This window comes from Clostridium sp. D43t1_170807_H7 (genome assembly GCF_015555905.1).
Taxonomy (GTDB): Bacteria; Bacillota; Clostridia; order Clostridiales; family Clostridiaceae; genus Clostridium.
On sequence record NZ_JADNLK010000019.1, the window covers coordinates 1 to 50,236 of the forward strand.

The following is a 50,236-nucleotide window of genomic DNA, read 5'->3' on the forward strand; positions in this document are numbered from 1 at the left end:
AACTTCACTTCTTATTTTTTCCATATAAACTTTTAATAATCACTTAATCCAGCCGTCGCTTTTAGCGATTTAGTTCTATTATACAATTGTTCATTAATCATTATATTTATTGTACACTAAAAACAGTAAAATCAAAGCAAATTTTACTTTTTATTCATATATTAGTCTTTTAATCTTAAATCCTTTATTAAAGATATAGAATGTGTTGAATTAGCATGAATAAAGAATTTCTTAGGATTATTTTTTTCCATACTTAGATATTTTGTCATGATTACAAAAAGGTAACACTTGCTCTTATTAAACCTACTTTCAGCGATTTCTTCATTTATAGAGTTAACAATCCCATTTGACATCAATACATTCTTTAAAAATTCAAATACCTTGCCTTGCTCATATGTATTTAATTGTGAAACTTGTTGGTAAATAAGACCAAAGTTTTTTTCTGTTTCAAAGCTTTGGTCTTATATTTGCGACATATTTACCTTTTATATTTAATATTTCAAGTTGCTCTTTACAAATTAAGCAATAATTATTCAATTTGCAATACTTGTCAATACATTCACTATAATCAAACTTAAAGGTATGTTTTTTACTTTCTAGCTTTTCATATAAAAATCCTAAAACTTCTTCTGCGTAAGTAAGATTATATATTTTCGCACTTTTTTCTAATCTTTTTAGTTCATTAATAGTAAATTCATGAGCTGCAAAAAAACCACTACTTAATAATTGTGCTAATGTATCTTGGACTTCAGAAATAAACTCTAAAATAACATCATAATCATTCATCAATTTTATTACTCCCATTTTATTAAGTTAAGCTTTCAATCTCATTGTCTCTAAAATATGATATAGGATAAAACTTAATCTTACCTTCATCAATATAAACTCTTCCAAAAAACATTGGAACCTTTCCCCTTTTATATAATCTCTCTAAAGTTTTTATAAGATGCTTTTTTTCAAGTGAAAACTTAATATTTATTTCCATAACATTTTCATCTTTATCTTTTATTTCCAAAGTAAAAGTTTGAGTTATATTATCAAATTTACTTTCTCCAAACTTATTACCTTCTAAGAAAACTAAATTATAATTTTCATTATTTTTCTTTTTATTCAAAAAAACACTATCTATAACCTTTTCCCAATTATCAAACTTATATCTTTCTAAGTTTAAACTAGCTATATCTGACAATCCAATTAAATCTCCTCTTGATTCATTACTAGATGATATTCTATTTTGTAAATTAACTTTTCCACCTTTCAATTTAAAATGAATTTTATCTAATTCTTCTAATTTACATTTTAAACCCCAAGGTGCCACATTATTGTCTATAATATAATTTCTTCTTGGCATATTATCATAGTAGGTTGCTATTGCTTTTGTAAAAGTAAATATTTCTCCTCTTTTATTTTCAAAAAAATAATAAGTCGTTCCCTTATATCCTGAGTTACTTGTCCAATTTTCTTCACCTATACCATTTAACTCTATTACAGGAATGCTATAATATGAACTTTTAAACTCTCCAATTATTTCTGATATAATATTAAAATTATTAGAATTTTCAAGAGTTAATGTTTTTATATAAAGTGTAGTAAGTATGTTTAATAATTTTTCATTTTTAAAGGCTGCATTTTTATTAAAATATAATATAATTTCTTCTCTTATTCCTCTTAAAGTTTTTTCAAAGTTTGGCAAATCACAATTATGGCATTTTATAGCCATATTATTAATTGAATCTAGTATAGTTTCTGGCACTCTTGATATTCCACTTATTAATATTTCTTCAATTAAGTTTCGTATCTCCACAGTTGCTTTTTTTATATTTTCATAATCTAAAACTTCTTTGCTAATCAAATAATTATTTAATTCTTCTAAAGATATATAATTTTTATAAAGCTTATACAATATTAATGCTTCTGCTTTATGAATGCATAATTCCTTGCTTTTACAACTACATAAACTATTTTCAATATCATCTAACAATCGTACCTTTATTAACTCTTCACCAAAATCAACTGTTACCATGGCTGTCTCTGTAATTGTATAATTAATTCCAAAATTTATTTTTCTTATTATATCAACTAATGCTTTCTCTCCAATATTTTTTTTAATATTTTCAATATTATATTCTTTAAGTCTTATAAACTCCTTTGTTTCAATTTTATCTTCTTCAAGTTGTTCTTCGTTACACTCTTCCTTAATCTCTCCAAATATCTTTTCTTTATTGTTCATGATATATAAATAGCACATGATTATATGCTTACAAATAGTTCTTGATGGACAACTACACTTATATTTTTGTACTTCCTCATTAACAGAACATGTAATATCATCAATTTTAAATTCTATATAATCATCTTTAATGTCATATTCAATAGACTCTAATTTTTCAAGATCTTTATTGGCTCTTTTAACAATTCCTTTATTACTTATTCCAATAAGATAATCTTCATCTAAACTATTTATATAACTATTTAACCTTTCTAAGAAAGTATTTTCCCTATCCATTCTGCTAACCCTCCTGGCGTCATTGAAGCTACTTCTGCTCCTAAAGCTGCCATATTTTTAGCTGCATTTTTATCATATACAGCTTCTGCTTCCATATTTAAAGCAGTAAGAACTATTAACTTTGCACCACTTTCAATAATAGATTTTACTCTTCCATACATTCTTTTATAATCATATCCTTCATATAAATCGCTAACTAAAATAACAATTGTTCTATGTGGATTCTCTATTAAACCTTCACAATAAGTAAGTGCCTTAGTTATATTAGTGCCACCACCAAGTTGAATACTCATTAACGTTTCTACTGGTTCATCAATATATCCACTTAAATCAACTACTTCAGTATCAAATATAACTAAATTAGTTTTTAACATTGGAAGCTTTGAAAATATACCTGCCATAATTGCACTATGAATAACAGAATCAAGCATAGATCCACTTTCATCAACAGCAATTATTACATTCCAAGGGTTATACCTTTTTACCCTATCATTAAAATATATTTTATCTATAACAAGACTTTTTTCATTAACATCATAATTCTTCAAGTTAGCTTTTATAGTTTTCTTAAAATCTATATTTCTTGAATTCTTAACTAAACTAGATTTATTTCTATCTATTTGTCCAACAATAGCCTTTTTCACATCATTTTCAAGTTTTTTAGTAATATCTTCTGCAACTTTTTTTACTATTATCTTAGCTGTTTCTAAAACTTCACCCTTTAGTAAGTGTTTCATTTGAAGAATATTTTTTAACAGCTCTTCATTAGGTTCTAATTTTTCTAAAACCTCTTTATCAGTAAGAAGCTCTGTAAGCTCATATTTATCCAATGCATGCTTTTCTAATATTTCTACTGTTTCTTTTGGAAATAACTTTCTTATCTCTATTATCCAAGATGGTACTGTTAAATTTGATGGCCCTAAAGATCCCATTTTTCTCTTTTCTTTTCTTACTCCATCTTCTTCCCCATATTCCCTTCCATATAAAAAATCTAAGGCATTATCCATATTCATATACTTTATGCCACTTTCTTCATCAGAAAATTCTATTTGATTATTTGCATATTTCCCTAATATAAGTCTCCATTTATTTAAGTTTGAAGCAGTATTTTTATCATAATTATTATTTATTTTATTCATTATAATAAATTCCCCTCCTTCATAACTTTTATAGCATATCTATCTAGCTCTGTAGCAATACTTAATATCTTAGGATTTATAGCATGTACTTCATTAAACTCTTTTTTAGACTTACCATATATACTAGCTACCTTTTCCCCTATTTCATCTATTTCTCTTGGTGTAAAATAACTAAATGCTAATCTTAAATTTGGAATAACCTTAATAAATTCATCATCTGAAACTTCATTTACAAGCTTATCTATAGACTTTAAAATTGTAAAATCTATAAATACTAAATCCTTTGCTGTTGCAAATAACCCTATTAAGAATGTAGGAACTTTTAGTACCATATCTTTTGTTCCTAAAATATATCCTTCAATAGCATCACATATTCTTTTTTCATTTATATCATTTAATCCAAATAAAATACCTAATGCAGCTCCTTCAATACCTTCATTACATTCTTTATAATTTAAAAGTGAGTAAATTGCTTCTTTAAATAAGTTATCATCTAATTTAAATTGTCTACTTAAAACTATATTAAAAATATTCTTTAAAGCCTCAATGGTTTTCTGACTATTATCTTCACTTTCATGATGTAAATCTGGTATTAATATTGATATTTTACTATAACATGAAAAAATAATATTTTTTACTTCATCCATAGAAGGTATATTATATAATTCCTTCATGCTATAAATACAATTTAAATTTCTTAAACATTCAACTAAAGAATAAAAACTTCCATCATTTGATATCGCTTCTTTAAGTGCTGAAAAGCTATATTCAAATATTTTACTTACTCCCATTTCAAAAGCTTCAACTAAAATTCTAGATATATCTTGTGAGTTTTTAGCATTTTCTTTTATATCCTTTTTTATTAAAGTAATTACTGCTTCTTTAATAGTTCCTCCATAAACTGATTTATCAATTAAAGTTGAATCTACGCTAACACTCCACTTATATTTCCAACTTTCTCTTACAAGGTTTAAATTCTTCTTTAACAACAAATTAGGTCCTTTCACAACCTTTGAAAATCCCGTTTCTAAATAATTCATTCTATGAAAAAAACAACTTATTTCTCTATGTCTTTGTGAAGAAAAAATTTGAAGTACTAATTCCTGTTCCGCTGTATACCCAATTTTTAATTTATATTTTTCACTTAAATTTCTAAAATCAGTTACAATAGGCGGTACCTCTGTATCTTTACAAAGTACCCCTATTTCCTTTCCTGTTATCTCTTTAGTTAAAATCTTAAGTGGACTTTCTGTAGAAATATTTAATTCACCCTTTATAAAGGAAGATATTATACTATCAACTAATTCATATACTCCACATTGATTTTTTCCTCTTAATTGTGCTAGCCCTTTACACATATTAAATGCACATATTTCATCAAAGGTAGAAATTCCTATATCTGCTTTTCTAGCTGCCTTACCAGTTTTAACTATGCTATTAATGACAGCTTTCTCATAATAATTTGTTTCTTTATCTTCAATACCTTTCCATACAGTTTCATAAAAGCATGGGTACGGCATTCCACTAGCATATCCATTAAGCATACTACATGCTTCCATAGAATATGGCATAACATAAACATTACTATCCCCTTTATTAAATTTATGAATCTTAGGCTTAAGCTTTTGATCTAATAAGCTTATTATTCCATAAGTATGAAAACCACCTGTTACAACTAAGATCCTCTTCTTCTTTTCACTATGCTCTTGAATTTTAGAAGCCATAAATATTTCTCTTTCTATACATCCATCTTCAATTAAAGCTTCCCTTGTTGTATTTATTCTTGAAAGATAACAATATGAAAGCATATTCATAACAAACTTTTCTGTAGAAATATTAATACCCTCAATTTCAAATAACTTTTCCCAAAGTTCATTAAAACTCCTACAGCCTTGCTTTTCACATAATCTTTCTATATATTTATTTTCTTCTAATAAATAATCATCATTATAATTATTTTTATCTTGTTCTTTTAAAAGACCTTTCCCCTCTTCACATTTAATAAGAATTTCACTATAGGGTAAATCAATAAATTCTGTTTCTATATTTCTCTTTTTCCCTTCTCTTAAAGCTACAAGCTCTGGTGAATAATTTAAAAATGGATAATAACACTTATATCTTTTTTTCTCATCACTTATATACCCCTTAGAATCATAATAAGAATAATAAATTGCAAAAGGAGCTTTACTTTCTTCATCACATAAAAACTCCTTTATTTTATTTCCATCAATTATTCCTTCTATTAATATTATCTCAGGATTATACTTATTAATTACATTTTTTAAATGATATGAGCAAGCTGGACTATGATGTCTTACTGGGAAAAATACGATATTAGAATTAAAATTAAATGACTTTTTAAATAGGTACTCTATTTCTTCACTTTCATTTATTTTATCCATTTCCTTGCTTCGTAGTATTTCTTCCATAACTCTCCACCCTCTATAGCCTTTGACTTAACTATAACATTAAAATAATTTTTTAACTTTTCCAAATCATCCCTAGTTTCCTTTGCTACTGCGCCTATAATATTTTGTACTAGTCCATCAACATTAATTTGTGATTCTCCATAATAATATGAATTCATCATACTTTGATAATATACTGAAACTGCTTCTGCTGTACTCATAACTGCAGATGGCTTATCAATTCTTGTACCTTGCGAAGATACACCTTCTCTAAGTTCATGAAATGTTGTTGCAAGTAATTTTGCAACATCCTCATCAACCTTCATATCTATATTATTTTCTTTTCTTAGCTTTTCAACTTCATTAATAATTATTTGTGATTCTAATGCAACTTCTTTAATAGGAAAAATAGTTTCAAAATTAAACCTTCTTTTTAAAGCACTACTCATCTCATTAACACCTTTATCTCTTGTATTTGCAGTACCAATTACATTAAAACCATGTTTTGCAAAAAGAATTCCATCATCACCATTAAGCTCTGGAATATTTAAAACTTTATCACTTAATACACTTATTAAGCTATCTTGTATTTCTGCTGGACATCTTGTTATTTCTTCAAACCTTGTAATTATCCCATTTTTCATTCCAACAAAAAGAGGGGCTTCAACTAAAGCTTCTCTACTTGGTCCCTTAGCCAATAACATTGCATAATTCCAAGAATACTTAATCATATCTTCTGTAGTCCCTGCTGTTCCTTGAATTGTATTAGTTGAACTTCCACAAATACTTGCAGATAGTAACTCTGAAAGCATAGTCTTTGCAGTTCCAGGCTCTCCAACTAACATAAGTCCTCTATTTCCAGCTAGTGTAATAATACATCTTTCAACTAAAGTATCGTTTCCAAAAAACTTTTTTGTTATTTTTACTTCCTTATTTCTATATACTAAAGGCTTATTGCTTCCTAAAATAAAAGTCCTTACTGCCTTTGGCGAAAGCAACCAACTTTCTGGCTTTATTCCATCATCATATTTTTTTAATGCAGCTAGCTCTTCTTTATAAAGAACCTCCACTGGTGGTTTTAACATTTTAGAATCCATATATATCCCCTTTTTCACTATCTAAGTTTTCTCCAACCCTCATTAGTCCTAGTACTTGAAGATAATGCATTATCAACGTTATACATTATTTCACTATATAATTTTTCTGGAACATCCTTTAACTTCATTAAATACTTATCTGTCTTATTACTATAGTAATTTAATATCTTATCTTCACTATCTACATTGTAAAATTTAACAGTAAACATTGTAGTATCATCATACTCATAGCCAACTGATGATCCTTCAAAATTTATTTCAGCATATATATTTAATTCTTTATTAAACTTATAAAACTCTGAATAACCTCCAGCATCATAAATATTTCCTCTATACCATCCTAATTTAAGAAGTTTACTACTTAAAGATAATCCACTTATAATTTTCCCTGCATAAGTCTCATCTTCTGTCATTTCTTTCTGTTCTTCAGAAACTAAAAATACTCTTCTATTTAACTGTTCAATTGGCTGTATAATTTCATAGTCCTCAAGCTGATTCTTCCACTCTTCTATGTCTTCACTGCTACATTCTAATGGATGTACTAATCCAATTTTAATTTTCTTCTTTGATTCTTCATCTTCTAAAAGAGTAAATTCATCTTCATCTTTAGTATTAAATGTTCCATCTTCCATATATCTAAAGGTTTCCTTTAATATTCCCTTCTCATAAGCTCCCCATATTAACCCTATAGCAAACTGATGCATAATAGGATTATTTACAAATAAATTAATCCATGAATCTACAGTCCATCTTCTATTATTTGATAATGCTAAATCTAATCTTGAGCTTTGAATACTAACTGTATTTTTAAGTTGTTTCTTAAATACTTTAAATTCATCATAAGATTTCTTTGCCATATCCTCATTATCTTTCTTAGCTGGCTTAGGCAAGTTCTTTAATTTCTTATTATTTTCATCAAAAACTTCTATTTCAAGGCTAGGTGTCAAATTAACAATAAACTTCCTAGTTCCATAATCAAATATTCTTTGTCCATTTTTATCAAAATCTAATGTTGAAACTATTTTATCTGAAAGTTCTTCTCTATCAACTCCCAACTCCTTTGCCGCAAAATCTAATGCTTGTCCTGCTGCTGTCTTAACTGAATTATATTTAAATTTTCTTGAAATACCATCAGCAATTAATAATGCACTATTACTTCCATTTAAAGCTAATGCATATACTGCCTCGCAAGCTAAAGCCCCTCTTGAATTTTTAGCCCAATCATTAATTTTACTATTAAGCTTTACAATTGCCTTTTCTCCACCAAATCTTGAAACTAAACTTAAAATATATTTTTTCTTTACTTCTGCATTATTAGAAATCCATATATCAAAAATATTATTAACTAAATTTTCAAAATCAAATTTTTCTAATTTTTCAGCCAATCTTTCACCATCACTGCTTCTTCCTATCTTTGTTAATGATGAATAACATATCAAAATAGCTTGCAAATATTCTACACTACATATCTCATTGCTATCTTTAAATCTCACTTTTGGCAATGTTTCAAAGTCTAACCACTTTAAACTACTTTTTTTATTTCCTTTTAATATTTTTTTTATAAAATCTTCATTACTTAACTCTTCTACTTCTTCAGTAGCTTTCTTAATACCTAATATTTTTATTATTAATTCCTTATTATTTTGAGATTTTTCTATTTGTAATAAAGCATTTAGATTTTCTATAATTATATTTTTTTCCTCTTCATTAACTTTGTTATTATCGATGAACTTATCCAAAACTCTAATTGCAACTTCTCTTTCACTTTGCTTTTTAGCATTAAGCTTTAGTATAACCTTATCTAAATATTTTACTGAGTCCTTAAAAATATCTATAATCTGTTCTTTAACTACTTTGGACGTATCAGAAAAATTATCTAAAATTATTTGTGCATTTTCTTCATTTTGTTTCATATAAATTTTGCTTAAATATAATCCTCTTCCTTTTGGACACATTTTTTTAATATTACTAATTACCTCAGTTCTATGATTTTTAATCAAATCTTTTATTACTACATCAATCATATTTTTGTAAGTACTTGTATAACTATAACTATCAACTAATAAATCAATACACTTCATTCTATCAATTATTGCTATATTATACTTTTCTGCTATATTGTAATTTTTAACTATACATTCTAAATTTGTTTTATTATCTTTTACATTAGAAATACTACCTATCACTTCTCCAAAATTAAGTGTAAATAGTATTGCTATTATTTTTTCATAAACTTTGTTACACTCTAATTCAGCTAAAAATTTCATTGAATTAATAAAATTATAATTCGCATACGCTCTTATTGGGTAATCTTTTAACTTATCTAAATCATTTCTTATACTTTCAAAGCTTATTTCATCATTTAAAAACGAAACTATTTGTGATATTAAATTAATATCTGTATTTCCTTCACTTAAGATTTTTTTAATAGTATCTTTACATCTTGATTCTATATTTTTAATATAAGTATTTTTTTCTTCTTCATCATGAATAAAAGGCACTAAATTATATCTTATATCTTCATTACATAATAAAATAGCTTCACTAAATGCTTTGCTATTCTCTTTTGATTTGTATTTCAAAAAATTATTATCCACCTGATAGTAATACTTATTAACTTCGTAAGCAATAAAGTATTTTGTAGATATATCAAGCTTTTTATCTAGGTCATAATCTTTTTTATTTTCTAAACCTGACATATCAATTATTACTTTAACTGCCTCTTTATAATTTGCTTCAATAAATAATTTAACTAATTTATCTAAAACTTTAGACTTATCTCTGTGTAAGCATGAAATAGCTATCATAAATTTAAATAAATAAGTACTATATTTACTAGCTTTAATTAAATTTACTAATGGTTTCACCTCATTTTCATTATAATTTTTTCCATTAACAATATAATCCTTAATACTTTTTATCTGTTCTTTTGTAATATTATTTTCAAATAATTTATCCATACTTGCAATCATACAAAGCTCAAGATCAAATATATATTTTATACATATCTCTTGATCAATATTATAATTGTTATACACATATATAGAGTTTAAAATTTTTTCAGCATTAGCATATATATACTCTTCATTACTTGCTATTTCTAATGCTCTACTTACTCTCTTTGCTAATTCAGGAGTGTTCTTACAAAATTCATGAAGCCATTTAAGTGATTTATAATTAAATGAATACTCACTAAATGCAATTTCATTAATACAAATACCTATAATTTTTTCTTTATTTAATCCGTTATTTATTCTTTTTTCTAATTTTTCTTCAAGTTGATATGATGGAAAAGTTACTATTGAGTTTATGCCTTCTCTCCCCATTTTATATAGCATTTCAAAATACTTATTTAAATAATCTTTATAATTATATTTTTCCATAGATGAAAATCCTTGAATACTTTTTTCAAGTGAGTTACGATTCATTTTATTTATATCTATTTTAGGTAATCTCTTTAGATACTCCTCTGCTTCTATTTCACCATCTAAATAATCTTCAAAATCATCAATTATATCTTCACCTAAATTAAGCTCCTCTAAAGCTTCTGTCCCTCTCATAATTAAATGCTCTTTTATACTACTCATCTTAACCCCTTTCTTGATTATATAATTATTTATTGTTCATGGATAAAAATATATATTTTTATTTATATGTATTAAATTAAACTATTTATTCCTAAACAATATCATATATATTTTTTAGATATAAAAAATAATAAGAAAAATAAAGAAAATAAGAGTATATCAGAGTATTTCACTAAGATTTAACTTGATTTAATCATATTTATTATTTGATAATTATTATCCGTTGATATATATTATCATTAAAGTGATTAGTAATTAAATGAGGTGAATATAATGAAATTTATGATGGATATAAGAGAAAAAACTTCACTATTACATAGTGCAGCAGAAAATACAGGTTATATAAAGAAATTAGTTGATGGAACTGCTTCTGTTGAAGGATATGCTGAATACATATACAACTTAGAAAAAATGTATAAGGCTATTGAAGATGCATTAGATAAAAATGAAAATAATACTGTAGTTAAGCCATTTGTTACAAGAGAATTATATCGTTCAGAACTTATGAGAAAAGACTTAGAATTCTTATTAGGTGATAAATTAAATTCAATGAAATTATTAGCTTCTACAGAAGCTTGTGTTGCAAAAATAGAGGAATTATCACAAACTAAACCTGAACTTGTAGTTGCATATGCATACACAAGATTCTTAGCAGATTTATTTGGTGGCAGAACATTCCTTTCATTATTAAGTACAAGCTATAAGATAGCTAATGAAGGGTTAAATTACTATCAATTCCCTGAAGTCAATGATTTAAGAGGATATGTTATGAAATATCATAACATGTTAGCAGAAATTAATTTATCTGATGAAATGAAGATAGATTTTATTAATGAAGTTAATAATGCTTATATTTATAATCTTGCTATCTCAAACGAATTAGATGCTAAATTAAAATAATGCCTTTCCAACTCACATTTATTATAAATTTACAAACACAAAAATGATGCTCTATTTTTTAGCGCATCATTTTTGTATAAGCATAATTATAAATATTTTTGAAATTACTCTTTCCTACTTATTTAATAATTTTTTTATATTTTTATAAACACATCTCTAATATTTTTTTAACATCAGCTTCATTTAATGGAACATAAGCATAAGCTAAGGAACCATGTTCTACAGCTCCCTTTGCCATTTCATCAAAATGAGTTTCATCAATATTAACTTCTTTTAAGGTCATAGGAATTCCACAATCTTTAAAGAATTTTTCAGTTAAATCAATTGCTTCATTTGCTAAAGCAAATTTATCATCCTTATTTTCTAATTTCCATACATTTATTGCATAATCCACAAACTTATCTACTGTATTTTCGCTTAAAATATATCTCATCCATCTTGGAGTTACTATTGCAAGCCCTACCCCATGAGTTATATCATAGAAAGCACTTAGCTCATGCTCTATTGGATGACAAGTCCAAGCTCCTGGTTTACCACTACCACATAATCCATTAAGAGCCATTGAACTAGCCCACATTAAATTAGCTCTAGCTTCATAATTTGTAGGATCTTTTAAAGCTATTGGACAGTACTTTATACAAGTTTCTAATAATCCTTCTGAGAATTTATCTTGAACAAAAGCACCTTCTGTTTTTTTAAAATAACTTTCAAATACATGTGACATTATATCAGCTGTACCTGCCGCTGTCTGAATACTTGGTAATGTATATAAATACTCTGGATCTAAAATAGATACTTGTGGTTTCATATTTACACTTGAAGTACCTAACTTTTCATTAGTATCCATTTTAGAAATAACGGCATTTCCATTCATTTCTGAACCTGTTGCTGCTAAAGTTAAAATTGTTACTATTGGTAAAACTTTATCTATTTTTTCTGGATTCGTTACTAAATCCCATGGATCTTTATCATAAAAAGCTCCTGCAGCAACAACTTTGGCACAGTCTATTGTGCTTCCTCCTCCAACTGCTAAAATAACGTCAATATTATTTTCTTTGCAAAGATTAACTCCTCTTCTTACAGTTTCAATCTTTGGATTTGGTTCAATTTTATCAAGTTCAATTATATTATAATCATTTAATAACTTCTTAACATTATCATATATTCCATTTTTCTTTATACTTCCTCCACCATAAGCAAGTAAAACATTTTTACCATATCTATTCATTACCTCTGGTAATTTATAAATTTGACCTTTTCCAAATAATATTTCTGTATAAGCCTTAAAATTAAAATTTTCCACTTTTCATTCCTCCTTACAATATAAACCTTAATACTATTATTGACTTAATCTTTATACTAAAGCAATATTATTTTATAATTTATTATTTATTCAACTATCTTTATAGGTCATATTAAAATTCACTAGGCTTTTTTTTCTTAAACAAAAAAAGTGGCAAATACCACTTTTTAGTTAGAGTTACTTCCATTCATATTTATTGCTGTTTCAGGAATTTTACCTACTATAATAGTATCTGAAACAGGTATTTGACAAGTTACTTCAACTTCCTTGCTATTAAAAGGTACAACAACTCTCATTGTAGTAGTTAAATTTAAATATATCTTATGCCTAGTTTGATTTATTCCCGCACTTTCAAATTCCGATTCATAAGATGTAGTTATATTCCCTACTTGTTGCATCTTAACAGTTATTTTAGGACCCATATTATAAAACATCACATTATTAGTTAAGTATCCTAATGGAATCTTAACTCCTAAATCTTCAAGCTCTGAAAGTCTTTCATCACATTTTAAAACCACTTGAGATGCTAAATAATTTTGCTTTACAGTATCCGCTCTTATCATCGTTATATTTCCATCAGCATCCTTTTCTATATCAATTATATCATCGTACTTAAAATTTTCCGAATAAACATTCACGCTTTCTTCGTTCATAATTTTCACTGCTTCAGACTTTATTTTAATTTCTCCAATATTAAGCACAGTTGGAAGTATTCTTTTCCCAAAAATGTATATTATAGAATTAAAAGCAAAAATTATAAGAAGTACTATTAATAAATTTGAAGGTATTTTGCAATGCTTAAAATTCATATTTTTATGATGTTTAGGTCTCTTTGTATAATATCTCATACACTCACCTTAGTAGTTATTATTTCACTATTATAATTAATATGCTATAATTATATAGAATATTATATTAAATATAAATAAAAGGAGGAACAAATGGCTAAAGATTCTAACAAATCAAAAGGTCCTGCAGAAAAAGTAGCAAAATCTAAAAGTGCTAAGAAAAAACTTAAGAAAAAGCCATCAAAAATTAAACGATTTTTCAAATACTTTTTCCTTACAATCTTAATAATAGGATTATTAATCGGTGTTGTGGGTGTTGGTTATGTTGTTGCTGTTATTAAAACAACACCACCATTAGATGTGAATGCTATTTATAATTTAAACCAGCCTTCAATGTTGTTTGATGACCAAGGCGAATTTATAGATGACTTACCATCTACCGAAATACGATATATTATTCCTTATGATGAGATGCCTCAAAATTTAATTAATGCTTATATTTCTATTGAAGATGAACGTTTCATGACTCATGGCGGTATCGACGTTAAAAGAATTTTAGGTGCTGCTGCAAGAGATGTTATGGTTATACTAGGTAAACAAAATGGTATTCATGGTGCCTCTACAATAACACAACAATTAATTAAAAATACTGTATTAGCTACGGAAGCTTCTGCTGAGTCAACACCACTTGACAGAATTAATAGAAAGATTAAAGAAATAGTTTTAGCAGTTCAACTAGATAAAGAGTTAAGTAAAGAAGAAATCATTCGTTCTTATTTAAATACTATCCCTCTTAGCGGACATATTTATGGTGTTGAAGCTGCATCTAGATATTTCTTTGCTAAAACCGCTAAGGATTTAACATTACTTGAATGTGCTTATATTGCTGGTATTACTCAAGCTCCTACAACATATAGTGCTTATAATACTAGTTCCTCAAATTATCCAAACGGATATATTAGAAGAACTCAAACAGTATTAAGTAAAATGTTAGAACTTGGATATATTACACAAGAAGAATTCGATACAGCTTATGCACAAGCTGAAGCAAATGACTTTAATTTCTCTAAGCTAGATACTGACTATGGAGTAAATCAAGAGTGGTTTGTGTATCCAGCATTAGATCAGGTAAAAGAGGATTTAAAAGAAAAGTACAAGTATACTGATGAGGAAGTAAATAAACTACTAGTTAATGGTGGTTTAAAAATATATACTACATTAAATACTGAAATGCAAAATGCTGTTCAAGATATATTAAATGAAAGAACTAACTTACAAGTTGATGATACTTCTTATGATCCTACAGATAATGATGGTGTACCTAAATTACAAGCTTCTGCAACAGTAATTGATTATAAAACTGGTCAAGTAAAAGTACTTATTGGTGGACGTGGAAATCAACCGCCAACTTCACTTAATAGAGCTTATTTTGATTTAAAATCAATTGGTTCTACAACTAAACCTTTAACTGTTTATGGTCCTGCAATAGATACTAAACTTATAACAGCTGGAACCCCTTTAGATGATTCTTCTGTTTCATCAGAAATATTAAAGAAGTATAACTTTGGAAGTGTTAATCCCAAAAATGCTGATGGTTCAATGGCTGGGTTTGTTACTGCAAGAGAAGCTTTAACTTATTCTAAAAATCTGACATCTATAAAAACAGTTGATATGTTAGGTTTAGATACAGCAATTGAATATGGTGAAAGAGCTGGTTTAAAATATGCTCCAGAATCTCATACAATGTCAGCATTAGCTCTTGGTCAATTTGAACAACCACAAGGTAACCGTGATGGTGGAAATACTACAATTTTAGCTTCCGCATATGGTGCTCTAGGAAATAATGGTGTTATATATGAACCTTCTCTTTATACAAGAGTTGAAGATGCTAGTGGTAATGTATTATTAGAAAAAGAACCTAAGGCTACTATTCTATTCTCACCACAAACATCATATATACTTTATGATATATTAAAAGGTTCATCAACTAAAGCTCAATTTAGTGATATACCTGTAGCTGGTAAAACTGGTACAACTGATAACTCTGATAACTTCTGGTTTGCTGGAGTTACACCTTATTATTCTGGTTCTGTTTGGATTGGATATGATATTCCACAAAAAATGTATGGTAGCAGTGGTAGTGCGGCAACATTATTTGGAAAAGTAATGGATGTTGTACATTCTGGATTAAGCTATGCTGATATAGAGGCTCCATCTGGACTTGTTCAGGCAGAAGTTTGTAAAGACTCAGGTAAATCTCCTACTGATTTATGTTATCATGATCAAAGAGGAAGTAGAGTTAAAACTGAATACTTCATTGAAGGAACAGAACCTAAATCAGTTTGTGACGTTCACGTAAAAGTCACTGTTAATAGCTCTAATAATAAATTAGCAAATGATAATACTCCAGCAAGACTTCTTGCTAATAAAGTATTTATAAAAAAACCAAATGCAAATCCTAATGCTGCTGATTATCCATTTGTAGTTCCTACACAAGAGGATGATACTAAGCCTGAGGAAAAGATAAACTTATCTCAAATAGGATTAAGAGCAAACATGGATTTATACGATGCTATTGTTATACTAAATAATAGAGGTATTAAATATTCATTTAGTGGTCTATCAGTATCTGGTTCTATTGATCCAGGTCAATATACATTAACTTCATTTACATCAGAAATAAATTCTGGTGAAACAGTAAAATTAACTATAAAGATTACTACTAATACACCAGATGAAAATATCGGAGCAACTTCTCCATCAGAAACTACTCCTGATGATACTGAAGAGGATGATATCAATCATGAATAACAAAGTAATTTTGGTGATTTATTAAACAACTTATTTAATTAATTTCTAGGCAGTCATGTAAAAATGACTGCCTTTTTATATGTATTTTTAATCAAATGAATTAACTTGCAAGTAAAATTTCATTTTTATCTATTTTTATAGCCTTTTGATAATTTTAACTTCATTTTATGAATAATACACTTAACCCTCTTGCATTATTTATACTTTTATAGTATACTATAGTAAAGTACATAGTAAAAAAATCAAATGATAAATATAAAAAGGGGGATACTTTATTATGGAATTTTTAAATGAGAAAATACTATTAGTTAATGATTTTATATGGACTTATATTCTTATAGCTATGCTAATAGCAATAGGATTATATTTCACTTTTAGAACTAAGTTCGTTCAATTTAGCAATATTAAAGAAATGTTTAAATTACTTGGGGAAGGAACTTCTTCAAAAGATAAGGCTAAAGGACAAGTTTCATCATTCCAAGCCTTTTGTATAGGTACTGCATCAAGAGTTGGTACAGGTAACTTGGCAGGTGTTGCTTCTGCTATAGCAATCGGAGGACCTGGTGCTGTATTCTGGATGTGGCTAATTGCATTAATAGGTTCAGCTTCTGCTTTTATAGAATCTACTTTAGCTCAAATTTATAAAGTTAAAGATGGAGATAACTTCAGAGGTGGTCCTGCTTACTACATGGAAAAAGGACTAAAGCAAAAATGGATGGGAATAGCTTTCTCTGTTCTTATAATAATATGTTTTGGATTTGCATTTAATTCTGTACAATCTAACACAATTACTGCTGCTTTTAACTCTACTTTTAATGCAAATAAGCTTATAATCGGAATTATATTAACAGTATTAACATTAATAATTATCTTTGGTGGAGTAAATAGAATTGCTAAAATCTCTAGTATACTTGTTCCTATAATGGCTGTAGCTTACATAGTAATTGCTTTATTTATCATAATAATGAACTTCAACCAAATTCCTTCATTATTCAAAACTATATTTGAAAATGCTTTTGGACTTAAACAAGTAGTTGGTGGAGGTATAGGTGCTGCACTATTACAAGGTATAAAGAGAGGTTTATTCTCAAACGAAGCTGGTATGGGATCTGCTCCTAATGCTGCTGCTACTGCAACAGTTTCTCACCCTGTAAAACAAGGTTTAATCCAAACACTAGGAGTATTTACTGATACATTAATCATCTGTACTTCTACAGCATTTATAATACTTTTATCAGGTGTAAAATTAGATGGTTCTGTAAAAGGTATAGAACTTACTCAAATGGCTTTAGTTTCTCAAGTTGGTTCTTGGGGAGGAACATTTATATCAATTTGTATATTATTATTTGCTTTCAGCTCTATAATAGGTAACTACTATTATGGTGAAACAAATATTCAATTTATTACAGAAAATAAAGTTGTTTTATATGGATATAGAATTTTAGTTGCTGCTATGGTTCTATTCGGATCAATTGCTTCAATGGATTTAGTTTGGAACATAGCTGACGTATTTATGGGACTTATGGCTATCTTAAACTTAATAGCTATCGTATTATTAAGTAAGATTGCAATTAAGGCTTTACAAGATTATACAGCTCAAAAGAAAGCTGGAAAGGATCCTGTATTCTACGCTTCTTCTATTCCTGAACTTGGTGATGAAGTTGAAGAATGGAGAGAAGATGAAAAAGAGGCTACAGCTTAAAACTAAAAAGGATGAATCAAAACTAAATGTTTTGATTCATCCTTTTTTTACTTTTCACTATTTTTTTCTTTATAGCTATATTAAATAACATTAAAAATCTTACAACCATTAAAATTATATATTCATAATCAACGTTCCTAATTCTTTAACATCATTAACTATATAATTTGCTCCACTATCATATAATTCTTTATAATCTCCATATCCATATAAAACCCCTATGGACTCTACCCCAGCTTCTTTAGCTCCATAGATATCATGTTTTCTATCTCCAATCATAACAACTTCAGATAAATCTTTTATATCATTTTTTTCTAGTACATATTGAATGACTTCACTCTTTCTAGCTCTAGTCCCATCAAGATTACTTCCACCTACAAAGCTAAAATAATTATTCAAATTAAAGTACTCTAATATCTTTGCTGCAAATATTGTAGGTTTTGATGTTGCAACTATTAGTACTTTATTATTTTCTTTTAATGAAATAAGTATATCTTCAAATCCTTCATAAACTTGATTTTCATATATCCCTCTATCTGCAAAATACTCTCTGTAATATTCTATTGCTTTTTCTGCATCATCATCGCTAAAATTATAATATTCCATAAAGGAATCTTTTAATGGTGGCCCTATAAACTTACAAAGCCCATTTAAATTATCTACTTTAATTCCAAATTTATTTAATGCATATGCAACTGCCTTTGTTATCCCTTCCTTTGGGTCTGTAATTGTACCATCTAAATCAAATAATATATACTTCTTCATCTTTTAATCCCCCTTACTAACTTATATAAAAAATCACTATAAGTAATTACATACTTATAGTGATTTACTTTATATTATTCCAACTATTTCATTAATATCTTTAATTCCTTGTGATTTGCAGAAAGCTTCCATTTCTTCAATGATTTCTTTACCAGCCATTGGATTAAAGAAGTTAACAGTTCCTATTTGAACAGCTCTTGCACCAGCCATCATAAATTCTATAGCATCTAATCCTGTTGTAATGCCACCTAAACCTATTACTGGTATTTCTACTGCTTTAGCTACCTCATGAACCATTCTTAAGGCTACAGGTTTAACAGCTGGTCCTGATACCCCTGCATATACATTATTGAATACAGCTTTTCTCTTATATGGATCTATTGCTAATCCTTTTAATGTATTAATAAGAGATAATGAATCTGCCCCTGCCTCCTGACACTTTATAGCCATATCTACAATATCTTCAGCATTAGGTGATAATTTAACCATTAAAGGCTTATCTACTATCGCTTTTGCTTTCTTAACAACATCATAAGCTACTTCTGATTTAATTCCAAAAGCCATTCCTCCTGATTTTACATTAGGACATGATATATTAAGTTCTATCATATCTATATCAGTTCCTCTAAGTTTTTCTAACGCTATTTCATAATCTTCTATACATCCACCACCAACATTTGCAATAATGTTAGTACCTAGCTCTTTCATCTTTGGAAGTTCTTCTGCTATAAATCTATCTATCCCTGGATTTTGAAGGCCAACTGAATTCATCATTCCTGAAGGAGTTTCAAATACTCTTATTCCATCATTACCCGCTTTTTCATTTAGTGTTAATCCTTTAGAAGAAATACCACCTAAAATTCCTACATTATAAAAATTATTGTACTCTGCTCCAAAACCAAAGGTTCCTGATGCTGCTATTACTGGGTTTTTAAAATCTAATCCGTTTATATTAACTTTTAACATTTTATCTTCTCCTTTGGTTTATTATAATTCTACATAGTATCCATCAAATACTGGACCATCTTTACATGTTCTTTTATTTCCATCTTTAGTTTTACAAGTACACACAAGGCAAGCCCCTACTCCACAAGCCATATGTTTTTCCATAGAAACATATACTTTTACTTGCTTTTCTTTACACATTTCAACTACTCTCTTCATCATCACTTCTGGTCCACAGCAAAGTACTGTATCATATTTATCTAAATCTAAAATTTCAGTTACAAATCCTTTATGTCCATGTTTACCAGTATTAGTTGAAACATATGCATCATCAACATATTCTTTTATTTCATCTATTAAGTATATATCATCTCTGAACCCTGCATAAAGATCCATCTTAATATCATTTCTGTTTTGTCTTAATTTTTTAGATACTTCAAGCATTGGAGCTGTTCCTATTCCTCCACTTACTAATGCAACTCTACCTAAATCATCAGTTACATTAAATCCATTTCCAAGAGGACCATTTAAACTTATTGAATCTCCAACTTTTAACTCTGCAAATTCCTTAGTCCCTGTTCCAACTACTGCATATACAAAAGTTAATGTTTCTCTATTTGTTTCACAAACACTTATTGGTCTTGGAAGTAATGTAGCGCCATTATGCTTTAACATATAAAACTGTCCTGCTTTAGCTTCATTTTTATCTTCTACAACCATTTTATATATTCCATTTTGAATTTCTTCATTTAATAATATTTTACCTTGTGTGTACTTCATAAATTCTTTTCCTCCTAAAGGTTGTTAACTGCATTTCTTATTTCATCTCTCATTCTAATAGCTTCTCTTCTTGCACAATCAGCAAATTCTGCTGGTTTGTTTTCCTTTTTATAAGCTAAAAGAATTGCTCTTGATGAATTTACTACTCCACCATTTCCATCTCTTAAGTATAAAGCTACATCTTCAGCTTTTCCACCTTGAGCCCCATACCCTGGTATTAAGAAGAACATATCTTTATATCTTTCTCTTATTTCTTTACCTTCTTCAACATGAGTACATCCTATAACTCCACCTATTGCAGAATATCCACACTCACCTTTAATACTTTCACCCATTTTAGTAAGCTTATCTCCTACAACTTTATAAACTTTACTATCATCTTTAGTATCTATATTTTCAATATCTTCAGCTCCTGGATTTGAAGTTCTAACTAGTACAAATACTCCTTTATTTCCACTTTCCATATAAGGCATGTATGGTTCTATGCTATCCATTCCCATATAAGGACTTAAAGTTATGAAATCAGCTTCAAAATCACCACTAAAATGTCCCTTTGCATATTGAGTAGCAGTTGCCATTATATCTCCTCTTTTTATATCAGCAATTATAATAGCATCTTTTTCTCTTAAATAATCTAATGTTTTCTTATATGCTATAAGACCCGCTAATCCTAAAGCTTCATAATATGCAATTTGCACTTTATAACAAGCTACAACATCTAAAGTTTCATCTATAATAGCCTTATTATATTCAAATATTGCTTCTTCAGTAGTTTTTCCTTCTAAAACATGTTCTGGTATATATTCAACAGCTGTGTCTAATCCTAAACAAACTACTCCTCTTTCTTCAACTCTTTTATATAATTTATCCATTATTAAACTTTTCATAAAACTTACGCACCTTTCAATATCTTCATATTTTAGCCTATTATCTTTACTAAACACTATATATTACTTTTCCAGCTTTTATAGTCATTACTACTTCTCCAAAATATTTTCTTCCATGGAATGGAGTATTCTTACCTTTTGAAGCAAATTTTTCCTTATCAATAACTATTTCTTTATTTAAATCAACTAATACTAAGTCCCCATCTTTTCCTATAGTAATACTACCTTTATTCATGCCTAAAATATTAGCTGGATTTTTTGACATTAACTCACTTAGCTTATTTACAGAAATTCCATTTTTCTTTACAAGCTCTGTGTAACAAATACTAAATGCAGTTTCAATTCCCACCATTCCTGGTGCTCCTTTTGCTTTATCTTCTTCAGTATGTGGTGCATGATCAGTACCTATACAATCTACAGTCCCATCTTTAATACCTTCTATTATAGCAGTTACATCAGCTTGTTCTCTTATTGGCGGATTTACTCTATAATTGCTTTCTTCAGTAGTTAAACCAATATGATGTGGTGTTACTTCACAAGTTACATTAGAACCTTCTTTTTTAGCTCTTCTTATTGCTTCAATAGAATCTATTGTACTTACATGTGCCATATGCAGCCTTGCCTTTGTTACCTTAGCTAAATATAAGTCTCTTATAGTCATTAAATCTTCGGCTATTCTCATATCAATCTTAGAGAATGTTTTATCTTCTGCATGAGACATAACTATCCAATTATTTTTCTTAGCCTTTTCCATAGCTTTCATCATTATACTAGAATCCATCACACCAACACCATCATCTGTTATTGCAACTAATTCTTTATCTTCATCAAAAGCATTTAAGTGCTCTATAGATTTTCCACCAAAATTTTCTGTTATTGAAACACATTGATGTACATCTATTAACCCTACTTCTTTAGCCTTATTTCTTACATACTCAACAACTTCTTTAGTTGAACATATAGGATTTGTATTACCCATTAGGCAAACCCCTGTATATCCTCCTTTAACTGCTGCTCTTGATCCACTCTCCATATCTTCTTTATATGTTAAGCCTGGATCTCTAAAGTGTGCATGTGTATCTATAAATGAAGGCATTAAAGTTAAACCTTTTGCATCTATTATATCTATTCCATCTTTATTTATTTCTTTTCCAATTTCCGTTATTATTCCATCTATGATTAATATATCTCCATAGAAGCTTTCATAAGCATCTATTACATTAGCATTCTTTATTAATAAGTTCATCTATTTACACCTCGCTAGGATTTATTATCTGTTCACAATATTCACATTTATAACTTCCCTTTTCTCTGTCAACCAATGTGAAATTATGAGGTATATACTTTTCTTGTGAAGTTATACAGCTTGGATTTTCACATATTAATATATCCTGAATCCTTTCTGGTAATTCTGGTTTTATTTTGCTAACTATTACTTCATTTCTAACTTCATTTATAGTAATACCTGGAGATAATAACCCAAGTACTGTATAATTTATTTCTTCAATATTCTCGATTTTTATTATATCTTTTTTTCCCATCTTTTTACTATCTGCATTTATTATTAATGCAACTTGATGACCTAATTTATCTAGGTGTAAATATCTAAATATTTTAACCCCTATTCCAGCCTTTATATGATCTAACATGAATCCATTTTTTATACTAGTTATTTGTAGCATTTACATTACCCCCAGTAACTTAACTATTAAAGCCATTCTTACATACATTCCATATTCAGCCTGTTTAAAGTAAACTGCTCTTTTATCATTATCTACTTCTGTGGCAATTTCATTTACTCTAGGAAGGGGATGCATTACAATCATGTCTTCCTTTGCTTTTGCCATTTTTTCATTATCTAATATATAAGAGTCCTTTAATCTTAAATATTCTTCTTCATTAAAGAATCTTTCTTTTTGAATTCTTGTCATATATAGAATATCTAATTCATCTATTACTTCTTCTATATTTTCTACTTCTCTAAATGATATATTATTTCTTTTTAATACTTCTTCTCTAATATATTCTGGTATTACAAGTTCTTTTGGAGATATAAGAATAAACTCTGTTCCTTTATATCTAGACATAGCAGCAATTAATGATTGTACTGTACGCCCATTTTTTAAATCTCCACAAATACCAATCTTGTGTCCTTCTAAAGTTCCTTTTTGTGATTTTATAGTTAATAGATCTGTTAATGTTTGAGTTGGATGTTGATGTCCACCATCTCCTGCATTAATAACTGGTACTGATGAATACATGCTTGCAACTTTTGCTGATCCTTCTTTGGGATGTCTCATTGCAATTATATCTGAATAAATAGAAACCATTCTTATAGTGTCTGCTAATGTTTCACCTTTTGCACTTGAAGTTGAATTTGGCTCTGAAAACCCTAATATTTTCCCACCTAATCTCATCATTGCAGCTTCAAAACTGAATCTTGTTCTTGTGCTTGGTTCATAAAAAAGTGTGGCTAAGATTTGCCCATCACAGATATGTGAAAATTCTCTTGGATTTGAAATAATTTTTTCTGCTAATTCGAATATTTCATTAAGTTCTTCCTTAGAAAAGTCCATTGGACTTATTAAATGTTTGTTTTTCATTTATTGTCACTCCTTTTTAACATCACAGTGTTAAATTTAAAGAATACAAAAAACCTTCCTCATTATATAAGGAAGGTATAGTAATCTTACAATATGGGTATTATTACAACTTCCTTATGAATCTCTCGGATTCCTTTAAAGGTTCTTTGTGTTAGAATATCATTTCATTAAAAATTTGTCAATATTTTTTTAATTCCAGTTATTCATTACACCATCCCACATCATTTTACCACATTTAGCTAAAGATACTGTTCCATATACACTATTAGGTATATCTTGCGATAAAACAGTAAATACAAATTTACCTTTTGGCAGTTCTAAATATGCTGTATCATTTTCAACACCTTTTTTATCTCCTGTTTTACTGGATATTTCAATCTTTAGGTCATCAGGAATGTATAGAGCTAATTTATTTTTTATTTGCTGCCTTCTTAAAATATCTATAAGCATTTGTCCATTATCTTTACTTAAGAAAGTCCCATTAGATAAGTGTTTCCATATTTTTGATAAATCATAAGCTGTTGTTATATTTTCAACATCTGTTATAGCTGTTCTTTCATCATTTGTCTTTCTATTTAATCTAGTATTCTTTAATCCCATTGATATAATGTCTTCATTTATTTGTTCCATTCCTACTATATCAATAATTTTATTAGCAGCTGTATTATCACTTTGAATCAACATAATTACCATAAGTTCAAATACTGTATATTCTCTTTCATTAAATTCATGGATTATTCCAGTTCCATAAACTTTGTCTGAACTTTGTATCTTTACTCTATCCATAAAATCAACTTTTTTATCTTCAACTGCTTTTATTAAGGAAACAGCAATTGGAAGTTTCATACATCCTGCAGCTATCATAGAAACGTTTTCATTGTATCCATACACATATCCACTTTTTAAATCCTCAAAAAAGAAACTATACTTTCCAATTCTTGATTCTAAATATTTCTTTATCTCTTTCATAATACCCTCCTAAATCCAATGATTCAAATATTTCTCTTACTTTAATATAAGTATATCATATTGTCAGAATATTTTGAAGTATTCCTCCAAAAATTTCCCATTATTCTCTATATGCGAAAATAGTGGTAAGTTTCAAATATAGAATTTAGCATATTTAAACTTACTTCTATATTATTTCCCCTTACCACTAATAATATTTAAATTATTAAAATATTATTACTTATTCAGCAAAAGTAATACCTATTTTTTTAGCAACTCGTACTAGTTCACCATCAATATTAACATTTTTGGTTCTTTGTCCAATTACATTCTCTAAAGTATCGCTACTTATAGTATCACCTTTTAAGCAAACCATTTCTCCAAATTTACCACTCATCATAAGCTCAACTGCTGCAACACCATATCTTGTTGATAGTATTCTATCATATGTTGAAGTGTTACCCCCTCTTTGTACGTGACCTAATACTGTACATCTAACTTCATGATCTTTAATTAGCTTTTCCAAATCACCTGCAAGCTTATTACCTATTCCCCCTAATCTTATAGGGTCTGGGCTATCAGCAACAATTTTTGCTACTACAACTTCTCCGTCTTTAGGTTTAGCTCCTTCTGATACAACTATAATAGTAAAGTTTTTACCTTCTTCTTCTCTCTCTTTTACCTTTTCAGCAATCTTATTAATATCATATGGAATTTCTGGTAATAAAATAATATCTGCTGAACCTGCTATTCCAGCTTCTAATGCTATCCATCCAGCATTTCTACCCATTACCTCACATAACATTATTCTATGGTGTGATTCTGCAGTTGTATGAAGTCTATCTAAAGCTTCAGTTACAACATCAATTGCTGTATTAAATCCAAAAGTTACATCTGTTGATGCTAAATCATTATCAATAGTCTTAGGAACACCTATTACCTTAACACCTTTTCTTGCAAAATCTCTCGCAGATGTTAATGTACCATCTCCTCCTATAACTACTAATACGTCAACTCCTTCTTTTTTAAGATTTTCTACTGCTACATCAGAAACATCTCTTTTTACCATTTCACCATTTTCTTCAACAAGATAATCAAATAAATTATCTTTATTTGAACTATAGAGAATAGTACCTCCTCTATGTAATATTCCTGATACTGTATCTAATGTTAATGGAATAAAATCATTATTATATAGTCCTCTATATCCAAACTTGTACCCTATTACTTCAATGCCGTAGTTTAATATTGCTGTTCTTGTTACCGCTCTTATTACTGCATTTAAACCTGGACAATCTCCACCACCTGTTAATAAAGCTATTTTTTTAATTTTTTGTTCCATTTGAAAATTCCTCCTACCCCATTATCTAATAATTTTTTAGCATTTCCCCGTTAAATTTTTCCTTATTGTATTCTTATTCGTAAAATTCTGAATATTCATTCTTCTATTATAATAGCATAAATTCAAATATCTGGAAAGCATTTTTTAATTATTAGCTTTTTGAAATTATTAATAACAAAAAGGTAGATTACTATAATCTACCTTTTATATTTCTATATTATTTATTTATCTTTATTAATATGCTAACTCTAAATTATCAATATTAATAACTGTGCTTTCATCATTAACATATTTATCATATACTTTTTTAATTGCTTCATAGTTACTTGTAATCAAATCTTTTAACTCTTTATCTAAATTACTTGGCATATCATTATATGCAGATTCTATATTAGAATATCCTCTCCATATATCTTTCTCTATCATTATATAATAACAAGCAGCATTATTAAGTGATAAAACATCATTTTCATTTAATGAATATGCTTTTCTTATACTTTCAATTGCTTTATCATAATCTTTATTATTAAAATATACAGTTCCTAAAGTTCTATAATATTTATAATAATCTTCATTTAATGATATTGCTTTCTTTAAGTCCTTAATGGCTTCATCAGTATTTTCCATAGCTAAATTAACAAAAGCTAAATCATAATATATTGCATCTTCATCTTTATTTAATGATAATACAAAATTAAAGCTTTCTTTAGCCTTCTCATAATTTTGTAAATCATTTTCGTATATTTTTCCTATACTTGTAATTAAGTTATAGTTAAATGGTTCATTATATATAGCTGTTCTAAAATATCCTTCAACCTTATTAGAATTTTCTGTTGCAATTAATATTTTAGGAATTAAAATTCCAAAAGTATTTGCATATTCATCATTCGCTACAATAGCAGCATTACAAGCTTCTAATGCCTTATCATATTGTCCTTTATTGTAATACTTCCAAGCTTCTATATAATTATATACATATGAGTCTTTATCTAACTTATCAACATCTATATTCATATTAATCTCATCAGTTATAACTTCTGATAAATCCATATTTGATTCATCTAATACATTAATCTCATCTAACCAAGCTTCATAAGCTTCTTCTTCTGGATTTTCCTTTGATAATTGCTTTATTTTGCTTAATAATTTACTTTTATTAAATTCACAAGTTTCCATTATAACATCAAAAGACTTAATATCATTTTTATCTAAGTCATAAGATTTCTTTAAACTATCTAGTCCATCATCGTAATTTCCTAACATAATTTGCATTTTAGCTAAAACAGCTAAATCGTAAGCACTTTCATTATCTACAGGATATGAATCAACAATTTCCTTTGCTGATTTATTATCTCCCTTAGCTAGATATACTGCAAACATAGTTTTTAATAATGGTTTATATGTATTATATGTAGGTAAATAATATTCTCCAAGGCTTTCCGCTTGATCTAATTCATTGTTTATATAGAAAGTAAATACAACTTCATTAATTAGTTCTTTATCTTGCTCTATGTATTTATCTCCGCTTTCTAGCATTAGCTTATCTCTTTTTACTATAGCTTCTCTTAATAAGTTATCTGATTGTGTTATATCACCTTTTACAGAATATATTTCTGCAGCTTTAGCAGTCCATATTGGCCAACTATCATTATTTTGCATTGACATATACTCATTAATAGCATCATCAAATTTTCCATCGTAATAATATTGTTCAGCTTTATTGTTAGCTATTGTTACTGTTTTATCTCCCATTATAGCCTGTATTGATACTAATACTACAAATGCAAAAACTATTGAAAAAACTAAAGTTACTATTGATCCTATATATGTATTTTCTTTATTTACTTGTTTATTTTCCTTTAAGGAGTGGTTCTTCTTTCTTTCCATAAAGCCTCCATATTGGTTTAATATTTTTCATCATATATTATAATATTACCAAAAACTTTATTATTTTTCAATTCTTTATTAAAAAAACAAAAAAATATTGTAGAATTACGTTTATAAAATCAATAAATTAGGAGTTAAAAGTCATATAACCAAACCTTTAACTCCTAATCCACTTTCTTTCTCTTTTAATTTTATACATCATCTTTTTTTATGAGCTTATTTTCAATAACTGCTACTATCTCATACATTATAAAAGCTATAACTGATAAAATTACTATACTCATCATTACCATATCTAATTGTGCTATTTGTCCACCATATATAATTAAGAAGCCAAGCCCTTCTCTAGCAACTAGGAATTCCCCCATAATTACCCCTACCCAAGATAATCCTACATTTATCTTTAGAGCTGATATTATAACTGGAACACATGCTGGAAATATCAAATATCTTAATGTTTGCCATTTGCTTGCTCTGAATGTTTTCATTAATAATATTTTTCCCTTGTCTACTTCTTTAAATCCTGTTAAAACACTTATTATGGTTGTGACTATTGAAATTAATAAAGCAATAGTTATAATAGCTGAAGTTCCATTTCCAACCCAAAATATAATTATAGGTGCCAATGCAACCTTAGGAAGTGCATTTAAAACTACTAAATAAGGATCTAATACTTTAGATGCTGTTTCTGATGACCATAATAAAACAGCTATTATAACACCAAGAACTGTTCCTAAAAGAAATCCTAATATAGTTTCATAACAAGTTACCCAAATATGCCTTGCTAATGTTCCTTCATTTATAAATTTAATTAGTGATTTAACAATCCTACTAGGACTCGATGTTAAAAAGGGATCTATCCATTTAAGTTGTGCTGCAACTTCCCATAATGCAATAAATATAACTAAAATAGCAATTCTAAGAATAGTAATTTTAATTTTTCTTTTCTTAATATTTTTTAAATATATTTCATGTTCCTCATTCATTTGCATTCTCTATTTCCCCCCATAACTTTTTAAAGTACTCATTATATTCACTTTCTTTTCTTTTATCAAATGGAGTTAAATAATCTCTTTCAAATGAAATTATTACATCATCTTTAATAGTTGCAGGTCTAGCACTTAAAACTATTACCCTTTTAGACATTGTTATAGCCTCACCTAAGTCATGAGTAACCATTATTGCAGTTTTGCCTTCTTTTTTTATTATTTCAGCTACATCATCTGTAACCTTTAACCTACTTTGGTAATCTAAAGCTGAGAATGGTTCATCTAATAATAATATTTCTGGTTTTAATGCTAATGTTCTTATAAGTGCTACCCTTTGTCTCATTCCTCCTGATAATTCAGTTGGTTTATGCTTTTCAAACTTTTCTAATCCATAGTTTTTTAATAATTCGCATGCAAATTCTATGTTTTCCTTTGTATATATTTTCTTTATCTTTAACCCTAACATTATATTTTCTCTTACTGTTAACCATGGAAATAAAAAGTCTTTTTGGAACATATAACCCATTTTATCTAAATTATTTTTAACTTCTGGATCATTATATTTAACTTCACCTGAAGAAGGTTGTAAAAGTCCACTAATTATATTTAGTAGTGTAGATTTTCCGCATCCTGATGGACCAATTATACTTATAAAATCTCCATTATCAACGGTAAAATTTATATCTTTTAACGCCTCTGTTACTCCATCTTTCTTATGATAATTCATATTTACATTTTTTATCTCTAAGAGACTCACCTTTTCCACCACCCTTTTGATATAGTTTGGAGTTAGGAGTTATGGGATAAATTCAACTTATGCTGAATTTATAAGATATATTTTTTTAGAAACTGTTGTAGCAGTTTTCACCTTAACTACTAACTCAACACTACTAACTCTTAACTATTTTATAGCCTTATTTGCAAAATCATTGTTTACAATAGTATCAAAGTCTGGTCTTGTTTGTATTAAACTTGAATCATAACCTTGAATTATATCCATTAATCTATTTAATCCATCCTCACTAACAACTGGAGTTTCTGAATAAGCATCTATGCTCTTATAATTATCAATAACTTGTGCTATTACAACTTCATCAGTTCCTGGAAAATATGAAACTATTGACTCTGCAACTTCATCACTTGTATGTTCTTTAACCCATTGTTGTCCTTTATATATTGCATTAGTAAACTTTTGTAATACTTCTGGATTTTCATCCATATATGATTTTGTTGTATAAAAGCATGTATATGCTATATTACCTGCTGATTCCCCAATAGAAGCTACAATATTTCCACCACCATCATTTTCAAGCATTGTTGCTGTAGGCTCAAATAATGCTACGTAATCACCAGTACCTGATTTAAATGCTCCTGAAGTAGCTGTAAAATCAATATTAGTTACCATATTAACATCTGTTAATGGATCTAATCCATTTTCTTTCAATACATACTCTAATGCCATTTCTGGTATTCCACCAGGTCTTCCACCAATTAATTCTTTTCCCTTTAATGATTCCCAATCAAAGTTATCTTCTACTTCTCTTCCAACTAAAAACGAACCATCTCTTTGAGTAAGTTGTCCAAACACTACCGGATAGTCCTCTCTACCTTGATTATAGATATAAACTGCTTGTTCTGGACCTGAAAAACCAATATCTACATTTCCACTTAATAATTGTTGCATTGTTTTATCTGCACCTTGTCCTGTAGATAAGTCAATTTGTAGACCTTCTTCCTCAAAAAAGCCTTCACTAATTGCTACATACATTGGTGCATAAAAAACAGATCTAACAACTTCGTTTAATCTTACAGTTTTTAACTCCTCGCTAGTTCCACTACTATTATCTTTAGATGCTGCTTTTTGACACCCTACTAAAGCAGTTCCTATAATAGCTACTACCCCTATAATGGCAGCAAATTTTTTTAAGAATTTACTCATTCCTACTCCTTTTTAGGTAAACTAATTATATTATTATGATTCATATTATGATTTATAGTTATTTTTTGTTAATTAATGTAATTTTAAATTTATATAAATTTTATAAGTATTTACTATTTTTTTTTTTAGTGTTAAAGTATTTGTGTATGAAAGAAAGGAATGATCTATAATGAAATTCTTTAGAGAATCTATATTACTTCTTAGTATTTATTTCGCAGGTGAGATACTTTCAAAATTTCTTAATTTACCCATACCTGGAAATATAGTAGGAATGATCTTACTATTTGTTTTATTAACATCAAATATTATAAAAGTTGAAAAGGTTGAAAATTTAGCTAACTTCTTTTTAGATCACTTAGCATTTTTCTTCATTCCTGCTTCCGTAGGTCTTATGACATCTTTTGCCTCTCTTAAAGGAAGCATTTTTAAAATAATACTTCTATGCATATTAACCACTATAATCGTTATTGCTGTTACAGGCATCACGGTTCAATTTATATGTAATAGAAAGTCCGTCAAAGAAGATAAAAAAAATACAATTAACAAAAAGGGGGCTTAATTAAATGGAAGTGTTTACAAACAACATATTTTTTGGAATATTCATTTCTTTAGTTGCTTTTGAAATAGGTCTATTTATTTATAGAAAAACAAAATTTCCACTTTTTAATCCACTTTTAATAGCTGCAATACTTGTAATTGGATTTTTGAAAATATTTAATATTGATTTTGATACGTATAATAAGGGTGGACAATTTATTAATATTTTTTTAGGACCGGCAACAATTGTTTTAGCTGTTCCACTATACAAAAACTTACCACTACTTAAGAAAAACTTTTTACCTATATTTACTGGAATTTTTGTTGGAAGTTTAGTTAGTGTATTATCAGTTGTTTCCATATCACTTTTCTTAGGATTAGACAGTAGTTTAACAGTTTCTTTATTATCAAAAAGTGTTACTACACCTATAGGTATTGAAATAACTAATAGTTTAGGTGGAATTTCATCTATAACAGTTCTTGCTATTGTTCTTTCTGGAATAATCGGTGCTGTAGTTGGACCTACTGTATTTAAGATTTTAAGAATTAATCATCCAATTGCTAAAGGTGTTTCTCTTGGAACTGCTTCCCATGCTGTTGGAACAAGTAAAGCCTTAGAAATAGGTGAAACTGAAGGTGCCATGAGTTCATTATCAATTGGAGTTGCAGGAATAATCACTGTATTTTTAGCACCTGTTTGCTACTCTATTTTATCAATTTTTATGTAGAAAAAAACCATAAGATATAGTATATACACTTACATATCTTATGGTCTTTTATTTTAAATACTGTTTAATTTATAAACTCCATTTTCCAGTTATAATATCCTGTCTTTTCATCTTTTTCATATCTTAAATAAGCTGAGAAGAAAGTCCCTTTCTTACTCTTAAGATTTCTAAAACCTACTTTTCCATTTTCAAGTAATAATGCAACCATTTCCTTAGTTACCTTTTTACCCATAGCCTCTATAAACTTATCATTTTTCCAAATAGTAAACTTACATCCGTTTTTCCAGTTAATACAACCGAAACCTTTTTCACCTTCAATAATATCATTACCACATACAGGGCATTTTCCTATACTTTCTATACCTTCTGGTAATGCTACCTTAAAGTTTTTTAGCATAGCTGTATCTTTCTTAATATCATCTACAGCTTCCACTGTAAAATTCTTTATCATAGTTAAGAAATCATCTTTTTTAAATTTACCTTTTTCTATATCAGATAAAGTCTTTTCCAATCTTCCTGTATATTCTAAATCTAAAAGCTCTTTAACTGGGAATATTTCAACTAATGTTCTTCCAAGTTCAGTACAAGTTAAACTCTTCCCCTTTGATTTAATATATCCAGTATCCTTTAACTTCTTAATAGTTTCAGCTCTTGTTGCTGGTGTTCCTATACTAAATCCACTTAGGATTGCCTGCATCATTTCTGGTGAATCTTCTTCATCTTTAAAACTCTTTCCACAAGTCTCCATAACTCTTAATAGAGTTTTTTCATTATGAAGCTTTGGTGGCTTCTTAGTTACTGTATTAACCTTACCATCAACTACTTGCACCATTTCCTTTTCGCTTACAAATGGTAAAATAGTATCCTTTGTTTCAATCTTTTCAACTACACGCCATCCTTCAACTCTTTGAACTCTACCCTTAGCAGTAAAAGTACCTTTAAAGTTTTCATCATGAACCTTTACTGTTAATTTAGTCTCTTCAAATTCTGCTATTGGCATAAATTGCATTATAAATCTATTTTTAATTGCATTATAAACTATTTCTTCATCTTTGCTTAACCCCGTAGGCCTAATATATGTTGGAATTATAGCACTATGGCTTTCTACCTTAGAATTATCAAATATTCTTTTGTTATCTATAAATTTAATTTGTTCTTCATATGGTAAGCCTTTCTTTACAGTTTCTAAAACCTTTCTTGTTTTATCCTTTAAACTTTCATCTAAGGCTACACTTCCTGTTCTAGGATAAGTAGTAAACTTCTTTTCATAAAGGCTTTGTGCTACCTTTAATACTTTATCTGATGTCCAACCTTTGTATTTACTAGTTATATGTCCCTGTAAGTTAGATAAATTAAATAAGAGTGGAGCATATTCTCTTTTCTTCTCTACTTGCTTCTCCACAACTTCACCTTGTTTATCTTTTAGCTGCTTTTTTAATTCTTCAACAACTTTTTTATCTTCAAATTTTTCATTATTATTTTCATTATAATAAGTTCCTTCAAACTCTTCATTATTTTTTGTCTTAAAAGTTGCTAACAGCTTATAATATGTAGATGCTTTGAAATTTTCTATTTCTTTATCTCTATCATATATGATTTTTAATGTAGGAAGTAATACTCTTCCTATATTAATCATTTTGCTCTCTTTACCCGTACCACCATATCTTAATGTTGCTACTGAAGTTAAATTTATTCCTATAATCCAATCAGCCCATTGTCTGCTTATACCTGCATCTTGAAGGGATTTCATTTCTATATTTTCCTTTAAGTTATTCATCCCTTTTTTAACTTCATCTGGTGTCCATTCGTTCAGTAATAATCTATATATAGGCTTATTTTGATTTAAATACATAAATACTTCTAGTGATATAAGTTCTCCCTCACGGTCTTGGTCGGTAGCAGATATAACGCCATCTACATCATCACGCTCTATTAATGTCTTAATTATATTAATTTGCTTTTCAGCACCTTTATCTGTAACATTTCTATTTACGTTATCACATTTAACTTTGTATTTAAATTCTTCAGGTATAAATGGAAATTTATCCATTCTCCATCCTTTCATATTTCCATCATAATCTTTTGCATCAAATAATTGAAATAAATGACCAAAAGCCCATGTTACTAAATAATCTTCGCCTTCATAATAACCATCTCTTCTTGTTTTTATCTTAAATGCATCTGCTATATTTTTAGCTACTGATGGTTTTTCTGCTATAATTACTTTTTTCAAAATACTCTTCTCCTTAAACCTGTATTAATACATTACCAGATTTATATTTTATCCTATTTATTTTTATAATTCAAATTAATTTCTTACATCTCATTAAACATCCAAATATAAAATATTAAATATGAAGCAAAGGCTACCCATGCTATATAAGGTATCATTAATGCACCTGCTATTTTATCAACTTTAAAGAATTTTACAGTAGTAATTATAATTAAAACCAATAAAACTATTGTTAATATAAATGATATTCCATATAATCTTAAATTAAAAAATATTATTGCCCATAAGAAATTTATTAGTAGTTGAATAAAATAATAAAAGTATCCATTATAATCATTTTTTCCATCTTTATTATTCATATATATTCTATAGGCAGCAAGTCCCATTAATCCATATAATATTAACCAGACAATTGGAAAAACAATATTAGTAGGGGTAATCATACTCTTTTTTAATGAATCATATGTATCCATTGAACCTTTAGTAATTAATCCCACTAATACTCCTCCAACTACAGGCATTGCAATATTCTTTAATAATCCAATAAAATCAAACTTATTATTTACACAAAATATTTCTTTAATAATATTTTTTCTTTTCCCTTTAGGAGCTTTATTTACTTGCATTTTAATTTTAATTTTCTTTTTCTTTTTCTTTTTCATTCCCATCACCTCTTATTATTACTAATAGAAATATATGTTTCATAATAAGAAATAATGTTTACCCATTTTATTAACAGTTTATATATTTATTAACTCTAACTATCCCATGTCCAAACTTACCTACAGGATCTTTATCGCCAGCAAAAATAAATATTGGTAGATTTTTAGGTATCTGTCTTAAATTTTCTTTCTTATTGATTTTCCACAAGCCTCTTATTAAATCATAATAGTATGATGTTGTACAAATAAAGCCACACATAGGACTTTCTATATACTTGTCCACTTCTTCTTCTACTGAACATAACCAATCATAATCTGTTCTATTAGGTTTAAAATTAGAATTAAAGCTTCCAAAGGATAATTTATCCATAAGTTTACTTTTTGCTTTTCTTCCTCTTAATATAATCTCAATTTTAGAAATTAAAATACCAAGTTTAGTAATTTTATCTGGTCTTCCATTAGTTCCTGATAAAATAACTCCATCAATTTCATTTCCATATAATTCTATATATCTTTGACTTACAAATGAACCCATACTATGGCCAAACAATATTATTGGTACATTTGGATTTTCTTCTTTTATTATATCTGTTAATTCTTTTACATCTTCAACTAAAATATCAAATCCTTCATTATCTGCAATATATCCTCTTTCTTCATCTTCTTTTGAAGTTTCTCCATGTCCTCTGTGATCATGAGCATAAACAGTATAACCATTTTCACAAAGTTTTTCTGCAAAATAATCATACCTTAAAGCATATTCGGTCATGCCATGAACAACTTGCACTATTCCCTTTGGTTTTTCAGAGGTTGTCCATTTATAGCACTTAATTTCTTTTCCTTCTATATCTCTAAAACAAAATCTTTTCAAAACTATAATCCTCTTTTCAGTTTTTTACTTATATTATTATCCTGCATTTCACTAGTGTCAATTATATATAGTTGTTTTTAATTATTTTTTTACAATTTAGACTTTTTTATAAATTTTTTTAATTTAGCTTAAATATAATAAAAAGATAGATTTGTTAAAACGTAACTTTGTGTTATACTATTTTAGTATTGATATGTCATTTAAAGCAGAGATGTTAAAAACTAAAATGAATAATTTAATCTTTGCTATTAAAATGTTTATATTTCAATATTATTGTTAATAATGTAAATAAATTATTGTAGGTGGTGAAGGAAATTAGTATTAAGTCAATTCTAAGTATATTAGCAACAAAATTCACATTATTTCTTACTAAGACTATTTTAAAAGGTGGAACTACTTTCCCAGGGAGGGTGGCTTTAAAACTAGATGGCAATATATTAGCTACTGTTTCTAAGGGATATAAAGTAGTTTTGGTTACAGGAACTAATGGTAAAACTACTACTACAAGCATGATTTATAACATCATTAAAGAAAAAGGATATCCTGTTATAACTAATAATACAGGTGCAAATCTTTTCCCAGGTATAGTTACTACATTTGTAGAAAACTATAAATTTTTCAACAAAGATGAAAATAAATATGCAATTATTGAAGTAGACGAAGCAAATTTAAAATATATTACAAAATATATTACTCCTGAAATAATAACAGTAACTAATCTTTTCAGAGATCAGCTTGATAGATATGGGGAAGTATATACTACATTAACTAAAATTTTAGAAGGTATAACTCTTGTTCCTGAAAGTAAACTTGTTCTTAATGGAGATGAGTCTCTTCTTGGAAAGTTAGATGTTAAAAATGAATTAGTTTTCTATGGATTTAAAACTCCAATAAACGAAAATAAAACTATAGATGTAAATGCAGACTCAAAGTTCTGTAAGTTCTGCAAAACTCCTTATAGTTATAATTTTGTTACATATAATCATTTAGGGGATTACTACTGTACAGGCTGTGGTTACACTCATCCTAAAATAAAGTATGGTGTAGATGAAGTTTTAGAATTAACAGCTGAAAGCTCAACTGTTAAATTTGGAGATACTGAAATTTTTCTTGGACAATCTGGTGTTTATAATATCTATAATGCTCTTTGTGCTTATTCAATTGCAAAGGAACTTAATGTTGATGATAGTACAATAAAAAAATCTTTAGAAAGTCAAAGTTCTAGCTTTGGTAGACAAGAAATAATAAACATTGATGATAAAGAAGTTAAAATTATACTTGTTAAAAATCCAGCTGGATATAATCAAGCATTAGACACCTTATGCCTTAATAAAGATTCTTTCTCATGTGCATTCTTACTTAATGATAATTATGCAGATGGTAGAGACGTCTCTTGGATTTGGGATGTTAATTTTGAAAATTTAAAAGATGCAGATTTAGATGAAGTATATGTATCAGGACTTAGAGCCTTTGATATGGCAGTAAGACTTAAAACTGCAGGAATACCTTCTTCAAAGCTTATCATTGAAGAAGATTATGAAAATCTAACATCTAAAATTAGAGATGGTAAAAATAAAAAGCTATATATTTTAGCTACTTATACTGCAATGATAAACTATAGAAAGTATTTACACTCTAAAGGATATATTAAAAACCTTTGGTAATATAGGAGGAGCTTATGGAATTAAATATTTGTCACCTTTATCCAGATCTTTTAAATGTTTATGGCGATGTGGGTAATATATTAATTTTAAAGCATAGAGCTGAAGAACGTGGAATTAAAGTTAATATAATAAATGTTTCTTTAAATGATGAATTTAATGCTGATGATTATGATATTGTATTCTTCGGTGGTGGTCAAGACTATGAGCAATCAATAGTTTCTGCTGATTTAATGAATAATAAAAAAGAAGAATTATCTAGATATATTAATAATAGTAAAGTTTTAATAGCTATTTGTGGTGGTTATCAATTGCTTGGAAAATACTATACTGCTCCAAATGGTGAAAGAATTGAGGGGTTAGGTATATTAGATATATACACAGAAGCTGGTGATACTAGATTTATTGGAGATACTGTAATATATAATGAAGACTTCAATGAAACTTATGTTGGCTTTGAAAATCATTCTGGTAGAACTTATCTTAATGGCCTTAAACCATTAGGTAAATGCATACATGGATATGGAAATAATGGTTCTGATGGCTATGAAGGATGTATATATAAAAATACTTACTGCACTTATTTCCATGGTTCACTTTTAGCAAAAAACCCTGAACTTGCAGATAGATTTATTAAAATGGCACTTGAAATTAAATATTCAGAGGTGGCATTAGAAAAACTAGATGATAGCTTAGAACTAAAAGCTAAAGAAGTTATGATTACTAGATTAAATACTAAATAAAAAATTAAAAAATTATTTACTTATAAAGAAGGACGGGGAGATTTATGTCAAAAAAATTTTTTAGAGCACTAATGTTAGTTATTTGCTTAACTTTAGTAGCACCATTTTTTAATACAACTAAAGCATTTGCTGCTACTGAGCCTCAAATAATAGGGGCTTCTGCTATAACAATGGATATGGATACTGGTGAAATAATTTACTCTAAAAATGCGGATGTTCAACGTTCACCAGCTAGTACAACTAAACTATTAACATCTTTACTTTTTGCAGAAAATAAAAACAAGAGCGATATCATTTCTTATAGTGATGTATCTGCTGCTGTTACTGAAACTGCATTAACTAATTTTATAGGTAATACTGCTAAAGCTGGCGATACTTTAACTGCAGATGAAGTTATGAATGCTGTAATGGTATATTCAGCAAATGATGCTGCTGTAATGATGGCAGAATCTGTTGCTGGCTCTGTTGATGCCTTTTCTGAATTAATGAATGAGAAAGCTAAAGAGATTGGAGCTGTAAATAGCCATTTTGTTAGTCCAAACGGATTAGAAACAGATCCTAATAATCATAATGTAACTACTGCTTATGATTTAGCACTTATTGCTAGTGCAGCATATCAAAATGACTGGGTAAGAGAGGCTAGCGGATTAGCTAAAACTTCTGTTACATTAGATGGTAAAAAAATCTATATAGAAACAAGAGATAAAATTCTTGGTGTTGATGGTAATATTGGTGGTAAAACTGGTAATGAAACAAAAGCTGGACATTGTTTTGTAGGTTTCTATAATAGAAATGGTAGAAATTTAGTTACTGTAGTACTTGGATCTGAATACGGTGCAGATGGAATGAACGTATTTAACGATACTGAAGCTATTGCTAATTATAGTTATGATGCTGAAAAAACAACTTATAAATCAGCTGGTGATGAAATTTCAACTGTAGATTTAAGTTATAAGTTATTTAAATTCTTTGGACCTACTAAAACTATAACTGCTCCAGTAGTATTAAATCAAGATATTGAATACTACAAGAATGATTTTAATGATACAAATGCTACTCTTGAAGTTCCTTCTAATGAGTTAAATGCATGGAAAGTAGCTTCAAATAATAATGTTGATTTAGTTTTCACTGCTGGAAAATATAGTGAAACAGTTAAGGGATCAATCACTTTAAAAGTCGGTCAAATATTAAAAGCTAATATTGGAGTATATGTTCTTGCCTTATTAATAACAGTTTTAATAATTGTATTAATATTTGTTATAATCAAATTAATGATTAATTCAAAGAGACGTAGAAGAAATAGAAGAAGTAGATATTCTAGATACTAAAAAAATGCTATGCAAATTTAAAATTTGCATAGCATTTTTTGCATTAAAATATTAATTAAATACTGCAGTAACCCATTCATTAGTTTGATGTCTGCTTACAAGTTTAAATCCATAACTCTCCACATTTTCTTTTACTTCATCAAAGCTCCATTCTACAAGCCCTGAAACTAATATATCTCCATTAGGGTTTAAATGTTCTTTTATATATTTCATAAACATTTTAGTTTCTTCTCCACCAATGTTTATAAATATCCAATCAAAGTTCTTATTAACTAAATTGCTATTCTCTAATATATCTCCAACAACAACTTCTATATTACTTAAGTTATTTAATGATGCATTTAGCATAACTTCATCTTCTACATCTCTTATGTCAACTGCTACTACTTCTGAAGCACCTGCTATTGCTGAAGCTATAGAAAGTATTCCTGATCCTGTTCCAATATCTAATACTGTCTTTTCTTTCATATCTAATTTATTTAAAATCAACTTTAATATATCTTGAGTTGTTTCGTGTAATCCAGTCCCAAAAGCTCCTTGTGAAATGAAGTTAATTTTTGTTTTCCCTTCAAACTCTTCATCTGGACTTGCTATAACATATTTATCATCTAAATGTATTGCTGGGAAATCATATGTAGTATAATCATAATTATTTTCTTCAATATTTATGTAATCCATTTTTAGAATATCTTTTAAGTTATCCTTAAACTCATCTAATCCTTCTTTTTCACCCTCAAAAGCAACCTTAAGAATTATTTCTTCATCCTCTTTCTCTAAATATCCATATCCATAATTATCAGTTGTTATTTCTAATGGATTTTCATAAAAAACATTATATATATCGTTTATAGCTAAAAGTTCAATTGTAGCATCTAATTTTTCATATGGTAATTTATAAGAAATTATAAACATAAAATCAACCTCTCTTTATCTAGCTTTATTTGCTTTTTTCTTTACAGCTTTAGCACTTTTCTTTGAACTAAAGTTTTTCTTACCTTTATTTTTGTTACTCTTTTTATTTTTAACGTCTTTTTTAGTAAATTTCTCTTCTTTACTAACATTAGATTTTTCCTTAATTTTTTTCTTGCTATTTAGACTAATTTCTTTCTTTGTATTTTCCTTTTTACCTTTCTCTTTCACTACTGGATTTTTAGCTACTGAATACCCAAACTTACCTAAAGCTTTAGTATCCATTTTAAAATACTCACCATGACAATATGTAATTAAATTAGCTTCTTCAAAGTGTATTTTTCCTTTTTCATCAATTAAATCTTTATCTATGTGAGAGCCAACTACATCTGCAATAAATAAATCATGAGTTCCAAGAGGAATTATACTTTTTACCTTACACTCAATAGAAATCGGGCATTCATCTATATATGAAACATCCACATTAGTTCCCTCTCTCATTGTAAAGTTCATTTCTTTTATCTTATCAAACTTTCTTCCTGGTCTTACTCCACAATAATCAACTGCTTTTGTCATATCTATACTTGGTAAATTAACTGTAAATTCCATAGTTTCTTTTATATATTCATAAGATAATCTCTCAGGTCTTATGGATATTGACAACATAGGTGGTTTAGTACATACTGTTCCAATCCATCCTACAGTAAAAACATTTTCTTTTCCTTCTTTATTTTTAGATGTTATTAAAACAACTGGTACCGGATTTAAAACCACGCTACCTTTAAACTCTACCTTTTCCTTCATATTATTTCACACCTTTTCAAAATTGTCTTAACGATTATAACACAATTACGTATAAATTGCGACGCAATTTATACAGTGACAAGTGGCAAGTTAGGTAACTTGCCAAACTTGTCACTGAAAAAAAGAAGCCTCTTTAGGCTTCCTTTTACTCATAAAGAAATTTATAAATATTATATCGTGTACTAACCTTATCAACATACTTTTTCGTTTCTTTAAAAGGAATGTATGTTAAGTTTTCTCCATCACTTGAATACTCCGGATCATTAAGCCATTTTGTTACATTACCACTTCCACCATTATAAGCTGCTAATGCTAAACTTAAATCGCCAAACTCCTTTAGCAAGTTATTTAAATACCAACATCCAAATTCAATATTAATTTCAGGCTCATAAAGCATATTAGTATTAAAATTATCAATTTCTAACTTGCTGGCAATCCATTCTCCAGTGGAATCCATAATCTGCATTAAGCCTTTAGCTCCCTTACTAGATTCAGCATCTTTATTGAAATTACTTTCTGTTTTTATAACTGCTAAAACTAAAAGTGGATCTAAATTATATTCATAACTATATTTATTTACTATTTCTTCATACTTATACGGATATAGATATTTTTTAATACTGTACTTTCCACCAACTAAAATCACAATGGCAACTACAAGCCATATTATAATTTTTTTAAACTTCATTCCCTCTCCCTACTTTGAAATAGATTAAATAGACTTTAAAAACTCTATTAGTAAGTCAACCTGCTCTTTAGTCTTAGCTAAAGTATCATTATTCTCTATAACTATATTAGAAAAATCTTTTTTCCTCTCTAAAGGCATTTGAGCATTAATTCTATTTATAGCCTCATCCCTTGATAATGTATCTCTTGATCTTACTCTTTGAATTTGCGTATTATTATCTACCCAAACTAAGATAACATAATCCATATCTTTATGCAAATCGTTCTCTATTAATGTAGGCGCATCTACAATAACAAAATCTGCTTTTTTCTTTTCCAATTTATCTATATTCTCATATATTTCTCTTTTTATATATGGTAATATTATCTCTTCATATTTTTTTCTTTGTTTAGGAAATCTGAATATATGGTTTCCAAATTCCTTTCTACGGAAGTCACCTCTCCAATCAAAAAATCCTGCTCCAAATCCAATTTTAACTTTTTCTAATATTTCTGGATATTTAACAAGTACCTCTCTAGCTATTACATCTGCATCTATTATATTAAATCCAGCTTCCTTTAACATAAATGATACGGTACTTTTTCCTGACCCTATCCCTCCTGTTAATCCTATTTTAATCATATTTACCCCCTATTTTGCATCATACCATGTATTACCTATATTTGTATCAACTTCTAATGTAACTGACATCTTTAGTACATTTTCCATCTCTTCTTTTACTAATGCTTTAACAACTTCTAATTCATTTTCTTTAACATTTAAAATAAGTTCATCGTGTACTTGAAGAATTATTTCACTATTTAAATTTTCTTTCTTTAATCTATTATAAACCTTAACCATAGCAAGTTTAATAATATCTGCTGCACTTCCTTGAATTGGTGCATTCATTGCAAGTCTTTCTCCAAGAGCTTTTACTATCTTATTTGAAGATTTTATTTCTGGTATAAATCTTCTTCTATTTAATACTGTTAAAACATAACCTTTTTCTTTTGCCTCTTCTTTAACACTTTCTAAATATCCTTTTATTTTTGGATATCTATCAAAGTAAATCTCCATATATTCTGAAGCTTCTTTTTTAGTTATCTTTAAGTCTTGAGAAAGACTAAAGTCACTTATTCCATATACTATTCCAAAGTTAACAGCCTTTGCTCTACTTCTCATAAGAGATGTAACTTCATCAACTGGAACTTTAAACACTTCTGATGCAGTTTTAGTATGAATATCACTATGGTGATTAAATGCATCTATCATATTCTTATCATCTGACATATGTGCAAGTACTCTAAGCTCTATTTGAGAGTAGTCACAAGATAATAATACATCTGTACTTTCCTTTGGTATAAATACTTTTCTTATCTCTCTACCCATTTCATATTTAACAGGTATATTTTGAAGATTTGGCTCTGTACTTGATAATCTACCTGTTGTAGTAACAGTTTGATTAAAGCTTGAATGAATAGCTCCATCTTCATCTATAACGTTCTTAAGTCCTTCTACATATGTAGAGTTAAGCTTTGTTATTTGTCTATAGTAAATAATTTTTTCTATAACAGGATGTTTATCCATTAGTTTTTCTAATACTTCTGCATTAGTTGAATATCCTGTTTTAGTCTTTTTAACTACTGGTAAATCTAATTTTTCAAAAAGAATTTTTCCTAACTGCTTTGGTGAACTTATGTTAAACTCCTCTTCACAAAGCTCATATATTTCTTTTTCTGTTGTAGATATTTCTTCTTTAAATTTAACAGCAAGTTCATCAAGTTTTTCTCTATTCACCTTAAATCCTATAGCTTCCATACTTGATAAAATAGATATAAGTGGATGCTCAACTTCATAATAAAGTTCATCCATTCCTTCTTTATTTATTCTTTCTTTTAAATATTCATAAAGCTCTTTCATATTTGAAATAGCATTACAAATTAATTCTTCATTTTCTCCTTTAACTTCCTTCATTAAATATTCATTAATTAAAGTTTCTAAAGGATAATTGCTTTTAGCAGAATCTATAAGATAAGCAGCTACTACAGTATCAAATATGAATTCCTTTATTTCTATATTCATTTTATTTAATATAGTTACTAAATTTTTACCATCATGTATTACCTTAGCTATTTTTTCATTTTCCATGAAGCTCTTTAATGTATTTATAGCCTCAGTTGGATTTTCCATAGTTATTATTTTAAAATCAATTAAGCTAACTTTCTCTCCATAGTTTAGATATAATTTATCTAATTCAATTTTAGAATAAAGATTAGCGTTAGATGTACTATATGCTATAAAAGCAATATTTTCTTTTTCTTTTAAAGCTTCTTTAAAACCATCTACTGTATTTACTTCATTGATCTCTACTTTTGCTACCTCTTCTTCCTCTTCAACATCTTCACCAGGTAGTTTTGATAATAAAGATTTCATTTGAAGTTTAAAGAATAATTTTTTAAGCTCTTCTCTATTATAGTTTTCTTGACTCTTAATATCTTCTAAGTCAAATTCTATAGGAACTTCTGTCATAATTGTAGCAAGCTTTTTACTGAAAATTGCTTGTTCACTATAAGTCTCTAAGTTTTCTTTAAGTTTCTTACCACTTATTTCATCAATATGTGAAAGTACTCCTTCCATGGAACCATAAGTAGAAATAAGCTTAAATGCTGTCTTCTCACCTACCCCTGGTACTCCTGGAATATTATCTGACTTATCTCCCATAAGCCCTTTTACATCTATATATTGAGTTGGTGTAACACCAAATTCAGCTTCAAAAGCTTCTCTATTATATACAGCTGTTTCTGTAACACCTTTTTTAGTAATAACTACTTTAATATTGTCAGTAGCAAGTTGAAGAGCATCTCTATCTCCTGTTACTATGAAAACTTCAATTCCATTACTTTCAGCAAACTTAGCTAATGTTCCTATTATATCATCTGCCTCAAATCCATCTATTTCATAAATATTAATTGCTAATAAGTTAAGTACTTCTTTAATAAGTGGAAATTGTTCTGCTAATTCTGGAGGCATCTTTTTTCTACCAGCTTTATAATCTTCATATTCTTTATGTCTAAATGTTGGAGCCTTTCTATCAAAAGCTGCAACTATGTAATCTGGCTTTATTTCTTCCTTCATTTTAAATAGCATATTTGTAAATCCATAAACTGCATTAGTATGAATTCCTTCACTATTTGTTAATGGTGGTATTGCATAAAATGCTCTATTAAGTAAACTGTTTGAATCTAAAATCAGTAATCTTTCCATTCTTTCCTCCAGTATTTTTCTTTATATATTTTTTAAACTATTATTTAGTAATTATAACATATTTACATTAAAATATACTAAGTTCTAATTCTTCTGATAAATCTTTTAATATATGTATTCCACCAATACTATTTCCTTTATCATCTAAAGCTGGACCATATATGCCTATTCCAAATCTTCTAGGAACTGTGGCAATTATTCCTCCTCCAACTCCCGATTTTGCTGGAACCCCAACATGTACTGCAAATTCTCCTGATGCATCGTACATACCACAAGTAACCATTATTGTTTTAACTATTCTACATACTTCTCTTGAAACTAAAACTTCATCATTCCAAGGTGCTACTCCATCGTTTGCAATTACTGCTGAAAACATTGCCAAATCCTTAGCTGTAGCTTCAATTGAACATTGTTTAAAGTAAAGATCTAATATTTCTTCTACATTTCCTTCTAATATATTAGAGCTTTTCATAAAGTAAGCTAAAGATCTGTTTCTATCTCCTGTAGCTTTTTCGCTTTCATATATTTCTCTATTTATATCTATTGTAGGATTATTAGTTGCTCTTCTTAAAAAGTTTAGTATTCTTTGTAATTTATGCTCTTCATTTTCACCAAAAATAAGGGATGTTGTTACTATAGCTCCAGCATTAATCATTGGATTATATGGTCTATCCTGATTTCTTATTTCTAAGTTTACTATACTATTAAATCCCATTCCTGTTGGCTCAACATTTACTTTTTTAAATACGTTTTCTCTACCGTTATCATTAAGTGCAATTATTAAACTAACAACCTTTGAAATACTTTGAATAGTGAATTTAACATCGCTTTCTCCAGCCCAGTATTGTTCATTATTTTTTATATCATATACACACAGTCCTAAGTCTTCGCTATTTGCTTTTAAAAGAGCTGGTATATATGATGCAAGTTTACCATCTTGTGTATATTTTTTATTTTTTTCTACTAAGTTAATTAATAAATTTTTCATTGGCTTTCTTCCTTTTCATATTATATGTGTAGTAATAATTATAGTTATTTTTGTGCCTTCTTACAAGTTTATTACCCTATTAAAAATATAAATTATAACCTTTTTTATAAAAAATAATAAATAACATAATTAATACAAATAATTAAAGTATATATATTAAACTTATTTAATTGACCTAATTATGTGGTATAATTTACTATAATAAACAATATAGGAGGGCTATATATGGATAAAAATTTATTAAAAAAATATGCTAAATTAGCTGTAAATACAGGCGTTAATATTCAAAAAGATAATATATTAGTTATTACTTCACCAATTGAAACTGCAGAATTTGCTAGACTTATTGCAGAAGAAGCTTATAAAGCAGGTGCTAAAGATGTAGTTGTACATTATGGTGATCAACAACTAACTAAAATAAAATTAGAAAATAGTTCTTTAGAAACTATTGCTGACTATCCAGCTTGGATGGCTGAAGGATATAATTATTATGCCAGACAAGGAGCTTGCTTTATTTCAATAGCTGCAAGTGATCCTGATGGATTAAAAGGAGTTTCAGTTGACAAAATAGGTACATCTCAAAAAGCCAGAACTACAGCTTTAAAGGAATACTACGATAACTCTATGTCTAATAAATGTCGTTGGTGTGTATTATCAGTTCCTACACTTTCATGGGCTAAAAAAGTATTCCCTAATGCAAGTGATGAAGAAGCTATGGAATCTTTATGGGATGTAATATTTAAAACAGTAAGAGTTGATACTGAAAATCCAGTAACTGCTTGGGAGAAACATAATGCTTACTTAGAAGAAAAAATTAAATTTATGAATGACAATAACTTTAAAAGCGTACATTTAAAATCTTCAAATGGAACTGACTTAAATATTGAACTTCCAGAAGGTCATATTTGGGCTGGAGGTTCTGAAGGAGATGTTAAAGGAATACCTTTTAATGCAAATATGCCAACTGAAGAAGTATTTACTTTACCTAAGAAAACTGGAGTTAATGGGGTAGTTTACTCTTCTAAGCCATTAAGCTACGGTGGAAATTTAATAGATAATTTCTCTATTACTTTTAAAGATGGTAAAGCTGTAGATTTTACTGCTGAAACTGGTTATGATGTATTAAAGCAAATGCTTGATAGTGATGAAGGTGCTAGATACCTAGGAGAAGTTGCTTTTGTTCCTTATGACTCACCTATTTCTAATTCAAAATTAATATTCTTTAATACATTATTTGATGAAAATGCAGCTTGTCATTTAGCTTTTGGTAGAGCTTATGAATCTTGTGTAAAAGATGCAGATAAATATTCAGAAGAAGAGCTAGAAAAAATAGGTGTTAATAACTCAGTTATTCATGTTGACTTTATGATTGGAACTAGTGATCTTGAAATTACCGGAATTAATAAAAGCGGAGAAACTGTTCAAATTTTCTCTAATGGAAACTGGGCATTTTAAAAATAAAAACTAACTGGATTGGTATATAATTTTTATATTAAATCCATAATTTAATATATTAAGCGAAAGGAGTGTTTCTTGCTAAACACTCCTTTTTTACTATTCACTATGTATTTTTAAAGTTTAATATTATCACTACCAAAATTTAATTACTATACTACTGACCTATTTTTTGAGCACTATCTGGCCTTGGTTGATCCTTACCTAATTTTCTTGATTCTTTAGAGTATCCAACTTCATTGGCAGTTTCTACTCTCATTTTTTGTAATTCAGATCTAGTCTTTTGACTTGACTTTTTATTATCCTTTGAATTTTTATTATTCTTATGTGACATTTTTCTTCCCTCCTTTGCTACTTTTACGCTTATTTTATGCTTTCCATAACAAATTATGCTTTCAACTTTAATCCAATATATGGTTGTGCCTCCGGGGTTAATCCAAATATTGGATTAACCCCGGAGGCGTAACCATTTTCTGTATTTTATTGTAATCTATTTCTTATTTCTTTAATAAATTCATATGTGTTAACAGTTTTAACTTCTTTTAAATCAGTAAGCATTGCTAAGTCTTTAGTCATTACTCCATCTTCAATTGTTTGTAATGATGCTTTTTCTAATCTATTAGCAAAAGAAACTAAATCTTCATTTCCATCTAATTCTCCTCTTTTTCTTAGTGCACCTGTCCATGCAAAAATAGTGGCCATTGAATTAGTTGAAGTTTCTTCACCTTTTAAGTGTTTATAATAATGTCTTTGTACTGTTCCATGGGCTGCTTCATATTCATAATATCCCTCAGGTGATACTAAAACAGAGGTCATCATTGCAAGAGATCCAAAGGCTGTTGCAACCATATCACTCATAACATCTCCATCATAATTTTTACAAGCCCAAATAAATCCACCTTTAGATTTAATAACTCTTGCAACTGCATCATCAATTAATGTATAAAAATATTCAATATTAGCTTCTTTGAATTTTTCTTTATATTCTTCCTCAAATATTTCATTAAAAATATCTTTGAAAGTATGATCATATTTTTTAGAAATAGTATCCTTAGATGCAAACCATATATCTTGCTTCGTATCTAATGCAAAATTAAAACAACTTCTAGCAAAACTAGATATTGATTTATTAGTATTGTGCATTCCCATTACTACTCCACTATCCTTAAATTCATGAATAGTTTCTCTACTTTCTTTTCCTTCTTCATCAGTAAAAACTAATTCTGCTTTTCCTTTTCCTTCAATTTTCATTTCAACATTTTTATAAATATCCCCATAAGCATGTCTAGCTATTGTAATTGGTGCTTCCCATGTTCTAACAAAAGGCTTTATTGAACTAACAGTAATAGGTGCTCTAAAAACTGTTCCATCCAAAATTGCTCTTATAGTTCCATTAGGACTTTTCCACATTTCTTTTAAATTATATTCTTTTATTCTATCTGCATTTGGAGTTATCGTAGCACATTTTACTCCTACTCCATACTTCTTTATAGCTTCTGCAGCTTCAACTGTTACCTTGTCATCAGTCTCATTTCTGTATTCTATCCCCAAGTCATAATATTCAGTTTTTAAATCGATAAAAGGATTTAGTAACTCCTCTTTTATCATACTCCAAATAACTCTAGTCATTTCATCTCCATCCATTTCAACTAATGGAGTGGTCATTTTAATTTTTTCCATAAATATAGCCCCCTTTTTACTATTTATTTACATCAATAATAATTGTACCATATATTTCTAGTAATTCAAAGAGGTTATGATAGAATATATTTAAAATCCTGCATTTTTATGTATTTAATACATATTAAAGTAAAATTATATAATAATTTATGAATTATTAATATTTTTTCTTGCATTTTATGTGTAATTAATATTTAAGAAAAGATTTATTATATACAAAAATCTCAATTGCCATTTTTCACATATTTATCATTTTAATATTTCAACAATATACTTTATTAATTTTTTTATAATTAAGTGTACAATAAATATCCACCAGCTAAGCTGGTGGTTTTTCATGAGCCCTATAAGGGCAAATTACTAGCTTGCGTCTTAAGACG

At 28.2% G+C, this 50,236-nt stretch carries 41 protein-coding genes and 1 pseudogene; 9 read left to right on the top strand and 33 right to left on the bottom strand.

Features of this window, described 5'->3' with window-relative positions; translation table 11 throughout:
- Nucleotides 1-243: 243 nt before the first annotated feature.
- The 7 genes and pseudogenes from I2E98_RS11910 to I2E98_RS11940 all read right to left on the bottom strand — a co-directional run.
- Nucleotides 244-425, bottom strand: a pseudogene (locus I2E98_RS11910) (IS1595 family transposase); the annotation flags it as partial.
- A 22-nt stretch (nucleotides 426-447) separates the two neighbouring features.
- Nucleotides 448-789, bottom strand: coding sequence for a hypothetical protein (locus I2E98_RS11915; RefSeq protein WP_195469118.1), 342 nt, complete (start codon nucleotides 787-789; stop codon nucleotides 448-450).
- Between the two features lie 19 nt (nucleotides 790-808).
- Nucleotides 809-2,506, bottom strand: coding sequence for an SWIM zinc finger family protein (locus tag I2E98_RS11920; protein WP_195469119.1), 1,698 nt, complete (start codon nucleotides 2,504-2,506; stop codon nucleotides 809-811).
- The gene (locus I2E98_RS11925) at nucleotides 2,482-3,645 is read right to left on the bottom strand and encodes a VWA domain-containing protein (RefSeq protein WP_195469120.1); all 1,164 of its coding nucleotides are present in this window, start codon (nucleotides 3,643-3,645) and stop codon (nucleotides 2,482-2,484) included. The genes I2E98_RS11920 and I2E98_RS11925 overlap by 25 nt, the downstream gene beginning before the upstream one ends.
- On the bottom strand, nucleotides 3,645-6,074 hold the full coding sequence (locus tag I2E98_RS11930; protein ID WP_195469121.1) for a DUF5682 family protein: 2,430 nt from the start codon (nucleotides 6,072-6,074) through the stop codon (nucleotides 3,645-3,647). The genes I2E98_RS11925 and I2E98_RS11930 overlap by 1 nt, the downstream gene beginning before the upstream one ends.
- The gene (locus tag I2E98_RS11935) at nucleotides 6,035-7,150 is read right to left on the bottom strand and encodes an AAA family ATPase (RefSeq protein ID WP_195469122.1); all 1,116 of its coding nucleotides are present in this window, start codon (nucleotides 7,148-7,150) and stop codon (nucleotides 6,035-6,037) included. Before I2E98_RS11935 ends, I2E98_RS11930 begins: the two co-directional genes overlap by 40 nt.
- A 17-nt stretch (nucleotides 7,151-7,167) precedes the next feature.
- Nucleotides 7,168-10,737 (bottom strand): DUF4132 domain-containing protein, encoded by a 3,570-nt coding sequence (locus I2E98_RS11940; protein ID WP_195469123.1) that lies wholly within the window; start codon nucleotides 10,735-10,737, stop codon nucleotides 7,168-7,170.
- 273 nt (nucleotides 10,738-11,010) lie between these two features.
- Between I2E98_RS11940 and I2E98_RS11945 the strand changes: the two genes are divergently transcribed.
- Nucleotides 11,011-11,637: a biliverdin-producing heme oxygenase gene (locus I2E98_RS11945; protein ID WP_195469124.1), complete on the top strand. Its 627-nt coding sequence runs from the start codon at nucleotides 11,011-11,013 to the stop codon at nucleotides 11,635-11,637.
- A 142-nt stretch (nucleotides 11,638-11,779) separates the two neighbouring features.
- Here the strand turns inward: I2E98_RS11945 and I2E98_RS11950 are convergent, their stop codons facing one another.
- Together I2E98_RS11950 and yunB are read right to left on the bottom strand one after the other, a co-directional pair.
- Nucleotides 11,780-12,940, bottom strand: coding sequence for an iron-containing alcohol dehydrogenase (locus I2E98_RS11950; protein ID WP_195469125.1), 1,161 nt, complete (start codon nucleotides 12,938-12,940; stop codon nucleotides 11,780-11,782).
- Between the two features lie 167 nt (nucleotides 12,941-13,107).
- Nucleotides 13,108-13,788, bottom strand: a complete 681-nt coding sequence (gene yunB, locus I2E98_RS11955) for a sporulation protein YunB (protein WP_195469126.1) — start codon at nucleotides 13,786-13,788, stop codon at nucleotides 13,108-13,110.
- A 93-nt stretch (nucleotides 13,789-13,881) separates the two neighbouring features.
- Here yunB and I2E98_RS11960 point away from each other — a divergent pair, with 93 nt between their 5' ends.
- Together I2E98_RS11960 and I2E98_RS11965 are read left to right on the top strand one after the other, a co-directional pair.
- Nucleotides 13,882-16,539: a transglycosylase domain-containing protein gene (locus I2E98_RS11960; protein ID WP_195469127.1), complete on the top strand. Its 2,658-nt coding sequence runs from the start codon at nucleotides 13,882-13,884 to the stop codon at nucleotides 16,537-16,539.
- A gap of 277 nt (nucleotides 16,540-16,816) precedes the next feature.
- On the top strand, nucleotides 16,817-18,241 hold the full coding sequence (locus I2E98_RS11965; RefSeq protein ID WP_195469128.1) for an alanine/glycine:cation symporter family protein: 1,425 nt from the start codon (nucleotides 16,817-16,819) through the stop codon (nucleotides 18,239-18,241).
- 114 nt (nucleotides 18,242-18,355) lie between these two features.
- Here the strand turns inward: I2E98_RS11965 and I2E98_RS11970 are convergent, their stop codons facing one another.
- The 13 genes from I2E98_RS11970 to I2E98_RS12030 all read right to left on the bottom strand — a co-directional run bounded on the left by I2E98_RS11970 (nucleotide 18,356) and on the right by I2E98_RS12030 (nucleotide 31,326).
- Nucleotides 18,356-19,006, bottom strand: coding sequence for an HAD family hydrolase (locus tag I2E98_RS11970; protein ID WP_195469129.1), 651 nt, complete (start codon nucleotides 19,004-19,006; stop codon nucleotides 18,356-18,358).
- A gap of 69 nt (nucleotides 19,007-19,075) precedes the next feature.
- A complete protein-coding gene (locus tag I2E98_RS11975) occupies nucleotides 19,076-19,972 on the bottom strand; it encodes a dihydroorotate dehydrogenase (RefSeq protein ID WP_195469130.1) in 897 nt (298 codons plus the stop codon).
- Nucleotides 19,973-19,993: 21 nt separating this feature from the next.
- Complete coding sequence (locus tag I2E98_RS11980) at nucleotides 19,994-20,731, bottom strand: dihydroorotate dehydrogenase electron transfer subunit (RefSeq protein ID WP_195469131.1); 738 nt, start codon at nucleotides 20,729-20,731, stop codon at nucleotides 19,994-19,996.
- A gap of 14 nt (nucleotides 20,732-20,745) precedes the next feature.
- Nucleotides 20,746-21,618 (bottom strand): orotidine-5'-phosphate decarboxylase, encoded by an 873-nt coding sequence (gene pyrF, locus I2E98_RS11985; protein WP_195469132.1) that lies wholly within the window; start codon nucleotides 21,616-21,618, stop codon nucleotides 20,746-20,748.
- 49 nt (nucleotides 21,619-21,667) lie between these two features.
- Nucleotides 21,668-22,864, bottom strand: coding sequence for a dihydroorotase (locus I2E98_RS11990; RefSeq protein WP_195469133.1), 1,197 nt, complete (start codon nucleotides 22,862-22,864; stop codon nucleotides 21,668-21,670).
- A 4-nt stretch (nucleotides 22,865-22,868) separates the two neighbouring features.
- A complete protein-coding gene (locus I2E98_RS11995; protein WP_195469134.1) occupies nucleotides 22,869-23,300 on the bottom strand; it encodes an aspartate carbamoyltransferase regulatory subunit in 432 nt (143 codons plus the stop codon).
- Nucleotides 23,301-24,221, bottom strand: coding sequence for an aspartate carbamoyltransferase (pyrB, locus tag I2E98_RS12000; RefSeq protein ID WP_195469135.1), 921 nt, complete (start codon nucleotides 24,219-24,221; stop codon nucleotides 23,301-23,303).
- Nucleotides 24,222-24,410: 189 nt separating this feature from the next.
- On the bottom strand, nucleotides 24,411-25,190 hold the full coding sequence (locus I2E98_RS12005; RefSeq protein ID WP_195469136.1) for a serine hydrolase: 780 nt from the start codon (nucleotides 25,188-25,190) through the stop codon (nucleotides 24,411-24,413).
- Between the two features lie 220 nt (nucleotides 25,191-25,410).
- Nucleotides 25,411-26,511 (bottom strand): 6-phosphofructokinase, encoded by a 1,101-nt coding sequence (locus I2E98_RS12010; RefSeq protein WP_195469137.1) that lies wholly within the window; start codon nucleotides 26,509-26,511, stop codon nucleotides 25,411-25,413.
- Between the two features lie 234 nt (nucleotides 26,512-26,745).
- Nucleotides 26,746-28,398, bottom strand: coding sequence for a tetratricopeptide repeat protein (locus tag I2E98_RS12015; RefSeq protein ID WP_195469138.1), 1,653 nt, complete (start codon nucleotides 28,396-28,398; stop codon nucleotides 26,746-26,748).
- Between the two features lie 191 nt (nucleotides 28,399-28,589).
- A complete protein-coding gene (locus I2E98_RS12020) occupies nucleotides 28,590-29,384 on the bottom strand; it encodes an ABC transporter permease (RefSeq protein WP_195469157.1) in 795 nt (264 codons plus the stop codon).
- Nucleotides 29,377-30,144: an ABC transporter ATP-binding protein gene (locus tag I2E98_RS12025; RefSeq protein WP_195469139.1), complete on the bottom strand. Its 768-nt coding sequence runs from the start codon at nucleotides 30,142-30,144 to the stop codon at nucleotides 29,377-29,379. The genes I2E98_RS12020 and I2E98_RS12025 overlap by 8 nt, the downstream gene beginning before the upstream one ends.
- A gap of 144 nt (nucleotides 30,145-30,288) precedes the next feature.
- The gene (locus I2E98_RS12030) at nucleotides 30,289-31,326 is read right to left on the bottom strand and encodes an ABC transporter substrate-binding protein (protein ID WP_195469140.1); all 1,038 of its coding nucleotides are present in this window, start codon (nucleotides 31,324-31,326) and stop codon (nucleotides 30,289-30,291) included.
- A 169-nt stretch (nucleotides 31,327-31,495) separates the two neighbouring features.
- Between I2E98_RS12030 and I2E98_RS12035 the strand changes: the two genes are divergently transcribed.
- Together I2E98_RS12035 and I2E98_RS12040 are read left to right on the top strand one after the other, a co-directional pair.
- On the top strand, nucleotides 31,496-31,885 hold the full coding sequence (locus I2E98_RS12035; RefSeq protein WP_195469141.1) for a CidA/LrgA family protein: 390 nt from the start codon (nucleotides 31,496-31,498) through the stop codon (nucleotides 31,883-31,885).
- 4 nt (nucleotides 31,886-31,889) lie between these two features.
- Nucleotides 31,890-32,591, top strand: coding sequence for an LrgB family protein (locus I2E98_RS12040; protein ID WP_195469142.1), 702 nt, complete (start codon nucleotides 31,890-31,892; stop codon nucleotides 32,589-32,591).
- A 64-nt stretch (nucleotides 32,592-32,655) separates the two neighbouring features.
- Here the strand turns inward: I2E98_RS12040 and I2E98_RS12045 are convergent, their stop codons facing one another.
- The 3 genes from I2E98_RS12045 to I2E98_RS12055 all read right to left on the bottom strand — a co-directional run bounded on the left by I2E98_RS12045 (nucleotide 32,656) and on the right by I2E98_RS12055 (nucleotide 36,357).
- Nucleotides 32,656-34,824, bottom strand: coding sequence for a type IA DNA topoisomerase (locus I2E98_RS12045; protein ID WP_195469143.1), 2,169 nt, complete (start codon nucleotides 34,822-34,824; stop codon nucleotides 32,656-32,658).
- Between the two features lie 83 nt (nucleotides 34,825-34,907).
- Complete coding sequence (locus I2E98_RS12050; protein WP_195469144.1) at nucleotides 34,908-35,486, bottom strand: TspO/MBR family protein; 579 nt, start codon at nucleotides 35,484-35,486, stop codon at nucleotides 34,908-34,910.
- A gap of 70 nt (nucleotides 35,487-35,556) precedes the next feature.
- Nucleotides 35,557-36,357 (bottom strand): alpha/beta hydrolase, encoded by an 801-nt coding sequence (locus I2E98_RS12055; protein ID WP_207737612.1) that lies wholly within the window; start codon nucleotides 36,355-36,357, stop codon nucleotides 35,557-35,559.
- A 305-nt stretch (nucleotides 36,358-36,662) separates the two neighbouring features.
- Here I2E98_RS12055 and I2E98_RS12060 point away from each other — a divergent pair, with 305 nt between their 5' ends.
- From I2E98_RS12060 to I2E98_RS12070, 3 genes are read left to right on the top strand one after another with little or no spacing between them, the layout of a single operon-like run.
- Complete coding sequence (locus tag I2E98_RS12060; protein WP_195469145.1) at nucleotides 36,663-38,021, top strand: Mur ligase family protein; 1,359 nt, start codon at nucleotides 36,663-36,665, stop codon at nucleotides 38,019-38,021.
- A gap of 14 nt (nucleotides 38,022-38,035) precedes the next feature.
- Nucleotides 38,036-38,761, top strand: coding sequence for a type 1 glutamine amidotransferase (locus I2E98_RS12065; RefSeq protein WP_195469146.1), 726 nt, complete (start codon nucleotides 38,036-38,038; stop codon nucleotides 38,759-38,761).
- A gap of 44 nt (nucleotides 38,762-38,805) precedes the next feature.
- Entirely contained in the window at nucleotides 38,806-40,089 is a 1,284-nt protein-coding gene (locus I2E98_RS12070) for a D-alanyl-D-alanine carboxypeptidase family protein (RefSeq protein ID WP_195469147.1), read from the top strand.
- 51 nt (nucleotides 40,090-40,140) lie between these two features.
- Here the strand turns inward: I2E98_RS12070 and I2E98_RS12075 are convergent, their stop codons facing one another.
- From I2E98_RS12075 to glsA, 6 genes are all read right to left on the bottom strand, one after another.
- Complete coding sequence (locus I2E98_RS12075; RefSeq protein ID WP_195469148.1) at nucleotides 40,141-41,001, bottom strand: 50S ribosomal protein L11 methyltransferase; 861 nt, start codon at nucleotides 40,999-41,001, stop codon at nucleotides 40,141-40,143.
- 15 nt (nucleotides 41,002-41,016) lie between these two features.
- Nucleotides 41,017-41,802, bottom strand: coding sequence for a flavin reductase family protein (locus I2E98_RS12080; protein ID WP_195469149.1), 786 nt, complete (start codon nucleotides 41,800-41,802; stop codon nucleotides 41,017-41,019).
- A 145-nt stretch (nucleotides 41,803-41,947) separates the two neighbouring features.
- Nucleotides 41,948-42,490, bottom strand: coding sequence for a lytic transglycosylase domain-containing protein (locus I2E98_RS12085; RefSeq protein WP_195469150.1), 543 nt, complete (start codon nucleotides 42,488-42,490; stop codon nucleotides 41,948-41,950).
- Nucleotides 42,491-42,514: 24 nt separating this feature from the next.
- On the bottom strand, nucleotides 42,515-43,111 hold the full coding sequence (gene coaE / locus I2E98_RS12090; protein ID WP_195469151.1) for a dephospho-CoA kinase: 597 nt from the start codon (nucleotides 43,109-43,111) through the stop codon (nucleotides 42,515-42,517).
- Nucleotides 43,112-43,120: 9 nt separating this feature from the next.
- Nucleotides 43,121-45,733 (bottom strand): DNA polymerase I, encoded by a 2,613-nt coding sequence (gene polA, locus I2E98_RS12095; protein WP_195469152.1) that lies wholly within the window; start codon nucleotides 45,731-45,733, stop codon nucleotides 43,121-43,123.
- A 67-nt stretch (nucleotides 45,734-45,800) separates the two neighbouring features.
- On the bottom strand, nucleotides 45,801-46,721 hold the full coding sequence (glsA, locus tag I2E98_RS12100; protein WP_195469153.1) for a glutaminase A: 921 nt from the start codon (nucleotides 46,719-46,721) through the stop codon (nucleotides 45,801-45,803).
- 225 nt (nucleotides 46,722-46,946) lie between these two features.
- Here glsA and I2E98_RS12105 point away from each other — a divergent pair, with 225 nt between their 5' ends.
- Entirely contained in the window at nucleotides 46,947-48,176 is a 1,230-nt protein-coding gene (locus tag I2E98_RS12105; RefSeq protein WP_195469154.1) for an aminopeptidase, read from the top strand.
- 157 nt (nucleotides 48,177-48,333) lie between these two features.
- On the opposite strand, the gene I2E98_RS12110 is transcribed toward I2E98_RS12105, so the two are convergent.
- Both I2E98_RS12110 and I2E98_RS12115 read right to left on the bottom strand, forming a co-directional pair.
- The gene (locus tag I2E98_RS12110; RefSeq protein ID WP_195469155.1) at nucleotides 48,334-48,510 is read right to left on the bottom strand and encodes a small, acid-soluble spore protein, alpha/beta type; all 177 of its coding nucleotides are present in this window, start codon (nucleotides 48,508-48,510) and stop codon (nucleotides 48,334-48,336) included.
- Nucleotides 48,511-48,656: 146 nt separating this feature from the next.
- Nucleotides 48,657-49,856 carry an NADP-dependent isocitrate dehydrogenase gene (locus I2E98_RS12115; RefSeq protein WP_195469156.1) on the bottom strand — a complete coding sequence of 400 codons (1,200 nt, stop codon included), beginning with the start codon at nucleotides 49,854-49,856 and terminating at the stop codon, nucleotides 48,657-48,659.
- Nucleotides 49,857-50,236: the final 380 nt, after the last annotated feature.

Bases quoted from the DNA above. Each gene is read 5' to 3' on its own strand.
- I2E98_RS11920 (WP_195469119.1), bottom strand. From the start codon at position 2,506: ATGGATAGGGAAAATACTTTCTTAGAAAGGTTAAATAGTTATATAAAT.
- I2E98_RS11925 (WP_195469120.1), bottom strand. From the start codon at position 3,645: ATGAATAAAATAAATAATAATTATGATAAAAATACTGCTTCAAACTTA.
- I2E98_RS11930 (WP_195469121.1), bottom strand. From the start codon at position 6,074: ATGGAAGAAATACTACGAAGCAAGGAAATGGATAAAATAAATGAAAGT.
- I2E98_RS11935 (WP_195469122.1), bottom strand. From the start codon at position 7,150: ATGGATTCTAAAATGTTAAAACCACCAGTGGAGGTTCTTTATAAAGAA.
- I2E98_RS11940 (WP_195469123.1), bottom strand. From the start codon at position 10,737: ATGAGTAGTATAAAAGAGCATTTAATTATGAGAGGGACAGAAGCTTTA.
- I2E98_RS11945 (WP_195469124.1), top strand. From the start codon at position 11,011: ATGAAATTTATGATGGATATAAGAGAAAAAACTTCACTATTACATAGT.
- yunB (WP_195469126.1), bottom strand. From the start codon at position 13,788: ATGAGATATTATACAAAGAGACCTAAACATCATAAAAATATGAATTTT.
- I2E98_RS11960 (WP_195469127.1), top strand. From the start codon at position 13,882: ATGGCTAAAGATTCTAACAAATCAAAAGGTCCTGCAGAAAAAGTAGCA.
- I2E98_RS11965 (WP_195469128.1), top strand. From the start codon at position 16,817: ATGGAATTTTTAAATGAGAAAATACTATTAGTTAATGATTTTATATGG.
- I2E98_RS11970 (WP_195469129.1), bottom strand. From the start codon at position 19,006: ATGAAGAAGTATATATTATTTGATTTAGATGGTACAATTACAGACCCA.
- I2E98_RS11975 (WP_195469130.1), bottom strand. From the start codon at position 19,972: ATGTTAAAAGTTAATATAAACGGATTAGATTTTAAAAACCCAGTAATA.
- I2E98_RS11980 (WP_195469131.1), bottom strand. From the start codon at position 20,731: ATGAAGTACACACAAGGTAAAATATTATTAAATGAAGAAATTCAAAAT.
- pyrF (WP_195469132.1), bottom strand. From the start codon at position 21,618: ATGAAAAGTTTAATAATGGATAAATTATATAAAAGAGTTGAAGAAAGA.
- I2E98_RS11990 (WP_195469133.1), bottom strand. From the start codon at position 22,864: ATGAACTTATTAATAAAGAATGCTAATGTAATAGATGCTTATGAAAGC.
- I2E98_RS11995 (WP_195469134.1), bottom strand. From the start codon at position 23,300: ATGCTACAAATAACTAGTATAAAAAATGGATTCATGTTAGATCATATA.
- pyrB (WP_195469135.1), bottom strand. From the start codon at position 24,221: ATGAAAAACAAACATTTAATAAGTCCAATGGACTTTTCTAAGGAAGAA.
- I2E98_RS12005 (WP_195469136.1), bottom strand. From the start codon at position 25,190: ATGAAAGAGATAAAGAAATATTTAGAATCAAGAATTGGAAAGTATAGT.
- I2E98_RS12010 (WP_195469137.1), bottom strand. From the start codon at position 26,511: ATGGAACAAAAAATTAAAAAAATAGCTTTATTAACAGGTGGTGGAGAT.
- I2E98_RS12015 (WP_195469138.1), bottom strand. From the start codon at position 28,398: ATGGAAAGAAAGAAGAACCACTCCTTAAAGGAAAATAAACAAGTAAAT.
- I2E98_RS12020 (WP_195469157.1), bottom strand. From the start codon at position 29,384: ATGAATGAGGAACATGAAATATATTTAAAAAATATTAAGAAAAGAAAA.
- I2E98_RS12030 (WP_195469140.1), bottom strand. From the start codon at position 31,326: ATGAGTAAATTCTTAAAAAAATTTGCTGCCATTATAGGGGTAGTAGCT.
- I2E98_RS12035 (WP_195469141.1), top strand. From the start codon at position 31,496: ATGAAATTCTTTAGAGAATCTATATTACTTCTTAGTATTTATTTCGCA.
- I2E98_RS12040 (WP_195469142.1), top strand. From the start codon at position 31,890: ATGGAAGTGTTTACAAACAACATATTTTTTGGAATATTCATTTCTTTA.
- I2E98_RS12050 (WP_195469144.1), bottom strand. From the start codon at position 35,486: ATGAAAAAGAAAAAGAAAAAGAAAATTAAAATTAAAATGCAAGTAAAT.
- I2E98_RS12065 (WP_195469146.1), top strand. From the start codon at position 38,036: ATGGAATTAAATATTTGTCACCTTTATCCAGATCTTTTAAATGTTTAT.
- I2E98_RS12070 (WP_195469147.1), top strand. From the start codon at position 38,806: ATGTCAAAAAAATTTTTTAGAGCACTAATGTTAGTTATTTGCTTAACT.
- I2E98_RS12075 (WP_195469148.1), bottom strand. From the start codon at position 41,001: ATGTTTATAATTTCTTATAAATTACCATATGAAAAATTAGATGCTACA.
- I2E98_RS12080 (WP_195469149.1), bottom strand. From the start codon at position 41,802: ATGAAGGAAAAGGTAGAGTTTAAAGGTAGCGTGGTTTTAAATCCGGTA.
- I2E98_RS12085 (WP_195469150.1), bottom strand. From the start codon at position 42,490: ATGAAGTTTAAAAAAATTATAATATGGCTTGTAGTTGCCATTGTGATT.
- coaE (WP_195469151.1), bottom strand. From the start codon at position 43,111: ATGATTAAAATAGGATTAACAGGAGGGATAGGGTCAGGAAAAAGTACC.
- polA (WP_195469152.1), bottom strand. From the start codon at position 45,733: ATGGAAAGATTACTGATTTTAGATTCAAACAGTTTACTTAATAGAGCA.
- glsA (WP_195469153.1), bottom strand. From the start codon at position 46,721: ATGAAAAATTTATTAATTAACTTAGTAGAAAAAAATAAAAAATATACA.
- I2E98_RS12105 (WP_195469154.1), top strand. From the start codon at position 46,947: ATGGATAAAAATTTATTAAAAAAATATGCTAAATTAGCTGTAAATACA.
- I2E98_RS12110 (WP_195469155.1), bottom strand. From the start codon at position 48,510: ATGTCACATAAGAATAATAAAAATTCAAAGGATAATAAAAAGTCAAGT.
- I2E98_RS12115 (WP_195469156.1), bottom strand. From the start codon at position 49,856: ATGGAAAAAATTAAAATGACCACTCCATTAGTTGAAATGGATGGAGAT.